The following is a 42,227-nucleotide window of genomic DNA, read 5'->3' on the forward strand; positions in this document are numbered from 1 at the left end:
TATGTCGAGATCGATCCCAGCCGTGTCGACGTCAACGTGCACCCGACCAAGATCGAGGTGCGTTTTCGCGACAGCCGTGAGGTGCACCAGGCGGTGCGCCACGCGACCGAAAACGCACTGGCGATTCCGCGCTCCACCGTTGCGGCGGACTCGGGGCTGGCAGGAACGGCCACGGATGCCGCCTCCGACTCACCCCAGGCGTTTTCGCGCCAGGGATGGGCGCAACCCGCCATGAATTTCGCGGCAAACGGAAGCAATGGCGGCAGCCGGGTCTCCGACTTCGAGGCCATGTGGCCCACCCCGCGAGCGGGCGAAGGCCGCGTTGAAGCAGGCGGCTTCGCGGCTGCACCAGCCTATGCACCCGCAGCCGCCCCCACCGCGCCCACCGCGCCCACCAATGGTGCGTCAAATCCCGCCGACTTCATCCCCCTGCCCCCCGGCGACTGGCCGCTGGGCCGCGCGATTGCCCAGTTGCAGGGCATTTACGTGCTGGCCGAAAACACCCAGGGCCTGGTCATCGTGGACATGCATGCGGCCCACGAGCGCATTGTTTACGAGCGCCTGAAGACCCAGATGGACGGCGGCGAAGGCGCCAGCCTGGCCAGCCAGCCGCTGCTGATCCCCGCCACTTTTGCCGCCAGCCCGCAGGAAGTCGCCACGGCCGAGGCCAGCGCCCAGACCCTGGCGACGCTGGGCCTGGAGATCACGCCGTTTTCACCCAAGACCCTGGCGGTGCGCGCCGTGCCCACCAGCCTGGCGCAGGGCGACGCGGTGGAACTGGCCCGCAGCGTGCTGGCCGAACTGGCCCAGCACGACGCCAGCACGGTGATACAGCGCGCGCAGAACGAGCTGCTGTCGACCATGGCCTGCCACGGCGCGGTGCGCGCCAACCGCAAGCTCACACTGGACGAAATGAACGCCCTGCTGCGCCAGATGGAAGCCACCGAGCGCTCCGACCAGTGCAACCACGGCCGGCCGACCTGGCGCCAGGTCAGCATCAAAGAGCTGGATTCGCTCTTCATGCGCGGCCGCTAGAGGCGGCTCCGGTCCCAGCTTTTCATAACTTCACCGCACGGTGACGGCCCAGGCGGCATACGGGCGCAAGAATTGCATGCTGTAGTCACAAGAACCTGTTCGCGTAGGGGGAAACACCAGCCACGAGAACTTTTTCGGCACAAGGCACTCAGTCATGACCATGAAACGCTGGCACTTTTTTGCAACCTGCTGCGCGGCGCTGGCGATGCTGGCGGGCTGCGCGACCCTCGACGAGAAACAACGCACCTGGATCTTCCAGCCCAGCGACCGCACCTGGAGCGGCGGCGCGGCGGCCGCCGTGGGCATGGACGACGTCTGGGTCGACTACACCGCCGCCAACGACCACCCGGTTCGCCTGCACGGCCTGTGGCTGGCCAGCGACCGGCCCGATGCCGCCAAGGCGCCGGTGCTGCTCTACCTGCACGGCGCGCGCTACAACGTCACCGGCTCGGCGCCGCGCATGCGCCGCATGCAGGAGCTGGGCTTTTCGGTGCTGGCCATCGACTACCGCGGTTTCGGCAAAAGCACGCAGGAGCTGCCGTCCGAAAAGTCCGCCTATGAAGACGCCCGCGCCGCCTGGGACTGGCTGGCGAAAAAATACCCCGACCGGCCGCGTTACATCTTCGGCCACTCGCTGGGCGGGCCCATCGCCATCAACCTGGCGACCGAGGTCAAAGACGAACGCGGCACCATCGTCGAAGGCACGTTCACCTCCATTGCCGACGTGGTGAGCAGTTCCCAATGGGGCTGGATGCCGGTGTCGCTGCTGATCACCCAGCGCTTCGAAGCCGTGCGCAAGGTCGACAAGATCGGCTCGCCCCTGCTGGTGGTGCACGGCGGTGAAGACCGGCTCATCCTGCCCGACCTGGGGCGCAAGCTCTATGACGCGGCCGCCGAGCCCAAGCTCTTCATGCTGGTCGAAGGCGGTTCGCACCACGACACCAACATGGTCGGCCAGCCGCAATACAAGCAGGCGCTGGCCCGGCTTTTCGACATGAAATAGCCGGGCGCCATGCCCGGCCCCGGCGGCCGTTCCCGGCCGTCAATCTGATACCCTCAGGTGGATGTCCGCCCCCTCACCGCCTTCCCTGCCCGCCCCGAAAATCCCGGCCATCCCCGCGGCCGCGCCCACCTCCATGCCGACCGGGCTGATCGTGCTCATTTTGTCGATGCTGCTGGGCATACAGCCCGTCACCACCGACCTCTACCTGCCCGCCCTGCCCGCGCTCACCCAGGGTTTCGGCGCGCCCATGTCGCAGGCCCAGCTCACGCTCAGTGCATTGCTGCTGGCCTTCGGCACGTCACAACTGATCTGGGGCCCGCTGTCCGACCGCTTCGGGCGCCGCCCCATCCTGCTCTGGGGCCTGGCCGCCTACACGCTGGCCTCCGTCGGGAGCACCTTCGCGCCGTCGATGGCCATGCTGATCGCCTGGCGCGTGGTGCAGGGCGCGGCCATGGGCGCGGTCGTCATGTGTGCGCGCGCCATCGTGCGCGACCTGTACCAGCCGCTTGAGGGCGCGCGCGTCATGTCCAAGGGCCTGAGCGGCCTGGGCGTGCTGGCCTGCGTCAGCGCGCCGCTGGGCGGCCTGCTGTCGGAGTTCTACGGCTGGCGCATCGCGCTGGCGGCGCTGGCCGTGTTCGGCGCGGCCACGCTGGCGCTGGTCGGCCTGCGTTTTGAAGAAACCCTGGCACGCAAAAACCCGCGGGCCCTGCACCCCGCCACGCTGCTGCGCACCTGGCTCACCATCCTGCGCAACCCCACCTTCCTGGCTTTTTCGGCGCTGACCGCGGCCTCCTACGGCGGGCTGTTCACCTTCCTGGCGACTTCGTCCTTCGTCTTCATCCAGGTGCTGGGCCTCAGCAAAACGGGCTACGGCCTGGTGATGTTCTCGATGTGCTTTTGCTACCTCACCGGCACCTTCATCTGCCGGCGCCTGCTGCCGCGCTTCGGCGTGCGCCGCTCGGTGGCGATTGCCGCCTGCCTGAGCCTGACCGCCGGCACCACCATGGGCGTGCTGGCCTGGGCCGGCGTGCAAAACGTCTGGGCCATCATGCTGCCTTACTACCTCTTCATGCTGGGCCACGGTGTGCACCAGCCCTGCGGCCAGAGCGGCGCCGTCGGCCCCTTCCCCCAGGCGGCCGGCGCGGCCTCGGCGCTCAACGGCTTCTTGATGATGCTGGTGGCCTTCGGCATGGGCGGCTGGCTGGGCACCCACATGGACGGCACGGTGCGGCCGCTGACACACGGCATCTGGTTCTGGAGCGCCTTGATCGCCACGTCGGCCTGGACCGTGGTGCGCAAATACGGCGAGCCCGCGCACGAGGCCGCCGCCAGGGCCTGAGGCCGCAGCAGGAAACCCGTGAGCGTCCCCTACATCTGCATCGCCGGGCCCACCGCGTCCGGCAAGACCGCCGCCGCGATGGCGATTGCGCAGCGCCACGCTGTCGAGATCATCAGCGTCGACTCGGCCCTGGTCTACCGCGGCATGGACATAGGCACGGCCAAGCCCACGCCTGATGAACTCGCCGCCGTGCCGCACCACCTCATCGACATCCGTGACCCGCTGCAGGCCTACAGCGCCGCCGAGTTCGTGGCCGATGCCCAGCGCCTGATCGACGAGATCAGCGCGCGCGGCAAGCTGCCGCTGCTGGTGGGCGGCACCATGCTCTACTTCAAGGCCTTGTTCGACGGCCTGGACGACATGCCCAAGGCCGACGCCGCCGTGCGCGCCGTGCTGGCCGACGAAGCGGCCGCGCAAGGCTGGCCCGCGCTGCACGCCGAACTCGCCCGCGTCGACCCGGCCACGGCCGCGCGGCTGGCGCCCAATGACTCGCAGCGCATCTCGCGCGCGCTCGAGGTGTTCCGTGTGTCGGGCCAGCCGCTGTCTTTTTTCCATGCGCAAGGTGCGGCCAAAAAATCCGCGGCGAACAGCGGCGACGTTACTGCGCCGGTGCTGGTTTCTCTGGAACCGCAAGACCGCGCCTGGCTCCATGAACGCATCGCCCAGCGCTTTGACGCCATGCTCGCGTCCGGCTTCATAGCCGAAGTCAAAGCCCTGCGCGCGCGCGGCGACCTGAATTCCGACCTGCCCTCCATGCGCTGCGTCGGCTATCGCCAGGCCTGGGAAGCGCTGGACGGTGCTTACCCCATGAGCGAGCTGCGCGACAAGGGCATCTTCGCCACGCGCCAGCTCGCCAAGCGCCAGATCACCTGGTTACGCTCCATGCCGCAGCGCCGGGTGGTCGCTTGCGATGCACCCGATGCGTTGCAACAGGTGCTGGAACTCGTCGACACACAAACACCAACGCAGGCGAAAGGCCGCGCATGAACAACCTGCAGGTCCGCGAGCTGGCCAAACGCTACGGCGATGCGGTGGTCTTCAGCCATGTCTCGCTGGATGTCGCGCCCGGCGAATTCGTCGCCATCGTCGGCGAATCGGGCGTGGGCAAATCCACGCTGCTCAACTGCATGGCCGGGCTGGACAGCTGGGACGAGGGCACGGTGCAACTCAAGGGCCAGGACCTGGGCGCCCTCAGCGACGACCAGCGTGCCCTGCTGCGCCGCCGCCACGTCGGGTTTGTCTTCCAGGCCTTCCATGTGCTGCCGCACCTGGACGTGGCGCAAAACGTGGCGCTGCCGCTGTTGCTGCTGGAGCAGCCCGACCCCGCCCGCGTGGAAGCCATGCTCGAAGCCGTGGGCCTGGGCGGCCTGGGCGGGCGGCTGCCGCAGCAACTCAGCGGCGGGCAATTGCAGCGCGTGGCGATCGCGCGCGCGCTGGTGCACAAACCCAGCCTGCTGCTGGCCGACGAACCCACCGGCAACCTGGACCCGGGCACCGCCGCATTGGTGATGGACGCGCTGATCGCACAGACGCGCGGGCAAGGCGCCTCGCTGGTGCTCGTCACCCATTCGGAAGCCGCCGCCGCGCGCGCCGACCGCACGCTGCACCTGAGTGCGGGCGGCATCCGGACTAGTGCGCGCTAGTGGGGATTGAACAGCACGTAGACCTTGCGCATGGTGGCCTGGATGTCCCACACGCCTGTCGTTTCAGCCGGAAAGAAATACACGTCACCCTGGCGCAGCGCCACGGGTGCGCCGCCGTCCGGCGTGAACACCGCGCTGCCGCTGAGCACATGCATGGCTTCGGCTGAACGCACCTGCCGGCGGTAACTGCCCGCTGAACACTCCCAGAGGCCGACCTCGGGCTGGCCGTCGAGCGGCAGCACCATCTTTTCGCCGCGCAGCGTGCAGGCTGGTTCGCTGAGCGGCATGCCCACCGTGCCCCAGTCCTGCAGCGCGCCGCTTTGCAGCATGGAAGGTGAATCGAGTTTGCGGATGGTCATGGTTTTTCCAGATGGTTTTTAAACACCGCGCTGGTCACGCCAGCGGTAGTAGCGGACCGACGCGGCGAGGAACCAGGGATTTCCGGTATAAAACGGCCGGGTCTGAAAGGCCAGCCCATCCAGCGCCGTGCGCCCTTCCTTGAGCCCCAGCACCTGCTGCCCCACCCGCATGCCGAAGTAGCTCGATGTGCCCACACCCGCGCCGCAATAGCCCATGGCGTAATAAAGCCCGTCATGCAACCCGACGTGCATCAGCTCATCAAAGGTATAAGCCACCAGGCCGGACCAGGAATGGCTGATGCCCACGCCGGCCAGCTCAGGGAAAATCTTCACCATGTCGGCATGCAGCAGCGGCCCGCTCACGCGGCTGTCGGTTTCCTGGTGCGACACGCGGCCGCCGAAGAGTATGCGTTTGCGGTCCGGCGAGGCGCGGTAGTAATAGACCACCTTGCGCGTGTCGCTGACGATGCGGTTGCGCGGCATCAGGCGGTCCATCAGGCCCTCGGGCAAAGGCTCGGTGGCGATCATGTAGCTGCCGATGGGGATCACGCGGCGGCGCAGCCAGGGCGTGACCTTCCCTGTGTAGCCGTTGGTGGCGACCACCACGTCGCGCGCACGCACCGTGCCCCTGGGCGTCGTCACGAGGAAATGGCTGCCCTGTTTCTCGATACCGGTGGCGGGACTGCGCGGCGCGACCTGCACGCCGGCGGCCAGCGCGCGCTCCAGCAGGCCCTGGTGGTAGCGCGCCGGGTGCACCGAGCAATGTTGCGTATAAACCGCCCCGCCCCAGTAGGCATCGCTGCCGAGTTCGCCGCGCTGCTCGGCGCGCGGCACCATGTGCGCTTCGACCTCCAGGCCCTTGGGCTGGTTCGCCAGCCTGGCTGCCAGCGCCTCATATTGCGCCGCGTTGTGCGCGGCATGGAAGCGCCCCACCCGGCCGTAGCTGCAATCAATGTTTTCGCTGCGGATGAAATCACCGACCCAGGCAAGCGAGCGCTGGCCTTCACGCAGGATCTCAAAGGCTTTTTCGCTGCCGTGGCGGCTGGCCAGCAACTCATAGCTGGGCTTGATGCTGGTCGACACCTGGCCGCCGTTGCGTGTGCTGCAGCCCCAGCCGGCGTCTTCGGCGTCCAGCACCAGGGTCGAGCGGCCGCCGCGCGCGGTCTGCAGCGCGGCGTGCAGGCCGGTGTAGCCCGCGCCTATGACCGCCACGTCGACGCTGGCGGGCAGCGGCGCCTGGGCCAGCTCGCGGCGCGGCACCTCGTCCCACCAGTAAGGCGCCAGCTTGCAATGTTCAAGAATGTCCACAGGCTTTCTTTCAGGAGCGCGCATCGCGCAAAACTTCGTCCGCGCCCTTTTCGGCCAGCATCAGCGTGGGCGCATTGGTGTTGCCCGAGGTCAGCGAGGGGAAGGCCGAGGCGTCGATCACCCGCAGGCCGGCCAGGCCGTGCACCTGCAGGCGGTGGTTGAGCACGCTGGTGGCCGGGTCCGGGCCCATGCGGCAGGTGCTGACCGGGTGGAACACGGTGGAGGCGCGCTGGCGTATGTCGTCCATCAACTGCTCATCCGACTGGACCTGCGCGCCGGGCACCAGTTCCTGCTCGATGATCGCGCTGAACGCCGGCGTGGCGGCCAGGCGGCGCAGGAAGCGCGTGGCTTCCATCATCTCCTGCACGTCATGCGCGGTGGCCAGCGAGTTGGGCTCTATCAGCGGCGCCGCCATCGGGTCGCCGGAACGTAGCCGCAACTGGCCGCGGCTGCTGGGTTTGCAGGGCTGGGCGCTCAGCAGAAAGCCCGGGTAGGGGTCGGGCGCCATCAACGCGCGTTTGCCGGGCGCGGCCTTGAGGTAACTCAGCGGCGAAAAATACAGCTGCATATTCGGCCGCGCCAGGCCCGGGCGCGAACGGAAGAAGCCGCCGCCCTGGTTGACGCTGAGCGCCAGCGGGCCGCTGCGCATCGCCACGTATTGCAGCCCGGCCCACAGCTTGCCGTACCAGGGGCCGAGCTGGTTGTTGAGCGTGGGCACTCGCGATCGGTACAGATGGTCTATGCAGAGGTGGTCCTGCAGGTGCTGGCCCACGGCCGGTGAATCGTGCACCACCGCAACGCCCAGCGCCTTGAGCTGCGCCGCCGGGCCGATGCCCGACAACTGCAGCAGTTGCGGGGAGTTGATGGCGCCGGCCGACACAATCACCTCCCGCCGTGCCTGGGCGAACAGTGACTGTCCGCCTTGCCGGTACACCACGCCGCTGGCCTTGAGGCCGTCGAACACGATGCGCGTGGCGTGCGCATCGGTCTGCACGCTGAGTCTGGCGCGCTTCATCGCGGGCCGCAGGTAGGCGCTGGCGGCCGAAGCGCGCAGGCCGCCCTGCGTGGTGATCTGGTAGATGCCGACGCCTTCCTGCGAAGCGCCGTTGAGGTCGGGGTTGTGCGGCAGCCCGGCCTCCCAGCCTGCCTGCAAATACACCTTGCACAGCGGGTGCACCTGGGCACTGACGTCGCTCACGCGCATCGGCCCGCCGGCGCCGCGCCAGACATCGGCGCCATGTTCGTTGTCTTCGAGTTTCTTGAACCAGGGCAGCACCTCGTCCCAGGACCAGCCGGTGTTGCCCAGCGCCGCCCATTCGTCGAAGTCGGCCGGCTGGCCGCGCACGAACACCATGGCATTGATGCTGCTGGAGCCGCCCAGCACCTTGCCGCGCGGCCAGTAGGCTTCGCGGCCGGCCAGGCCCGGATCGGGCGCGCCGCGGTACATCCAGTTGACGGCCGGGTTGTAGAAAGACTTGCCGTAGCCAATGGGCACGCGCAGCCAGATGCGCTGCTCGCTGCCGCCGGCTTCGAGCAGCAGCACGCTGTGCTCGCCGGATTCGCTGAGGCGATGGGCCAGCACGCAACCGGCGGAGCCGGCGCCCACGATGATGAAATCAAACTCTGTCACCGGGTGGAGCATCTCACGGCAGGTGGCCTGCCGCACAGGTCCGTTTTGGACTAAATGCCAGACCAATCCCAAACCCGCATATGCCCGAATGTGCCCGCATACGCCGGCTCAGGCCGCGCGGGCTTTGCGCGCCGCGCGCGGCGGCCTGGCTTTGAGCTGCTTGTCCAGCACGTCGGCCAGCACCTTCACGCCGGCCTCTATCACCGGCGGCGGGCTGCTGCCGAAGCCCAGCACCAGGCCGCTGACCTTGAGCGGCGTGATGGCGAAGCGGCCCAGCGGCGAAACCGTGATGCCGCGCCGGTCGGCCTCCTGCGACACGTCGGCCTCGGCCAGCCGCGGCGCCAGGTAGCCCACGGTGTGCAGGCCGCTGTGGGCCGGCACCACGTCGAGCAGGCCGCCCAGGTGTTTGCCGGCCGCGGCAGCCAGCGCCTCATGGCGCTCGAAGTAGATGTGGCGCATGCGCCGCACGTGCACCGCAAAATGCCCCTCGTCGATGAACTCCGCCGTCACGCCCTGCGTGTGCGAGGGAACGCCCGGCAGGAAACGGCTCATGACGGCGCGGAAGGTTTCCACCAGCGCCGGCGGCGCGAGCACATAGCCCAGGCGCAGCGCGGGAAACAATGACTTGCTGAAGGTGCCCACGTAAATCACGCGGCCCGTGGTGTCCACACTCTTGAGCGTGGGCGGCGGCCGGCCGGCAAAGAAAAATTCGCCGTCGTAGTCGTCTTCAATCACCCAGGCGCCGGCCTGCTCGGCCGCCTGCAGCAGCGCGAAGCGGCGCGCCAGGCTCATCACGCAACCCAGCGGCTGCTGGTGCGAGGGCGTCACAAAAGCCAGGCGAAAACGCGGCGCCAGGCGCAGGCCTTCTTCCACACGCAGGCCGTTGGCGTCCACCGGCACGGGCACCAGGTCGGCGCCCGAAGCCACCAGGCTGTTGCGCGCGCCTATCGCGCCCGGGTTCTCGAACCAGACCTTGTCGCCGGGATTGAGCAGCATGGAGCCGATCAGGTGGAAGGCCTGCTGCGCGCCGCCCAGGATAAAGACCTGCTCGGGGTCGCAGGTGATGCCGCGGTTGGCGCGCAGGTGCGAAGCGACCGCGCGGCGCAATTGCGGCGCGCCGTAGGGGTCGCCGTAGCCCATGACTTCATCGTGGTTGCCGCGCAGCCACTTCGCCGACAGCCTGGCCCACTGCGCCGTGGGAAACACGTCGAAGGCCGGCAGCGCGGTGGTGAAGGCGCGCGGCGCGTGCGGCAGGCGGCGGCGTTCGACAAAACGGCTGAGGGCGTCTTCCATCACGGCCGACAGGCGCGGCGCGGCGGGCTCGGGGGAAGAGGCTTTGGCCTTCGAAGGCATGGGCCGGTCGGCGCCCAGCACGGCACTGACGAAGGTGCCGGAGCCGGTTTGCGAATCGATCAGGCCTTCGGCCGTGAGGCGGCTGAAGGCCTCGACCACCGTGGTGCGCGACACGCCCAGGTCGTTCGCCAAAGTGCGGCTGGCCGGCAGGCGGTCGCCGGGGGCGAAGCCGCCGGAAAGGATGATTTCGCGCAAGGCCATGCACAGCTGCGTGCTCACCGGGTGATGGTGGCTGTGATCGATACGGATCGACAGCAAGAGGGAGCCGCCCGCGCGCTTGACCATAAATTTCCTTAGTGATCTTTGGAAAAATGGTATCACGCATTAATCAAAATGGACCTGTTCCGCCATCCACTTGAGCGAGATGATGGCTGCATCCAACACTCTTGTCGGCTCGGGTTCCTCCATGCTCATCCGGAAAATCGAAACCTTTTGCGATCCCTTCGTGGGCTTTGTGCGCGTCACCACGGACGACGGCGCGCAAGGCTGGGGCCAGGTCTCGCCCTACCACGCCGACCTCAGCGTGCAGGTGCTGCACCGCCAGGTTGCGCCCTGGTCGCTGGGCCGCGACGCGCTGGACGTGGACGGCCTGGTCGACGCCATCGCCGAGCTTGAGCACAAGTTCCCCGGCTCGCACCTGTACCGCGCCATCTGCGGCGTGGAAACCGCGCTGTGGGACCTGCGCGGCAAGGCCGAAGGCAAACGTGTCTGCGAGCTGATAGGCGGCAGCGCCAGACCGCTCACCGCCTACGCCTCTTCCATGAAGCGCGACATCACGCCGCAGGATGAAGTCAAACGCATGCTCGCGCTGCGCGACGAGTGCGGCTTCAATGCCTTCAAGTTCCGCGTGGGCGCGGAATACGGCCACGACAGGGACGAATGGCCGGGCCGCACTGAAGAGATCATCGCGGCCATGCGCGGCGCGCTGGGCCAAGGCCCTGCCTTGCTGGTGGACGCCAACAGCTGCTATTCGCCACGCCGCGCCATCGAGGTCGGCCGCATGCTGGAAGACCACGGCATCAGCCACTTCGAGGAGCCCTGCCCTTACTGGGAACTCGAGCAGACGCGCGAAGTGCGCGAAGCGCTGTCCATCGACGTGACCGGCGGCGAGCAGGACTGCTACATGCCGCTGTGGAAACACATCATCGATTCGAAAACGGTGGACATCGTGCAGCCCGACGTCTGCTACATGGGCGGCCTGGCCCGCACGCTGCGCGTGGCGCGCATGGCCGAGTCCGCGGGGCTGCCCTGCACGCCGCACAGCGCCAACCTGTCGATGGTGACGCTGTTCACCATGCACCTGCTGTGCGCCATCCCCAACGCCGGCAAGTACCTGGAGCTGTCCATCGAGGGGCCGGACTACTACCCCTGGCAAGAGGGTTTGTTCGTGAGTTCACCCTACACCGTGCGGGACGGCCGGGTTACCCTGCCTGACGCGCCGGGATGGGGGGTCGAGATCAACCCCGCTTGGCTTGCAAAGTCCAGCTACCAGACAAGTGAGATTTCCTGAACATGGCCACCCCCTTGAACGCATTGGTGCACGAAGCGCAGACGAGCGGCACGCTCGCCGGCCTGCCGGACCGCCACCTGGTCAATGGCGTTTTTGTACCCTCGCTGAACGGCGCGCGCATGGAGACGCTGGACCCGGGCACGGGGCGCGCCTTTGCCAGCTTTGCCGCCGGCGATGCGGCCGACGTGGATGCGGCCGTGGCCGCCGCGCAGGCCGCGCTCACCGGCCCATGGCGCGCCCTCACGCCGGCGCAGCGCGGCCGCCTGCTCTACCGCGTCGCAGGCTTGATACGCGCCAATGCCGACCGCCTGGCCGTGGCCGAAACACTGGACAGCGGCAAGCGCCTGGCCGAAGCGCTGGGCGACGTCGCCGGCGCGGCGGCGACTTTTGAGTACTACGCCGGCGCCTGCGACAAGCACCAGGGCGAAAGCATTCCGCTGGGCGAGGACTATCTGGCCTACACCGTGCACGAGCCCGTCGGTGTCACCGCCCACATCATTCCCTGGAACTACCCGCTGTCTTCGGCCGCGCGCGGCATCGCGCCGGCGCTCGCAGCCGGCTGTACCGTGGTGGCCAAGCCGGCCGAGCAGACACCGCTGACCGCGCTGATGCTGGCCCGGCTGTGCGTCGAAGCCGGCCTGCCGCCGGGTGTCTGCAATGTGGTGACCGGCACCGGCGCACTGGCCGGCGCCGCGCTGGTGCGGCACCCCGGCGTGCACCACATCAGCTTCACCGGCTCGGTCGCCACCGGCATGGACGTGATGCGCGGCGCCGCGCCCAACGTGACGCGCCTGGTGCTGGAGCTGGGCGGCAAGTCGCCGGTGCTGGTGCTGGCCGACTGCGACATCGACAAGGCTGTTGAGAACGTGCTGGGCGGCATTTTTGAAAACGCCGGGCAGATCTGCTCGGCCGGCTCGCGCCTGGTGATAGACCGCCGCATCCATGCGGACTTCGTGGAGCGACTGGCGGCCCGCGCCGGCAAGATGACCCTGGGCCACGGGCTGCGCGATGCGGACATGGGCGCGGTGAACTCCGCGGCCCACCTGGACAAGATCGCCGGCTACGTGGACCGCGCCCGGGCCCGCGGTGTGGCGGTGCGCTGCGGCGGCCGGCGCGCCGCCGACCCCCTGACCGGCCAGGGCTGGTTTTACGAGCCCACCATCCTGGACGCGCTGGCGCCGGACGACGAGGCGGTGCAGCAGGAAATTTTCGGGCCCGTATTGTGCGTGCAGGTGTTTGACGACATCGACGAAGCCGTGGCGCTGGCCAACGGCACCGACTTCGGCCTGGTCGCGGGCATCTTCACGCGCGACTTCGCCAGCGCCCACCGGCTGGCCGCGCGGGTGGATGCGGGACAGGTCTACATCAACGAATACTTCGCCGGTGGCGTGGCCGTGCCCTTCGGCGGCAACAAGCGCTCCGGCTTCGGCCGTGAAAAAGGGCTGGAGGCGCTGCGCAGCTACAGCAAGCTCAAAAGCGTGGCGGCGCGTATTTGAGGCGCTCGCGGGATTTGGGGTGATCGAGGTTTCAGGGGAGTTATGGGATGTCAGTTCAACAGGAGTCAATGCAATGATGAACAAGTCAATGAACAAAACGGTCCGCAACCGCGCTGCGATGCTCGCAATGGTGATGGCCATGGCCGGCTTGTGGTGCGGCAACGCCGCGGCGCAGCTGACCATCGTGTCCTTCGGCGGCGCCTACCAGGAGGGCCAGAGCAAGGCGCTGTTCCAGCCCGCCGCCAAGGCGCTGGGCATCACCATCAAGGAAGAAACCTACACCGGCATCGCCGACCTGCGCCTGAAGGTCAAGGCCGGCGCCGTGACCTGGGACATCGTGGCAAGCGGCTCGGGCAGCGCGGCGCGCGCCGGCTCCGAAGGCTTGCTGGAGCCACTGGACTACAAGGCCATCGACGTCTCCTCCTTCGCGCCCGGCCTCACGCAGGAGTTCTGCGTGGGCGGCGACGTGTTCTCCACCGTGATGGCCTGGAACACCAAGACCTACGGCGACAAGGGCCCGCAGACCTGGGCCGACTTCTGGGACGTGAAAAAATTTCCCGGCAAGCGCTCCTACCGCAAGGGAGTGGCCGGCGCGCTGGAACCCGCGCTGATGGCCGACGGCGTGCCGCCCAACAAGGTCTACGAGGTGCTGTCGGCGCCCGGCGGCATTGAACGCGCCATCAAGAAGATCAAGGAGCTCAAACCCAGCATCGCCGTGTGGTGGTCGTCCGGCGCGCAGCATGCCCAGCTCATGAAGGACGGCGAGGTCGACATGATCACCGGCTGGAACGGACGCTTCGACGTGGTCGCCAAGGACGGCGCCAAGGTGGCCTACACCTTCAACCAGGCGCTGCTGGACTACGACTGCTTCGGCATTCCCAAGGGCGCGCCCAACAAGGCGCTGGCGGTCAAGTTCCTCAACGAGATCAGCAAGCCGCAGTACCAGGCCGAGTTCACCAAGTACATCACCTACGGGCCGACCAACAAAAAAGCCTATGACGGCCCGGCCATTCCCGCCGCCTACGCGAAGACGCTGCCCTCCTACCCGGACAACGCGGCCAAACAGTTGATCATCGACCTGAACTGGTATACCAAAAACGAGGCCAGGGCTTCCGAGCTGTACCAGAACATGCTGACCGAGTAAAAAGGCGGGTCGGCCCGTGCAGGCAAGGGCCGGTGGGATCACAGAACAAAACGAAGTCCAGAACAAAGAAGGCGTATCCATGAGCAACAAGTCGTCGCTGCCCATCACCCTCCGGCAAGTGACCAAGCGTTATGGCGCCTCCTATGCCCTGGACCACGTCGACCTGGACATCCGCAGCGGCGAATTCCTCACCCTGCTGGGCCCCTCAGGCTCCGGCAAGACCACGCTGCTCACGGTGCTGGCCGGCTTCACGCGGCCCGACAGCGGCAGCCTGAAGTTCGGCGACACCGAGGTCATCTGCACGCCGCCGCAAAAGCGCGGTGTCGGCATGGTGTTCCAGAACTACGCGCTCTTTCCGCACATGACGGTGGCCGGCAACGTGGGGTTTCCGCTGAAGCTGCGCGGCGTCAAGCGCGAGGAGATGGCGCGCCGCGTCGAGCATGCGCTGGAGATGGTGCGCCTGGGCGGCTATGGCGAGCGCGGCGTGCACCAGCTCTCGGGCGGGCAATGCCAGCGCGTGGCCCTGGCGCGCGCCATGGTCTTCGAGCCGCGCATCATGCTGATGGACGAGCCGCTCTCGGCCCTGGACAAGCAGCTGCGCGAGCACATGCAGATCGAGCTGCGCCAGCTGCACGACAAGCTGGGCATGACCACCGTCTACGTCACCCACGACCAGCGCGAGGCACTCACCATGTCCGACCGCGTCGCCGTGATCAACGGCGGGCGCATCGTCCAGCTCGACACGCCGCGCGCCCTCTATGAACGCCCGGCCAACCGCTTTGTGGCCGAGTTCATCGGCGAATCCAGCTTTGTGCCGGTGGCCGTGCGCGACGGTGCGGTGGTGCTCAACGGCGCGGCGCTTACCACACCCGACCACCCCGGCCAGGATGGGCCGCGCCTGCTGATGCTGCGGCCCGAACGCCTCAAGATTCTCACCGGCGGCATGGCCGCGCAGTTGGGCGCGGGCATCAACATCCTCAACGCCCGCGTGCACGCCACCGTCTACCAGGGCGACAGCTCGCTGGTGCAGGCGGCCCTGGCCGACGGCAGCATCGTCAGCGTGCGCGGCGCATCGGGCAGCAATGCCGGCCACGCCTGCCCCTCGGCCGGCGACATGCTCACGCTGGGCCTGGCGGTCGACGACACCGTGCTCTTGCCGCAGGAAGCCGCCGCATGAACGCCGCGGCCCACACCGCACCGAACGCCCACGCGCTCGCACGCAGCGCGCGCCGCGAGCGCTGGGCGCTGCTGTCACTGGTCTCGCCAGCCGTGCTGCTGGTCACTGTCATCATGGTGCTGCCCGTGGGCTGGCTGTTCTACCTCTCGGTGCTGTCCGACACCGGCAGCTTCAGCCTGGAGCACTACCGCCGCATGTGGGAGCAGCCCTCCTACGCGCGCACCTTCTGGGTCACCTTTGAAGTCAGCTTCCTGACCACCGGCATCTGCATCCTGCTGGGCTACCCCCTGGCCTATTTCCTGTCGGAGCTGCCCAAGCGCGCGGCGAACCTCTGCATGATCGCCGTGCTGCTGCCGCTGTGGACCTCGCTGCTGGTGCGCACCTATGCCTGGCTGGTGCTGCTGCAGCGGCGCGGCCTCATCAATAGCTGGGGCATGGAACTGGGCCTGTGGAACGAGCCGCTGGAACTCGTGCACAACCTGACCGGCACGCTCATCGGCACGGTGCACGTGATGCTGCCTTTCATCGTGCTGCCGCTGTATGCCTGCATGCGCGGCATCAACCGCGATTACCTCAAGGCCGCAGCCAACCTGGGCGCATCACCGACGCGTACCTTCTGGCAGATTTTCTTCCCGCTCTCCATCCCGGGCCTGGCGACCGGATCGCTGATCGTCTTCATCCTGTGCCTGGGTTTTTACATCACGCCCGCGGTGCTGGGCGGCGGCAAGGTCATCATGGTGTCCAGCCGCATCGCCAACGACATCGAGATTTTCTTCAACTGGGGCGCCGCCAGCGCGCTGGGTGTGGTGCTCCTGCTGCTGACGCTGCTGCTCATCCTCGCGGCGTCGCGCCTGGTCAGGCTCGAAGACGCCCTGCGCGACAGGGGAACGTGATGGGAAAACAGAAGAACAACAACAGCTGGCTGAGCCGGCCTGTCACCGAAACGCAGATCAGCCGCGGCGGCCGGCTCTGGCTTTACGTCATTGCGACGCTGGTCATGATCTTCCTGGTCATGCCCACGCTGCTGGTGATTCCCATGAGTTTTTCCAACTCGCAGTACCTGGAATTTCCGCCCCGCCAATGGTCGCTGCGCTGGTACCAAAGCTACTTCAGCTCGACCTCCTGGATGCAGGCCACGGCCACTTCGCTGAAAGCCGGCGTGCTGACCGCCCTGGTCGCCACGCCGCTGGGCACCATGGCCGCCTACGGCCTGCTGGTCTCGCGCATACGCCACGCCGGCTACCTGACCCTGCTGCTGCTCACACCCATGGTGGTGCCCGTCATCCTGATCGGCATCGGCGTGTTCTACGCCTACGTCAAGCTGCAGCTCGTCAACACCCTGGCCGGCCTGGTGCTGGCCCACAGCATGCTCGCCATCCCGGTGGTCATGATGGTCGTCAGCTCCGCCCTGAAAACCTTCGACCTCAACCAGGAAATGGTCGCCCGCAGCCTGGGCGCCTCGCGCCTCGAAGCCTTCCGCATGGTCACCTTCCCGCAGATACGCTTTTCCATCTTCACCGGCGCCGTGCTGGCCTTCCTCACCTCCTTCGACGAAATCATCGTCTCGCTTTTCGTCTCAGGCGGCGACCACTCCACCCTCACCCGCAACATGTTCAATGCCCTGCGCGACCAGGTAGACCCCACCATCGCGGCCATCTCAACCCTGATCGTGGCCTGCACTTCGCTGATGCTGGCGGTGACGCAGTTTGTTGGAAAACCAGGACGGCCCCGCTAGCGCCGGGGTGGCCGATTGACTGCCTCCGCCGGCAGGCATATTCTTCAATATGCCCAGTCACCTTATTCAGGAGGTACACCATGTACAAGAGAATTTTGCTGGCTTACGACGGTTCCACGACGGGCCAGAAGGCCTTGCTGGATTGCCGCGACATCGCGCAGTGGAGCCAGGCGTCGTTGACGCTGATTGCCGTGATGCCGCTGCAGCGGCAGGTGGTCGCGGCGGAGGGCGTGATCTATGAAAAAAGCGTCATTGAGGAAGACAGGGACAAATACCGGGGCATCCTCAACGACGGCTTGCGGCGGCTGATGGAATCAGGCCATGAGGCGCAAGGCGAGGTGCTGTACGGCGAAACCGTGGATGAAATCGCCCGCTACGCGCGGCAGCTTGAAGCCGACCTGATTGTGGTCGGGCACAAGCACCTCGAAGGCTGGGCGGCGCGCTGGTGGCGCGGCTCGGTGTCCAAATCGCTGATCGCGGATGCGCCTTGCAGCGTGCTGGTGGTCATTACCCGCTGAGCTGGGCGCCCCTCGAAAAGCCCTCCTGGCGTTGTTGCGCCGCCTTGCCGTGCTGTAACACTGTCTGCGGCGGCGCGCCTGGCCAGGACCGCTTCGCCGGGCTTTGTGAGCGGCGCCAAGTCCCGGGAAATGAATCGGCGGCCCAGGATGTTGGTCAAAATCAGCGCGTGCCCAACAGCTCCGCGTAACGCGTCAAATCCACATTGCCGCCGCTCACGATGACGCCTATGCGCTCGCCCTTGGCGGGCGGCTTGTCTTCGAGCGCCTTGCAGGCACCCGCGAAGGACAGGCAGCCCGTGGGCTCGACCACCATCTTCATGCGCTCCGCGAAAAAGCGCATGGCGTCCACCAGCTGCGCGTCGCTCACGGTGAGGATGTCGTCGACGTCGCGGCGGATGATGGCGAAGGTGTAGTTGCCCAGGTATTGGGTTTGCGCGCCGTCGGCAATGGTTTGGGGGGTGGCGATGCGCACGATGCTGCCGCTGCGCAGCGACTGCAGGCCGTCGTCGCCGGCTTCGGGCTCCACGCCGTAGACCTTGCACTGGGGTGCGAGCGCGCGGGCCGCGAGGGCCGAGCCGCCGGTGAGGCCGCCGCCGCCCAGGCAGATGTAGAGGCGGTCCAGCGCGCCGGCCTCTTCGAACAATTCCTTGGCGGCCGTGCCCTGGCCGGCGATCACGTCGGGGTGGTCGTAGGGCGGGATCAGCGTCATGCCGCGCTCGGCGGCCAGGCCTTTGGTCAGGGCCTCGCGGTCTTCGGTGAAGCGGTCATACAGCACCACTTCAGCGCCGTAGCCGCGCGTGGCGGCCAGCTTGGCGGCGGGTGCGTCCTGCGGCATCACGATGACCGCGGGCATGCCCAGCATGCGCGCCGACAAGGCCACCGCCTGCGCGTGGTTGCCGGATGAAAAGGCGATGGCGCCGGCTTTGCGCTGCGCGGTGTCGAACTTCGACAGCGCATTGAAGGCGCCGCGAAACTTGAAGGCGCCCATGCGCTGGAAGTTTTCGCATTTGAAGAAAAATTGGGCGCCCCAGCGCGCCTCGGCGGTGGCCGATTGCAGCACCGGCGTGCGGTGCGCGTGGCCTTCAATGCGCGCGGCGGCGTCTATCACGTCCTGGTAGGTGGGCAGTTGCATGGGGTATCGGCTTTCCTGGAAATGGCGGGGGGCATGAAGAAGATGCGGGGGTGCGGCACGGGACCGGCAAGTGCGATTGATGATAGCCCAGCCGGGCGAATCAGGTACGCCCCGGCAGGCGCGTAAACGGCCAGTTATAGTCAGTATCGCCATGCCTGACACCCCCGCCCCGCCCCTGGAAATCACCCCCAGCCACATCCCCGAGGACCTGGCGGCCGTGCAGCGGCTACTGGACCAATCACAGCTTGAAGACGCTCAGGCCGCATTGCAAGGCGTGCTGCGGCAGCGTCCCGAAGACGCGCTGGTGCGGGTGTTCTCGGCGCTGCTGGCGCGCATCAGGCAGCAGTTTGCGCAAAGCCGCAGTGAAGTCGAATACGCGCTCAAACTCAAGCCGCAATTTTTCCCGGCCTGGATAGAGCTGGCCCGGCTGGAGCGCGCCACCGGCCGGCTCGCCGAGGCCTCCGAGGCTTATCGTCGCGCGCACAACCTGTTGTCGCAAGCGAACGATGGATTGCTGGAATGGCATGCGCTGCTGTACGACACCGGCCGCCACGCCGAGTCCCTGCCGGTGATCGAATTGCTGGCCCAGCGCCAGCCGGATGACGTGGCGGTCAGCCTGCACCGCGCGTCCACCCTGCAGCACCTGGAGCGGCATGCCGAGGCGGCGGCCATTTACGAACCGCTGCTGGCGCACGCCCCGCAGTTCCCCTTGCTGCGCAACAACTATGCGGCCGCGCTGATGAACACCGGCCGGCAGGACGAGGCCCAGGCCATCTTCGAGCAGGAGGTCGCGGACCATCCCGACAATGCGCTGGCGCGCGTCAACCTGGCCGCGCTGCTGCGCATGCGCTTTGACCTGGAAGGCGCCGAGGCAGAGCTGCGCAAAGCCTGCGCGCTGGCGCCCGGTTACGCCATCGCGCACAACAACCTGGGCCTGCTGCTCAAGGAATACCAGCGCTGGGACGAGGCCGAGGCCTGCTTCAGGCACGCGCTCGCGCTCGATGCGGGCTACGCCGGCGCGCGCTGGAACCTGGCCATGCACAGGCTGCTGCTCGGCGATTTCACCGAGGGCTGGCCGCTGCACGAGGCGCGCTGGGCCGGCGCGCCCGAGTTGCGCACCCTGGCCTCGGAGATTCGCCACCCCCGCTGGCAGGGCGAACCGTTGCGGGGCCGGACACTGCTGGTGTGGGGCGAACAAGGCGCCGGCGACATCCTGCAATTCGCGCGCTACCTGCCGCGCCTGGCCGAGCGGGTGCATGCGGAGGGCGGACGGCTGCTGGTGTGTGCCTACCAGCCGCTGCAGTCGCTGCTGAACCGCAGCTTCAGGGGCTTGCTGGACGGCCCGGTTTTTGACGACCGCAAGGCCTCCGCGCCCTTTGATTGCCATTGCCCGCTGCTGTCATTGCCCCTGCACCTGGGCCTGGGCGCCGACGACATGGCGATGCCCGCGCCTTACCTGCGGCCCGAGTCCCGCCGGATCGAGCACTGGAAAAAACGCCTGGCCGGCGACCGCAAGCTGCGCGTCGGCCTGGCCTGGAGCGGCAGCCTCACGCACCAGCGCAACCCGCTGCGCGCCGTGGGTGTCGATGCGTACACCCGCTTCGCCGACGTTCCCGGCCTGAGTTTTTACAGCCTGCAGTTCGGTGCGGCCGACGATGTGGCACAAGCCCGCGCGGCCGGCCTCAAGCTCGCCGACCTGACGCCGGAGATGGAAGACTTCAACGACTCGGCCGCCTTCATCACGCAACTGGACCTGGTCGTCAGCGTCTGCACCTCCACTGCCCACCTGGCCGGCGCGCTGGGCGTGCCCTGCTGGGTGCCGCTGGACGTGAACCCGCATTGGGTCTGGCTGCTGGGGCGCGAGGACAGTCCCTGGTACCCGCATACACGCCTGTTCCGCCAGCAGCGCTACCGCGAATGGGAGCCCGTGCTGCACAAGCTGCACGATACCCTGCGGCAGTGGGCGCAAGGCACGCTGCCGCAAGCGCGCGGCTGATACCGGATCCACCTTCCCATGCTCGCCCTGCTTTCCACTTTTTCCTGGCGCGAGTTGCAGCACCACCCCTGGCGCAATGCCGCCGCGGCGGCCGCCGTGATGCTGGGCGTGGCGCTGGCGTTTTCGGTGCAGTTGATCAACGCTTCGGCGCTCAGCGAGTTTTCGCAGGCGGTGCGCGCCGTCAACGGCCAGCCCGACCTGGAGTTGCGCGCCGTGCAGGGCGGCTTTGACGAAAGCCTGTACCAGCGCGTGGCGGCCGACGCGCAGGTCGCGCTGGCCAGCCCGGTGCTGGAACTCAGCACCTATGCGGCCACGCAGTCCACGGACGGCAAGGCCGCGCGCCTGCCGCTGCGCATCATCGGCGTGGACGTGCTCGCCGTGGCCGCGATGGCGCCGGCCCTGATGCCGGTGCCGTCGTCCAACGCCGAACGCTTCGCGCTGTTCGCGCCGGGCACGGTGTTTTTGAACCCGGCCGCGCGGCAGCTGTTCAACAGCCCCACGCTGCGCCTGCAAAGCGGCCTTGAATTGCGTGAGGTGGCCGTGGCCGGCAGCGTGGGCGCGGGCGGCGGGCCGCTGGCGGTGATGGACATCGCGGCCGCGCAAGACCTTTTCGGCAAGGGCGGCCAGCTCTCGCGCATCGACCTGCGGCTCAAGCCCGGCGCCGAGGCGCAGCGTTTCATCGCCGCGCTGCAACTGCCGCCCGGCATCACCGCCACCGCGCCGGGCGACGCGGCCGAACGCGTGAGCAACCTTTCGCGCGCCTACCGCGTCAACCTCACGGTGCTGGCGCTGGTGGCGCTGTTCACCGGCGCCTTCCTGGTGTTCTCGGTGCTGTCGCTCAGCGTCGCCAAACGCGCGCAGCAGTTCGCGCTGCTGGGCGTGCTGGGGTTGACGGGCCGCGAACGCCTGCAGCTGGTGCTGGCCGAATCCGTGCTGCTGGGCCTGGTGGGCAGCGTGCTGGGCATTGCGCTGGGCACGGCGCTGGCCGCGCTGGCGCTGCGGCTGCTGGGCGGCGACCTGGGTGGCGGCTACTTCTCGGGCGTCGCGCCCAGCCTGCAATGGAACGGCGCGGCGGCATTGACCTACGGCGCGCTGGGCGTGCTGGCGGCGGCGGTGGGCGGCTGGTGGCCGGCGCGCGCCGCGCAAAAGTTGCCGCCGGCGCAAACCCTCAAGGGCCTGGGCGCCGCGGCCGGCAAGGGCAAAGGCCACTGGCTCAGCATCGCGCTGGTCGCGGCAGGCGGCCTGCTGGCGCTGGTGCCGCCGCTGTTCGGCATCCCGCTGGCCGCCTATGTGGCCGTAGGTTTGCTGCTGGTGGGCGGCATCACGGCCCTGCCCTGGCTGATCGCGCTGCTCTACGACAGGCTCAGCCCGCACGTCGCCAACCGCCTCTTGCCGCTGCTGGCGGTGGAGCGCGCGCGCCGCGTGCGCGAAAGCGCGGCCGTGGCCGTCAGCGGCGTCGTGGCCTCGCTGAGCCTGGCGGTGGCGCTGACGGTAATGGTGGCGAGCTTTCGCGAGTCGGTCACACGCTGGCTGGACGTGGTGCTGCCGGCCGACCTGTATGTGCGCACGGCGCTGGGCAGTTCGGCCAGCGACACCGCGTACTTCTCGCCCGAATTTGTGCAAGCCCTGGGCAGCCTGCCCGGCGTGGCGCGTGTGGGCGCGGCGCGCACCGTGCAATTGCTGCTGGACCCGGCCAGGCCGGCCGTCACGCTGATCGCGCGGCCGCTGGACGACCCGGCTACCGCGCTGCCGCTGGTGGGCCGCCTGTTGGCCGTGCCGGCCGGTCACATCGGCATCTATGTGAGTGAGCCCATGGTGGACCTGTATGGCGCGCGCCCCGGCACCGTCTTTCAGCCGCTCACGCAGTCCTTGCAGTCCACCGTGGGAACAGCGGCGCGCCCGTTTTACGTGGCCGGCGTCTGGCGCGACTACGCGCGCCAGTTCGGCGCGATCGCGATGGCCCGCGCCGACTTCGAACGGCTGACCGGCGACCACCGCGCCAACGACCTGGCGCTGTGGCTGGACGGCAGCGCGGGCGATGCGCAGGTGCAGCAGGGCGTGCGCGCGCTGGCCGAACGGCAATCGGGCGCCGGCGCGCTGCTGGAGCTGGCCTCGGTCAGCGAGCTGCGCGCAACCTCGCTGAAGATTTTCGACCGCAGCTTCGCGGTGACCTACTGGCTGCAGGCGGTGGCCATTGCCATCGGCCTTTTCGGCGTGGCGGCCAGCTTCAGCGCGCAGGTGCTGGCGCGCCGCAAGGAGTTCGGCCTGCTGGCGCACCTGGGCCTGACGCGGCGGCAAATCCTGGCCGTGGTAGCCGGCGAAGGCGCGGCCTGGACGCTCATAGGCGCACTGGCCGGCCTCACGCTGGGGCTGGCGGTGTCCACCGTGCTGGTCTACGTGGTGAACCCGCAAAGCTTTCACTGGACCATGGACCTGATGGCGCCCTGGCTGCGCCTGGGCCTGCTGTGCGCGGCGGTGGTGGTGGCCGGCACGCTGACCGCCTGGCTGGCCGGTCGCGCGGCCGCCGGCAAGGACGCGGTGCTGGCGGTGAAGGAAGACTGGTAGGACGCAGCGCACTGCCTGTCTTGAGCCGAGCTTGAGGCAGGCGGCCGGTGCACTCAACCGCATCGTCCTACAGCGGCCGGGGCCGGTTTCCCACGCAGTGCGGCCCGCGCGCGCACCAGACTGTTCACATGACGATTCGAATCAAACCCGAGTCAGCCACTCGCCCCCTTCTTTTATCCCTTCACGCATGGGAGCAAGCGATGAGCAACAGCACCCCCTCCACTATGAATACCCATAACGCTTCCCACACCAACACCCACGCGGGCTCCGCAGGTACGCTGACGTCCCTGCCGCCGCGCATGACGACGCGCCTGGCCCACGGCCTGCTGGCCACCCGCAATGAGGACGGCAGCGTCACGCTAGAGATGCCTAAGCCGCTCACGCTGCAGGCCGAAGAACTCGAAGAACTGGTCACCGGCCTGGCCGGCATGCGCGCCGAGCTGGACCCGCCCTACCCGCTGGACTGCCCGCCCCTGTGCGCGCTGGAGCCTTGCTACACGCCGCGCCACTGGGTGGCCTGCGACCCGCTGACCGGCAAGATCCTGCTCTTTATCCGCCACCACCTGTTCGGCTGGCTGGGCATTGTGCAGACACCCGAAGGCGCGCTGGAGATGCTCAAGTCGGTGGCCGCCGAGATGAAGCAGCTCGAAATGTCAGAACGCAGCCCGGGCCAGGGCCTGCACTGAGCGCGTCGTCCGCAGTCATCACCTGGTTTTCAATCTGGGAATTCGCGGAGGATTTATATCCGCAGATTACGCAGATTTACACAGATTGAAGACAGAATATTTTGTTCAAACTCATTCCGGTGTGCATACGGTTCACACAACTGGAAGTGATGGTCTTTATCTGCGTAAATCCGTGAAATCTGCGGATTACTTTATCTTTGCCAGCCACGAAGTCTTTGCACTCATCAAATCCGGGGCGCTGCACAGAAGTGATGGACTAAAGAACTAAAAACCTGGCTGCTTAGTTTTTGCCAATGCGAGCGCCTTCGAATGAAGGCGCTTTCTTTTGCTTACCTATCGACACGCTTTTGTCCCGCAATTGTCATCACGGCGCTGCCGCGCGCTTCTACCATGGAGGCATCACCCCAAGAAATCACATCAGAGGTCTTCACCATGGCAACCGCCAAAGCACCGCCACATGACTACCGCATTGAAAACGTCGACGCGGCCAACGGCAGCCTGTTGCCGCCCAGCAGTTCCAGGCATCTCTTCGCGGATTACTCCCTGGCCGTCGCGGTCGCCGTGAAAAGCGTGGCCGACCCGACGCGGCAGGAAGTGCGCGTGGTTCATATTCCCAGCGGGGAAGTTGTCTTCCGCACTTCCGGAACTTCGGGCACCTCCGGTGCCAGCCAGGCGTTTTGAAATATCGGTCGACTTCAGGCCAGCCGCACGCTGGCCGCGAAATGGTCGTAGACCACGGCGATTCTTCGCAGGTGGCGCGATTCAGGATGCGCCAGCAGCCACAGGTCTGACTCGCAGCCCTCCAGCGTATCGCCCAGCGGCACCAGCGCCGGTTCCCCGGCCAGCATGAAGACGGGCACGACGCCCACCCCCAGCCCCGCCTTGATCGCATCCATCACCGCCACGATGCCGTCCGCATGATGGCGCGGCGTGACCTTGGGCAGTTGCTTGCGCCGCCACAGCACTGAGGGGTGCTCGGGCAAGGATTCATCGGGCGCTATCCAGTCAAAGCCTGCGAGCGCGTCCGTCGCCTGTGCCTTCTTCGCCGATGACAAGGCCCTGGCCTGCTCCTTCAAACCGCACAGCACAAAACGCACCGTTCCCAGCTTGCGCCCCACCAGGTGGTCGGGCGGCTTGCGCGTGGCGCGCAGGGCCAGGTCGGCATCGCGCCGGCTCAGGCTGGCCAGTTCGTTGCCGGTCCGCATGTCGAGTTGCAGCAGCGGGTGCTGCGCGAGCAGGGGCTTCAGCGAAGGCAGCACCAGGCCGCGCAACACCGCATCGGTGGTGGTGAGCCGCACGCGGCCGGCCACGCCTTCGTGCGGCCGCTGGGCGCTGGCGCGCGCGGCCTCGAGTTCGGCTTCGATGCGCTCGGCGTGCTGCACCAGGCCCAGCATGGGCTCGGTCGGCAGGTAGCCCAGGCGCGACCGTTCAAAGAGGCGCTGGCCCAGGCTTTTTTCGATGCGCTGCACCGAACGGAACACCGTCGATGCGTCAGCCCCCAGCCGCCGCGCCGCCTCGGCCAGGGTGGCGCCGCGCACCAGCGCCAGCAGGGTTTGCAGGTCGTAGGCAGTGAGCGCGTTCTGCGATTTATCTTGCGTTTTTGCAATCAATGATTTCATTGTTGCCAATTTACATTGTTTTTTCGCAAACATACAGTAGCGGCTCATTCAACTTCACGCCTTTTGCCGGGCGCTTGCACCATGACCACCACCGCTTCTGAAACCCTCGCCGCCCGCCACGGCGCCACGCTGCTTCGCATCGCCCTGGGCACCATGTGGATCACCCACGCGCTGCTGAAAATTTTCGTCTTCACCCTGCCCGGCACGGCGCAGTTCTTCGAGTCGGCCGGCCTGCCCGGCTTCGTGGCCTATGTGGTGGTCGCGGCCGAACTGGCCGGCGGCGCCGCCTTGCTGCTGGGCTTTTACGGCCGCCAGGCATCGCTGTTGCTGGCGCCCGTGCTGGCGGTGGTCGTCTGGGTGCACTGGCCCAACGGCTGGGTCTTCACCAGCCCCAAGGGCGGCTGGGAATATCCGCTGTTCCTGCTGGTCGCCTCGCTGGCGCAATGGCTGCTCGGTGACGGCGCCTGGGCCGCGCGGCGCAGCCGCCTGCTGGTGCCCCGCTGAGGCACGCGAGGAGCCCACACCATGAAACTCACCCTGATCAGCCACACACTGTGCCCCTACGTCCAGCGCGCGGCCATCGTGCTCGCCGAAAAAAGCGTGGCCTTTGAGCGCCGCGACGTGGACCTTGCAAACAAACCCGACTGGTTCAAGGCCGCCTCGCCGCTGGGCAAAACGCCGGTGCTTCTGGTGGACAGCGACGCGATTTTTGAATCCGCCGTGATCTGCGAATACCTGGACGACACGCTGCTGCCGCGCCTGCACCCGGGCGACGCGCTCAAGCGCGCGCAGCACCGGGCGTGGGTGGAGTTCGGCTCCAGCGTGCTGGCCACCATCGCCGCTTTTTACAACGCGCCTGATGCAGCCGCGCTGGAAAGCCGCCGCGCAGAACTTGCCGGCAAGTTCGCGCAACTGGAGGCCGTGCTGCCGGCGCAAGGTCCTTATTTTTCAGGCACCGGTTTCAGCATCGTTGATGCCGTGTTCGGCCCGGTCTTTCGCTATTTCGACGTGCTGGAGAGGGCCGGTGAAACGGGGTTCTTTGAGAAATTACCCAAAGTTCGTGCCTGGCGCGCCGTCCTCGCGGCGCGCCCGTCAATCCAGCAAGCCGTGGGTAGCGCTTATGCCAAAGAGCTGCACCACTTCTTCCTGGCCCGCGGCTCTGAACTCTCGCGCCGCATCGTGGAGCATGAAGATTGAGCCTGATGCTATAAAGCGGATGGCTGCTTTCGGCCAGGAGCTGCCATACACGCTTGCCGCAAAGCGGTCATTCGAACGGCTGATTTTCTTTGCGAGCCGCCGGTTATGCTCCTCAGCAACTCAAAGGTACAAAAATGGCCCGTCATGAAGTCAAATCGTTCAGGGTGAAAATTAACCCCTCGGGCAAGTCGGTTCAAGTTGTGATCGAAACCGAGCTCCAGAAGCCCTACAAATTCGAGCTCACTCCTGACGTTAACTATCCAACGGTGCAGGATATTGAGGAAAAGCTGAAGGCGGCTTTGAATCACTGTGTCGAAACATATGAAAAGGTGGACGTCAGCGTTTTCAAAGAACGCTCCTACGTGTCGATCAATGTGAAAGATTTCATTAACACCAGATTTTCAGGAAATGCAGGGTAAGGAGAGCGGCAATGGGGCAGCGCCTTCGACAACCGCCACAGCCTCGAGGACTTCGAGTAGCAAGCCGAGCGTTGGAAGCAGGTCATCGACGCATTAGGTGTCCGCTTCGGCTATGGCAATAGGTGAACCATCCATGACTTCGCCCCCCACGTTTCTTGAGCATCTTGCGGTTCAGCCGCTTCTGCCATATCTGCGGGATTACGCGATCAAGGGCCTGCACGAGTTGAGGGTCCAAGAGAACGGCGGCAAGTTCATAGCCACCCGCAAGGAAAGTTACGCCGCGCAGGTCATGGAGCGCGTCGACGCGCTAGAGAACTGCGTCAGGTCGCTGCGACTAGCGTTGAATTTCATCTTGGATCTAGACAAAGATCAATCCGACGCGACATACCTGTACCAGTACCACTACGAGAATTTCTTGCTGCGGCTCACCGGTATCGTTGACCGCGCCTACCGTCTCATCGGCACGTCGCTTTGCTTGAACCCAGTCAAGCTGGACAAGATCTCGGCGAACCAGTTCGTTGCGAAAGCCGTCGTCACCGACTATGCCGACCTGTACCGCTTGCTAATGAAGCTGTCGGATGCGGTGGCGCTGCACAAGACGACTCGGAACTCGATCGCACACTCGGCGGCCTACACCTCTCGAGAGCTAGGCTTGTTCACAGCCGCCACATCGATGGAATTAGAGCTCGGCAAAATCGACATCGGCGACCTCATGGGGCACTACTTTTCCAAGGGCGGCGTCGGCTTAGCTCAGCTCATCGCGGAGATGGTGTCGTGTGTCCAAGCGCTGTTGGACGCGCTAGCGCCAATCTACGAGACGGCCATCGGAGGCGATGCGAGCGGATCCGTTTGCGATACCCGCGGACACAAAGTTGGCAGCTGAGCGACTGCTTCTCGGTGCGCTGTTTCTAGTAGCCGACTGGCGGCTCAGGGCCCATTGCAGCAGTCGGTAAGATGACGGCTTTCGGCCAATAGGAGACTTACGACTGCCTCAGCTCAAAGCAGATATTCCTTGCTCACCAGTGATCGAATCCAGCGGACTCATTGTCTGCCCGGCCTCAACCTTCAGCACATGCGTGTAAATCATGGTGGTGCTCACATCAGAGTGGCCGAGCAGTTCCTGCACCGTGCGGATGTCGGTTCCCGCCTGCAGGAGATGGGTGGCGAAGCTGTGGCGCAGCGTGTGCACCGATACCGGCCTGACGATGCCGGCAAGCTTGACCGCCCGCTTCAGGCTGCGCTGCAATCGCTCTTCATACAGATGATGACGGCGCTCTATGCCACTGCGCGGGTCGGTGGACAGCGTGGGTGAAGGAAACATCCAGAACCAACCCCAGCTCTGGCCAAATCTGGGGTATTTCACGCTCAATGCGTCAGGCACTTGCACGCCCGCACGTTGGGCCTCCCGGTCGGCCTCCCAGGTGGCGCGTGCGGCAAGCATTTGCAGCCGCAGCGCAGGGGCCAGTGAGCGCGGAAGCATCACCACGCGGTCCTTGTTGCCCTTGGCTTCACGCACGATGATCACATGGCGCTCAAAGTCAACATCGTTGACGCGCAAACGTATACGCTCCATCCGCCGCATGCCCGTGCCGTAGAGCAAGCGCGCCAGCAGGGCGCACTCTCCATCCATCGCTGCCAGCAAACCGGCAACTTCGTCCTTGGTCAGCACTGAGGGAATCCGCCGCGCGCGGGTCGGTCGGTTGATGTTGTAGAGCCAGGGCAGATCGACGCCAAGCACCTCCCGGTATAAGAACAGCAACGCGCTCAGGGCCTGGTTGTGTGTGGATGCTGAAACCTTGCGTTCCGTGGCCAACATAGTCAGAAAGTCCTCAACCTCCTTCGCCCCCCTGTCGCGCGGATGCTTCAAACCATGCCAGCGGATGAAAAAACGCACCCAGTACACATAGAGCCTCTCGGTGCTGAAGCTATAGTGAAGATAGCGAATCCGCTCCCTGACCTGATCGAGCAAGCGGGTCGATTGCAGCGGTGGGTTGCCGGGTTTCATGGAAGGATTTATACCTGTATGAAAATACATTTGCCGAAAACCCAATAAACAAGAGGCTTTCGGACGATTTTAATGACCAAGTTAAACCTCAGCCGCCAAGTTAGACCGCAGGTTTTTCGGTCTAAATTACGTTAAAGCTCACGTGAACATCATCGCACTCCTAGCAGGTCTTGGTTTGTGTGTCATCTTCGCGGTGCCGTTCGGGCTTATGGTTTTGGGAGTTGGGTTCGCTCCGGAGCCGCAGAAGACCATCGGTTCATACGTGATGTTGCTGGCACCTCTGGTTCCCTCAGGCTTTATCGCCGCCTACCTTGCAAGGGGGCGTCCAGTGCTGGTGGCGACGGCTGTCGGAGTTATCGCAGTGTCTGTGTTCTGGGCTCTTGCACCTGGGCCCATGCCGTGGTTCCTGGTGGAGGAGCACTCCGTCATTACCATCGGAGCTCAGGCTGCTTACCAGGCGCTCCTTTATGTTGGCGTAGCGAGCGCGGCGGGGTGGGGAGCTTCGGCCATGAAGCGGAGGCGCAGAACATGAGCTTTAACATGTCAACCCAGTCGGACGCCTTCGGCGCCGCTGGTCTCCAACGTTATGCCGCGCTCTGAAGCTATTCGCTATCTCTACACCGCTTGGTTCCGCGATACCTGCGCGTTGCCTGGAGACCAGGACTGTGAATGGCCCGCCTGCTTCGTGGTGGTCGCGACAACGGAGGCCAGTGCGCAAACCTGGGGTGACCATCTCTCGCATTCGTTCAGCCATCGGCGAGGTACTGAGGAGTTTCTAACGTCAAAGGTCGAGCCAGCGCCTGAGGGCAGTGAAGGCTTACCCGTTGTGGAAGTTGGCCACGATGCAAGCGACGGAGACATCGGGTGGTGAACGGGCTCGCTACGCGCCAAACGGCCGCATCTGTTGCGGCTCTGCATAACATGTCATTCGAGCAGACCGCCTGCGGCGTCCGCTCACCTTCACGTTATGTCTCAGTGATCGAGATTCTTTCATGCCAAAAATAATACGCATTGCCATCGGTATGGCGCTGTTCGCTGTGATGGCGTTCGCACCAGTAGTTTCGGCGCAACCGTACACGGTTGAGTCGATCCCAGCCTCAAAACGGTCAGAGATGGTGACGCTAACGTCTCACTATACGTACCCCTTTAAAGCGGCAGCTTGGCCTATAGGTGCGGGAATCCTGGCGGGGTCCTATCGACCTGAGCGTGAGAATGATGAAGGCGTGTTCTACCGCGGCGAGAATCGCTCCGTCGTGGTTAGAGGTTTAGAGGGCAAGACGTCGGTGAAGCGGTACGCGCTTATGGTCGGTGGCTTCTGGATGCCAAAGGCCAAGAATGCCAAGCCAAAAATCTACTTCTACGTGGAGAAGTCATACCCTTCAGTGGATGACTTGGCCGAACTGGCTTTGCCTGCTGCCGCGCCTACAGACATGGACGCCGCCAAGGCGCTGGGACTAGCGCCTGGCAATTCAGCTAGTACAGTCGGGAATGCGGTTAGCGCCAATCCGCAGCTCACAGGGGCCGCGCTAGGGCGCGTGGTTCTCGGCGCAAGCATCGGCGCCGCGCTCGTGGACGCCTATCTTTTGGCGTCGATCACAGGCAACGAGGGGAAAATCAACTTCTGGTGGATGCCCATCGAGGACGCCGAGTTTCTCGCAGGCGTATCGCAAGCGCACGTGCAGGCGATGAATGGTTCGCCGTGGCCGTAGAACATCTTCCAAAAAAGATGGGCGCCTCCGTTGAGACATAACATGTCAATCGACACGGACCCACAACGGCAGGAGGCGGCTTCGCCGCTATTGTTGGTGGTCCGGTCATTTATACGTTGGGTGACTGTTTTCCTAGAGCATAGATGTCCGCTTTGGGCCCGTTCTGGACATTAGTAAGATGACGGCTTTCGGCCATAAGCGGACATGCAACGCCCTATGAAAATCAGCTACTCCATCAAGCTCCCGACGGCAACAGCTGTGCCGCCGCGTGAGAAGCTCTACCCTTACGAATACAACGAGTTTTGCCTTTATCTTCCAGAGGATTGGAAGCAATTGCCTACTCCAGAAGAGCGTACCTTTAACTGGTACTCCGAGCCTGCGCAAGCGGGCATCTCGGTCAGCGCTGACTTCTACGAAGTGCCGGAAAGCAAATGGGCAGACTTTGCGGAAGTGAATCTTAATAGCCGGCATCAGGCGTTCCTCAAGGTGTCGGACGGCAAGGTGAATGTTGTTCAGCGTAGCGTGAAACCCTATTCTGGAGGCGGAGGGCTTGAGCTGAGCTACGTCGCGCACGATTCTCAGATGACGTATTTGTATCTGGGCTATGTCACCTTAAGAAAAATCTTTAACTTCACGCTTACTTGCGGCGCGGATACAGCTGCGGCGGTTGACCTATACAACAAGAGTATGCAGGAGCGGCTGAGGGTCAAGATACCGTAGTGATGTCCGCTGTGGCCCAATGCCGACCTCGGATAGCATTTCAACTTTCGGCCAATAGCAGACGTAGAGTTTCAAACGTGAAGCAAAAAAAAGAATCAGACATCATCACCGCAACCGAGGAGACCTGCGGTCTGCCGTGGACAGAACTTTTCGCATTGAATGGCAGCATTCATTGGCAGCGAAAGTGCAGGCGGACAAGTCTTTCTTCACATGATTGATGATGACCAATTGGTGGATGCTGCATTGAGGTTGTTACGCCAGCAAGGTAAAACTCGCAACGATGGCGGCGCATAACGGCCAGAAGCAGACATCAGAACCCGCAGGGGCATTTATAGTGCTTCCGCGCAGTACGGCAGGCGGCAAGAATGAACGCTGACGGCGCACTGCCGGAAGTGCAATCGGTTCGACGGCTGGAGGAGCCCTTCATAATTAAGGCCTTCCCCCGCTCGTTTGATATCCCTACCTTCCGTCATGAATAAATTCTCGCTGCAACAGCTGGTGCTGAAACGGCTCGCCGATGACCTGCTGCACGCCGAAGATGCAGTGCGGGTGGCACACGAAACGGCGACCCACGCAGAAAATATCGCCGAAAACAAATACGACACATTGGGACTCGAAGCCGCCTACCTGGCCACCGGCCAGGTTCGGCGCGCCGAAGCCATCCGCCAGGCGATGGCCAAGTGGCGCCAATTCCGCCCGCGTCCCTACGACGCCAGCAAAGGGATACAGCTCGGCGCGCTGGTCTGCCTGGTCGATTCCGACGACAAGCAGCAACAGCTCTTTCTCGGCCCGGATGGGGGCAGCATGCAGTTGGGCAGCGGCAATCAGCTGGTTCAGGTCATCAGCATGGAAGCCCCTTTGGGCAGGGCCATGCTGGGCAAATGCGAGGGTGATGGTGTGTCGATACAGGTCGCGGCAATCCGACAGCAGTTTGAGGTGCTGCGGGTTCATTGAGCCGTGAACGACTCCTCTGGGCCCAAATCAGTCATGAAAATTGCGCCGCACCGCATCAGCGCCTTGACCTGCGGAGACCGGACGCTCGCTCACGCCTGACGGAAGGTCGCCAGGATCGTGAGCAGGTTGCGCGTGGCGCCGTCCAGCGCATCGGGCGGCCGGTGCACCATGGCCGTGTGCCGGGTCAGCGCGGGCTTGAGCGGCAGCAACTGCACGTCATGCAGCACGGTAGGCTCTTCCTGTGATTGCTCCCTCGGCAGCACCGCCGCGCCATAGCCCGCAGCCACCAGGCTTTTGATGGCTTCGGAGTAGTTGAGCTCAATGCGCGCGCGTGGCGTGAAACCCGCGTCGGCAAACCAGGCCATGGTCATGCGGTACATGTGGGTGGGCGTTTCGTTGAAGATCAGCGGCTTGCCGGCCAGCCATGCCGGTGTGGCGTGTTTCGGCGCCTTCCAGCGTTTGGGCACAAAGGCCATCATCGGGTCGCTGCGCCAGGGCGTGACCACCATGCCGCGCTGCGCGGGCGGCGGCGTGGCGACCAGGCCCACATCCAGCGTGCCCTGCAGCAGCCGCTCCATGGTGTCGGCCGAGCCCAGGATGCTGACCTCGACGTCGATGTCGGGATGGGCCTGCTCCATGGCCTTGAGCACCTGCGGCAAAAAGTAGACCAGCACCCCGGTGGTGGTGCCCAGACGCACGCGGCCGGTACGGCCCTCGACGTGGCGCTTCACCGCATCGACCGCGTCGTCGGCATCGCGCAGCAGGCGGCGCGCCCGCTCGACCAGCACGGCGCCCGCCGGTGTGGGCTCCACCTTGCGGCCGCCGCGCACCACCAGCGGCGTGCCCAGCCGGCTTTCGAGTTCACTCACGTGCAGGCTGACGGTGGGCTGCGCCAGGTGCAGGCCCTGCGCCGCAGCCGAGAAAGTGCCCAGGTCGGTGATGGCGACCAGGGTGCGCAGCTGGTCCAGGTTCAATTCACGCATGGAAGGTGCTTCATAAGTTGCCTCATCAGGAATGCTGATAGTTTTCATCAGAAAACTCAACTTCCACAATACCAGAATAAATTGCACCATGGGCGCCTGGCTTGATTCAAGGGCCATCACACCGTCACACCCCACAAGGAGCATCCCATGCCGTCCGCCGCCATTCCCACCGTCACACCGGGCCTCACGCTCGCGGGCGGCCTGCACCGCCTCGCGGCTTTGCCGGCGGCCTTGCTCAGGCTGGGCCGTCAACTCAGCGACGCCTGGTTCAGGGAAGCGCCACACGCAGGCGTGCCCGGTGGGCACGCACCCACCCGTTTGCAGCGCGACGAACTCATGGCCATGAGCAGCCATGAACTCAGCGACCTGGGCATTGGCCGCAGCGAGATCCCGGCCCTGCTTGGCGAGCCTTCCTCCTGGCGGTCCAGCCGGTACTGAAGCCCGGCCTCGCCGGCATTGGCGGCATTGGCGGCAACAGGGCTTGCTGCGAGAATCAGGCCATGACAGCCCCAACCTCCGGCAGCCCCTGGCTCAGCGCCGCCATCGCCCGCATTGAAGCCGACTACCAGCGCAGCGCCGACACCCACCTGATTCCCCTGCCCCTGCCGGAGTTCGCCGCGCGCGGCATCGACTTCTACCTCAAGGACGAATCGACGCACCCGACCGGCAGCCTCAAGCACCGGCTGGCGCGCTCGCTGTTTTTGTATGCGCTGTGCAACGGCCTGATCCATGAAAGCTCCACCATCGTGGAAGCCTCCAGCGGCTCCACCGCGGTCAGCGAGGCTTACTTCGCGCGCTTGCTGGGCCTGCCCTTTATCGCGGTGATGCCGCGCAGCACCTCGCCCGAAAAAATCGCGCAGATCGAGTTCTACGGCGGGCGCTGCCACTGGGTGGACAGCGCCGTGCAGGTGTATGACGAAGCCCGCAAGCTGGCACAGGAAACCGGCGGCCACTACATGGACCAGTTCACCTATGCCGAGCGCGCCACCGACTGGCGCGGCAACAACAACATCGCCGAAAGCATGTTCAGCCAGATGGCACGAGAACGGCATCCCGTGCCGCGCTGGATCGTGGTCGGCGCGGGCACGGGCGGCACCAGCGCCACCATTGGCCGCTATGTGCGCTACCAGCGCCACGAGAGCCGGCTCTGCGTGGCCGACCCGGCCGGCTCGGTCTTCGCGGCCTACCACCGCAGCGGTGACGCCAGCCTGACCGGCACGGGCTCGCGCATCGAGGGCATTGGCCGGCCGCGCGTGGAGGCCAGCTTTATCCGCACGGTGATTGACCGCATGGTGGAAGTGGCCGACGTGGATTCGCTGGCCGCCATGCAGGCGCTCTCGCAGTTGCTGGGCCGCCGCGTCGGGCCGTCCACCGGCACCAACCTGGTCGGCATGCTGACGCTGGCGCACGAGATGCTGGCGCGCGGCGAACAGGGCTCCATCCTGTCGCTGCTCTGCGATTCGGGCGAGCGCTATTTGCCGACGTACCACAACGCCCAGTGGGTCAGCGACAGGATGGGCGACTGCGCGGCCGCCCTGGCCCACATCGGCCAACTCATGCGGCCCGCGCCCGCCGCCTGAAGAAACCCATGCCGCTGCCACCCCTGCGCCCCTCGCCCGCCCTTCCCGCCATGCTGGCCAGGCGCGGCCTGTTGCTGGCCGGCGCCGCGCTGGCAGGAATGGGCGCAGTACCCGGCCCGGCCCAGGCGCTGCCCGCGAAGGTGCTGGTATTTCCGCGCGACCGCGGCGCCCATCCCGCGTTTCGCACCGAGTGGTGGTACATCACGGGCCATGCCACCGCCACCGAAGCGGGGCAGCGCAGCTTCGGCTTCCAGCTGACTTTTTTCCGCTCGCGCGTGGACGCGACCCAGGGCATGGCCTCGAAGTTCGCCGCCAAACAACTGGTCTTTGCCCACGCCGCCATCACCGACGTGCAGGGCAAAAAACTCTGGCATGACCAGCGCATCGCGCGCGACGGCTTCGGCGTGGCCGCCGCCAGCGAACGCGACATGGACCTCAAGCTGCGCGACTGGTCGCTGAAAGCCGAGGGCGGCAAGTACATCGCCGAACTGCCGTCCGCCGACTTCGCGCTCAAGCTCGCCTTTGAAGAAACGCAAGCCGTCCTGCTGCAGGGCAAACAAGGCCTGTCGCGCAAAGGCCCGGAAGAAAAGCAGGCCAGCTATTACTACAGCCAGCCGCAACTCGCCACGCGCGGCAGCGTGCAGCTCAAGGGCCAGACCTTCGCCGTGAGCGGCAAAGCCTGGCTGGACCACGAGTGGAGCGAAGAAATCCTGCACCCCGACGCCGCCGGCTGGGACTGGATAGGCATGAACCTCACCGACGGCAGCGCCCTGACCGCCTTCCGCCTGCGCGGCAAGGACGGCGGCACGCTGTGGGACGGCGGCTCTTTTCGCTCACCCAAAGGCGGGCTCTACACCTTCAGCCGCGGCGAAGTGATTTTTAAACCCGTGCGCAACTGGAAAAGCCCGCTGACACAAACCACCTACCCGGTCGAATGGATAGTGCGCACCCCCGCCGATTTTTATACCGTGCGCGCCGTCATCGACAACCAGGAACTCGACAGCCGCCAGTCCACGGGGGCGATCTATTGGGAAGGGTTGAGTGAGTTGATCGACAGCAACGGCAAGGTGGTGGGGATGGGGTATCTTGAGATGACGGGGTATGCGCAGCCGTTGCGGATGTGAGGTGGTCTTGCCGGGTCTTGCTCCGGCTTGCGCGCCCTCGCCCTTTGCATAGGGTTGCTGGCCGGGTCTCGCCCCGGCGGGCGAGGCACTTTTCTTTGCTTCGCCAAAGAAAAGTACCCAAAAGAAAGGCGGCCCTGGTTGCTGCGTCCCTCCGCTTCGCTGCGGGCAACCTGCGGTGCTCGGTTCAGGCGGGGTCTCGCTAAACTCGCTACGCTCAAACAACGCGATCCCTGATCCGCCTGAACCTGCGCTCCTCGGCGCATCCACAAGGGGCAATCGGGAACGGGAACCGGATACCAAATACCAAATACCAAATACCAAATACCAAAAAGACAAATACCAACAAGGACTCGCCGTGGCGAGTCCTTGTTGTTTTCTGTATTCAGGGTTTGTCTTCGGCTGTTGGCTGTTCGGCATTTCGGTTCCCACCCCTTGTGGATGCGCCGAGGAGCGGAGGGCCAGACGGATCAGGGCAAAAACTTGTTTGAGCGAAGCGAGTTGTTTTTGACCCCGTCTGGACCGAGCACCGCAGGTTGCCCCGGAGCGAAGCGCAGGGGACGCAGCAACCAGGGTCGCCTTTTCTTTGCTTACTTTCTTTTGGCGAAGCAAAAGAAAGTGAGTTGCCGCCGGGCAACCCCGGCCAGCAAGCCCATGCAAAGGGCAAGCGCGCAAGCCGGCACAAGCCCCGGCAAAGGAATGACTACACTGATACCTCCCGCAACCCCTAATCCCCAACAACAACCTCAATGGAATTTTTCACCCTGGTGACCTGCGTCGCCATCGCCGTCTTCATCCTCAAACTCTCGGAAGAACGCCGGCGCATCGCCCTGCTGGGCAGCCACCTCGGCCAGTTCCAGATTGAAAAGCTGATGGAGACCCTGACCGACGGCTATCTGCGCGCGCTTGGCGAGAAAGAGCCTGAACGCCGTGACCAGGTCTGGAACCAGCTGGCCAGTTCGGAACTGAAGCTGTGTGAGCAGTTCACCCGCTTTGTCGCGGGCTTTACCAAGGTCGATGAAGTCGACGCACGCGTGAGCAAGCTCCCGATTGCCGTTCCCTTCGCCACCAAGTTTTTTCCCGGCATCACCTTCGACATGCGCAAGGCCCTGGCCGTTCATGCGCAAGGCATCCTGCATGTGGTGGAAAACAGTGCCCAACGCACACCCAAAGACAAAGCCTTCACGATGTCGGCCGAGCTGTTCCTGATGCAGCACAGCTGCCACTGGTTTTGCAAATCGAAAGCCGTGGCGTCGGCGCGCATGTTGGTGCGACACAAAACCTCGCACGAGCAACTGATAGCGTCTGTGTCGCCGGAGACACGCGCCGCTTACACCGCCCTCGTGAGCCGCTGAGCAGCCCGCGCTCAGGCGGCTTTGGCTTCCTCGGGTTCAAACTGGCGCAACAACTTATGCGCTTCGGCCAGCGGGCCTGGATCAATCCAGTCGGCCACTGAAAAATCATTCTGGATAAAACCGTGTTGCAGGAGGAAGTCCTTGCGGGTTTTCAGCGCGCTGACCAGTTCAGGCCGCAGGCTGGGCTCGAGCTTGTCGAATAGCGTTTCGTCAAACGCCTCGGGCACCCACTCTTCGGCCACCGACACCTCGCGCGCCACGATCGCCGCCGCCTCTTGCCGGTGCGCCCTGGCCCAGCGCGCCGCGCGCAGCACCTGCGCCAGGTAGCGGGCCACGATGGCCGGGTGCTTGCGCAGCAATTCGCCGCTGACCGTCAGCACATTGGGCGTGCCGTTGTTGATGGCGACCTTCTGGTCCGCGTGGTGGTTGATGTCCAGCACCACATGCGCACCCAAGTAGGTTTGCAGCGCCGGCCCGGCCGCGCCGTAGTGGTAGATCGCATCGACTTCACCGCGTATCAGCGCAAAGGTTTCAGCCCGCGCCGATTTGACGAACTGGTGCGCGTCAAAAAGCGGGCCCGAGCCGGACTGCGACACCTCGCCGATGTAGGCCTCTTCAACCGGCAGGTCGACCAGCGTGACGTCACGTTCGGTCAGCCCTTCCAGCGCCAGCGCCTGCAGGTAACCCTGCAGCGCCGAGGCGCGCCAGAAGTCGATCTTCTCGTTGACGCGCCGCGGCAGCGCCAGGCGCTTGCCCTTGAGGTCGGCCAGCGTCTTGATGCCTGAGCCAGGCAGCGCCAGGATGGACTGGTACTGCGGCAGCCAGGTGAGCCCGACCACCACCACATCCTGCCCCTGCGAGCGCGACCAGATCGGCGGCGCGTTGCCGCCCTGGCGGAAGGAGTTGGCCTGGCGGTGGTCGAAATGCGATTCGCGCACGCTGCGGTCGGCCGAGGCACGCAGCGACGACACCTCGATGCCGTCCCTGGCGAATTCCTCATTGATCCAGCCGTGGTGGATGGCGATGCCCGAGGCAGTCGGCACCGGGCAGCGTGTGTACCAGAGCTGCTCCAGTGGTTTGGTGAAAGGTGTAATGGTCATGAGGAATTTTCTTTTTCAGTCGACACGGATGTCATTGGCGCGAATCACTTTTTCCCAGCTGCCTATCGAATCGACGATCAGCTTGCTGAAAGCCTCGGGCGTGCCGCCTACCGGGTCAAACGCCTGCGCCAGCAGCTTGGCCCTGACTTCAGGGTCTTTGAGCACCGCGTTGATCTCGCGGTTCAGGCGATCAATGACAGGCTGCGGCGTGCCGGCCGGCGCGACAAAGCCTTGCCACGAATCGAACTGGAAGTTGGGCAGGCCCTGCTCGGCGAAGGTGGGCACATCGGGCAGCGCGGCGGAACGGGTGGCGGTGGACACACCCAGTGCGCGCAGCTTGCCGTCCTTGATGAAAGGCAGCGCCGGCGCAATGGTGACGATGATGCCGTCGGCATGTTTGCCCAGCACGTCGGTCAACGCCGGCTGCGCGCTGCGGTAGACCACCGGCTTGACCTTGATGTTGGCCTGGTTTTGCAGCAGCAGCACGCCGAGCTGGCCCGTGGTGCCGATGGCGGGCGAGGCCAGCGCGTATTTCTCCGGCTCGGCCCGGGCGAGCTTCAGGAACTCCTGCACGCTGCGGGCCGGCACACCGGCATGCACGGCAAACACCTGCGGTGAAGAGATCGCATGCACGATGGGCGCGAAGCTGGTGCGCGCGTCAAACGGCAGGTTGGTGAACAGCGTCTGGTTGATCGACAGGCCGTCCGCGGCAACAAAGATCGTATACCCGTCAGGCGCGGACCGCGCCACATAGTTGGCCGCGATATTGCCCGCGCCGCCCGGCTTGTTGTCGATGCTGACCGGCTGGCCCAGGCGCTGGCTCAAAGCCTGGCCGACGATGCGCGCCAGGATGTCCGGGCTGCCGCCCGGCGCGGCCGACACCACGATCTGCAGGGGCTTGGAGGGATAGACATCGGCCGCCGCCGAGACGGCCGGCGCGCCGGCGCCTATGAGGGCTGCCAACGCAAGGGCGAGGTGATAAAGCTTCATGGGACGCTTCCTGTGGAGGGAAGCGAACTATAGGAAGCCCCGCACGAAACGGGAAGGAAGAAGAGCGGATGTGCTTAGTTGGTTTTCGAGTAGGGCCTGGAAGTGCCTGAGGTATCCAAAGCGATTCGACCGGCAAGCGTCATCCCCAAGCTAAAAAGCTGACTACCTGGATAGAAATCGAAGCAACAAATCACGGAAACAGTGGTTATTTTGAAGAATCCACACGCTCAACCAAAAAGGGGGAAGGCTAAGTGCGTAAGATTTCGATGGAACACACCAAGCCCGCCTGACGGAACAGGCTTCGTCACCGCTCCACCGCGCTCCACCGCTTGGTGCGAATCACCTTCTCGATCATTCCCAACGTCAACGGCAAATACTCGCCGCGTTGCCTTACTGCCTTACCTGCAAAGGGCATAACCCAGAGAAGAGTGCGAGTGAGCATACTCTTACCAGCGAACTCGGGCGGAAAAAATTTCTCGAACTCGAGGCCAGTTAGATCGACCTGATATTGATGAGCCAACATGTCGATGCATGTCTCCGCGATCTCGCCGTAGAGGCCGAGATCGTGATACATCCGCGTACCAGTGTTGCACTTCGCTATCTTTCCTTTCGAAAAGCCGCAACGCTTGAGGTACTCGCGCAGTTCAGCAGAAAGTTCGTTTTCCATTGTTTCAATCACAAGTGAAGGCGTCGTAGATTTCATAGGCAAGTATCGCAGAACCCACATACGGCACCTTGCGAAGAACTTTGGTTATTCCATTCCGCGTCGCGACGGGATACACGCCACGACTTGCTGCCGCGTGGTTCAATTGACTAAAAGACGACGTCGCAGAGCCAGCGGGGCCACCACCTGCGATACCACCTCTAGGCTTACTCACAAACGGACCTGTTCCACCCAATGCTCCGCCTAATACCGAGTTTCCCGCCGCGCCAGCCGGTGTGTCTTTGCATGTGCAGTGTTCGTTTTTGTACTTCTCCAAAAAGTAATCGAACGCGTACCCGGCTCCAATACCGATCACAATGGGAATGAAAGCAATTTCACCTGTCGGGTCAACATATGAGAGCGGATTACCGTCGACATAGGCAAATGTATTGATCCCCCCCTCAAGCCCAATCGGATCTGACTGCATATACCGCCCAATGCGCGGGTTGTACTCTCGGTTCCAATTCTGGAACAGTCCGCTTTCGACATCAAACACCTGCCCAGGCAAGCGCTGGTTAAAACTGAAAATTCCCAGGCCGCTTGGATTCTGATCTGGCGCCGTTGCTCCAAAGGCTTCGGCTGAATCCCAGCGCCAAGCAATGGCCTCATCCGATTGCCGCGTGATGACGCGCGGTGCGCCCAATTGATCTGTCGAGATGTTGTAAAGGCTGATCGTGACATTGCTTGCGCCCGCCGTTCCCGTCTGCTTGATCACCCCGACCGGGCTGCCTAGGTAGATGGTTTCATAGAGCGGAGTGCCGTTGGCGTCGTATTCACCAAGCAGCTTGCCTTCCTCGTCATAGGCGTAGTAACTTGCACCAGTCGGGACCAGCGCCGTCGGGCCTGTCTTTCCGACCCTGAGCTCCAGGGCGTTGTACCCGTAAGTGACCGTGCCACCCGCGTTCGTCATCGTCGCCAGACGTCCCCGGTCGCTATAGGTATAGGCATTGGTTCCGTCGCTCGTGATATTGCCAGCAGCGTCGTGCACCACAGTCGCCGTGCCGCCCATATCCTGGGTCTGCGTCAGCTTGTTGCTGGTGGCCGAGATGGTGTTCGAATAGCTTGTGCCGCTGATGACCTTGGCCGTGCGGTTGCCGGTGGCGTCGTAGCTGTACTGAATAGCCGTGGCACCCAACGTGGCGCTAACTAGGCGGTTCAGGTTGTCATAAGCAAAGCTCTGGTCCAGGGCAGGAACAGCGACTCCATTGCTGATATGCGTGTACCCAGTGATGCGGCCCGCACTGTCACGAAGAATAGTGCGGCGGATACCGGTGGTCGTCGGGTCGCCCAGGTTGTAAGCACTGATCTGGCCGTTGGCGTCATAGCTGATGGTCTGCGTCTTGGTACTGGCCCACGTCCAGGCCGTGAGCTTGCTCTCGGCATTGGTCGTAACGGAGCTAAGCATTGGTAGCGTACTGCCGGTATTGGTTCCCACACCGTTGGCATTCGGCGGATTGACCGTGATACCGGAGACCGAGCCGTAGGCGTCATAGCTGTAGTTGACTCTCGTTCCGCTCGGATAAGTGATCGCAGTCAGCTTGTCCAGCGCGCTTCCGCTATCACCCCAGGTGTAGCCAACCGTGAAGGTTCTGGCGCCCGTGGTTTGGGTTTTGCCGGTCTTGCGGCCCACGCTGTCGTAGGTGTAGACCACCTGACCGCTCGCGTCGGTGATCTTGGTCAATTCACCAATGACAGCTGGGGTCGGCGTGGCGCCGCCGTCGTATTCAAAGACGCTCCCCGTACCGGTGGCATAGCTGACGGTTTTAAGGCGGTCCAGGTTGTCATAGGTGTATTGGGTCTGTTTGCCGCGGGCATCGGTTTTGGTGAGGACGTTGCCTTTGCCGTCATGGGTGTACTGGCTGGCTCCCGTGTCCGGGCTGGTCTGTGCCGTGACGTCGCCCAGGCCGTTCGGGCTGTAAGTCGTGTTCAGGCTGCGCGGGTCGGTGACCTGGGTCAGGCCATCGGCGGCGTTGTACGCAAAGCTGGTGGTCGTGGGCGTGGCGCTGCCGGTGTTGGCCGGCTGCTGGGTCTGCACCGGGCGGCCCAGGCTGTCGTAGTAGGTGTAGCTGGCCAGGCCATTGGGGTCCAGCACCGTGGTGGGCCTGCCCATGGCGTCGTAGCCGTACTGCCAGGTCATGGGGCC

General features: G+C 64.9%; 39 protein-coding genes and 1 pseudogene. 28 read left to right on the top strand and 12 right to left on the bottom strand.

Annotated features, from left to right (window positions below):
* From mutL to ACLV8F_RS19995, 5 genes and pseudogenes are all read left to right on the top strand, one after another.
* Positions 1-1,035, top strand: a pseudogene (gene mutL / locus ACLV8F_RS19975) (DNA mismatch repair protein MutL); the annotation flags it as partial.
* A 160-nt stretch (positions 1,036-1,195) separates the two neighbouring features.
* Positions 1,196-2,038, top strand: a complete 843-nt coding sequence (locus tag ACLV8F_RS19980; RefSeq protein WP_411885948.1) for an alpha/beta hydrolase — start codon at positions 1,196-1,198, stop codon at positions 2,036-2,038.
* 61 nt (positions 2,039-2,099) lie between these two features.
* Complete coding sequence (locus ACLV8F_RS19985) at positions 2,100-3,377, top strand: multidrug effflux MFS transporter (RefSeq protein WP_411885949.1); 1,278 nt, start codon at positions 2,100-2,102, stop codon at positions 3,375-3,377.
* A 78-nt stretch (positions 3,378-3,455) separates the two neighbouring features.
* Positions 3,456-4,364 carry a tRNA (adenosine(37)-N6)-dimethylallyltransferase MiaA gene (gene miaA, locus ACLV8F_RS19990; RefSeq protein WP_411885986.1) on the top strand — a complete coding sequence of 303 codons (909 nt, stop codon included), beginning with the start codon at positions 3,456-3,458 and terminating at the stop codon, positions 4,362-4,364.
* Positions 4,361-5,020: an ABC transporter ATP-binding protein gene (locus tag ACLV8F_RS19995; protein WP_411885950.1), complete on the top strand. Its 660-nt coding sequence runs from the start codon at positions 4,361-4,363 to the stop codon at positions 5,018-5,020. The genes miaA and ACLV8F_RS19995 overlap by 4 nt, the downstream gene beginning before the upstream one ends.
* Here the strand turns inward: ACLV8F_RS19995 and ACLV8F_RS20000 are convergent.
* From ACLV8F_RS20000 to ACLV8F_RS20015, 4 genes are all read right to left on the bottom strand, one after another.
* Positions 5,017-5,379: a cupin domain-containing protein gene (locus tag ACLV8F_RS20000; RefSeq protein WP_411885951.1), complete on the bottom strand. Its 363-nt coding sequence runs from the start codon at positions 5,377-5,379 to the stop codon at positions 5,017-5,019. The genes ACLV8F_RS19995 and ACLV8F_RS20000 overlap by 4 nt on opposite strands.
* 18 nt (positions 5,380-5,397) lie before the next feature.
* Complete coding sequence (locus ACLV8F_RS20005; RefSeq protein WP_411885952.1) at positions 5,398-6,687, bottom strand: NAD(P)/FAD-dependent oxidoreductase; 1,290 nt, start codon at positions 6,685-6,687, stop codon at positions 5,398-5,400.
* 10 nt (positions 6,688-6,697) lie between these two features.
* Positions 6,698-8,317, bottom strand: coding sequence for a GMC family oxidoreductase (locus ACLV8F_RS20010; RefSeq protein ID WP_411885953.1), 1,620 nt, complete (start codon positions 8,315-8,317; stop codon positions 6,698-6,700).
* Between the two features lie 108 nt (positions 8,318-8,425).
* Positions 8,426-9,955 carry a PLP-dependent aminotransferase family protein gene (locus tag ACLV8F_RS20015; RefSeq protein ID WP_411885954.1) on the bottom strand — a complete coding sequence of 510 codons (1,530 nt, stop codon included), beginning with the start codon at positions 9,953-9,955 and terminating at the stop codon, positions 8,426-8,428.
* A gap of 82 nt (positions 9,956-10,037) precedes the next feature.
* Here ACLV8F_RS20015 and ACLV8F_RS20020 point away from each other — a divergent pair, with 82 nt between their 5' ends.
* From ACLV8F_RS20020 to ACLV8F_RS20050, 7 genes are all read left to right on the top strand, one after another.
* Complete coding sequence (locus ACLV8F_RS20020; protein ID WP_411885955.1) at positions 10,038-11,180, top strand: mandelate racemase/muconate lactonizing enzyme family protein; 1,143 nt, start codon at positions 10,038-10,040, stop codon at positions 11,178-11,180.
* 2 nt (positions 11,181-11,182) lie between these two features.
* Entirely contained in the window at positions 11,183-12,676 is a 1,494-nt protein-coding gene (locus tag ACLV8F_RS20025; protein ID WP_411885956.1) for an aldehyde dehydrogenase family protein, read from the top strand.
* 88 nt (positions 12,677-12,764) lie between these two features.
* The gene (locus ACLV8F_RS20030) at positions 12,765-13,820 is read left to right on the top strand and encodes an ABC transporter substrate-binding protein (RefSeq protein WP_411885957.1); all 1,056 of its coding nucleotides are present in this window, start codon (positions 12,765-12,767) and stop codon (positions 13,818-13,820) included.
* Between the two features lie 79 nt (positions 13,821-13,899).
* The gene (locus ACLV8F_RS20035) at positions 13,900-14,997 is read left to right on the top strand and encodes an ABC transporter ATP-binding protein (RefSeq protein WP_411885958.1); all 1,098 of its coding nucleotides are present in this window, start codon (positions 13,900-13,902) and stop codon (positions 14,995-14,997) included.
* Positions 14,994-15,890, top strand: a complete 897-nt coding sequence (locus tag ACLV8F_RS20040) for an ABC transporter permease (RefSeq protein WP_411885959.1) — start codon at positions 14,994-14,996, stop codon at positions 15,888-15,890. The genes ACLV8F_RS20035 and ACLV8F_RS20040 overlap by 4 nt, the downstream gene beginning before the upstream one ends.
* The gene (locus ACLV8F_RS20045) at positions 15,890-16,732 is read left to right on the top strand and encodes an ABC transporter permease (protein ID WP_411885960.1); all 843 of its coding nucleotides are present in this window, start codon (positions 15,890-15,892) and stop codon (positions 16,730-16,732) included. Before ACLV8F_RS20040 ends, ACLV8F_RS20045 begins: the two co-directional genes overlap by 1 nt.
* Positions 16,733-16,812: 80 nt before the next feature.
* On the top strand, positions 16,813-17,250 hold the full coding sequence (locus ACLV8F_RS20050) for a universal stress protein (RefSeq protein ID WP_411885961.1): 438 nt from the start codon (positions 16,813-16,815) through the stop codon (positions 17,248-17,250).
* Positions 17,251-17,410: 160 nt separating this feature from the next.
* On the opposite strand, the gene ACLV8F_RS20055 is transcribed toward ACLV8F_RS20050, so the two are convergent.
* The gene (locus ACLV8F_RS20055) at positions 17,411-18,382 is read right to left on the bottom strand and encodes a threo-3-hydroxy-L-aspartate ammonia-lyase (RefSeq protein ID WP_411885962.1); all 972 of its coding nucleotides are present in this window, start codon (positions 18,380-18,382) and stop codon (positions 17,411-17,413) included.
* A 151-nt stretch (positions 18,383-18,533) separates the two neighbouring features.
* On the opposite strand from ACLV8F_RS20055, the gene ACLV8F_RS20060 reads away from it, so the two are divergent.
* The 4 genes from ACLV8F_RS20060 (at position 18,534) to ACLV8F_RS20075 (ending at position 24,310) form a co-directional block, all read left to right on the top strand.
* On the top strand, positions 18,534-20,378 hold the full coding sequence (locus tag ACLV8F_RS20060) for a tetratricopeptide repeat protein (protein ID WP_411885963.1): 1,845 nt from the start codon (positions 18,534-18,536) through the stop codon (positions 20,376-20,378).
* An 18-nt stretch (positions 20,379-20,396) separates the two neighbouring features.
* Entirely contained in the window at positions 20,397-22,943 is a 2,547-nt protein-coding gene (locus tag ACLV8F_RS20065; protein ID WP_411885964.1) for an FtsX-like permease family protein, read from the top strand.
* Between the two features lie 224 nt (positions 22,944-23,167).
* Positions 23,168-23,629 carry a hypothetical protein gene (locus tag ACLV8F_RS20070; RefSeq protein WP_411885965.1) on the top strand — a complete coding sequence of 154 codons (462 nt, stop codon included), beginning with the start codon at positions 23,168-23,170 and terminating at the stop codon, positions 23,627-23,629.
* A 432-nt stretch (positions 23,630-24,061) separates the two neighbouring features.
* Positions 24,062-24,310 (top strand): hypothetical protein, encoded by a 249-nt coding sequence (locus ACLV8F_RS20075; RefSeq protein ID WP_411885966.1) that lies wholly within the window; start codon positions 24,062-24,064, stop codon positions 24,308-24,310.
* A gap of 14 nt (positions 24,311-24,324) precedes the next feature.
* Here the strand turns inward: ACLV8F_RS20075 and ACLV8F_RS20080 are convergent, their stop codons facing one another.
* A complete protein-coding gene (locus ACLV8F_RS20080; protein ID WP_411885967.1) occupies positions 24,325-25,248 on the bottom strand; it encodes a LysR family transcriptional regulator in 924 nt (307 codons plus the stop codon).
* Positions 25,249-25,329: 81 nt separating this feature from the next.
* Between ACLV8F_RS20080 and ACLV8F_RS20085 the strand changes: the two genes are divergently transcribed.
* The 4 genes from ACLV8F_RS20085 (at position 25,330) to ACLV8F_RS20100 (ending at position 27,747) form a co-directional block, all read left to right on the top strand.
* Complete coding sequence (locus ACLV8F_RS20085) at positions 25,330-25,752, top strand: DoxX family protein (protein ID WP_411885968.1); 423 nt, start codon at positions 25,330-25,332, stop codon at positions 25,750-25,752.
* 21 nt (positions 25,753-25,773) lie between these two features.
* Positions 25,774-26,445 (top strand): glutathione S-transferase family protein, encoded by a 672-nt coding sequence (locus tag ACLV8F_RS20090; RefSeq protein WP_411885969.1) that lies wholly within the window; start codon positions 25,774-25,776, stop codon positions 26,443-26,445.
* Positions 26,446-26,579: 134 nt separating this feature from the next.
* On the top strand, positions 26,580-26,864 hold the full coding sequence (locus tag ACLV8F_RS20095) for a hypothetical protein (protein ID WP_411885970.1): 285 nt from the start codon (positions 26,580-26,582) through the stop codon (positions 26,862-26,864).
* 133 nt (positions 26,865-26,997) lie between these two features.
* Entirely contained in the window at positions 26,998-27,747 is a 750-nt protein-coding gene (locus tag ACLV8F_RS20100) for a Cthe_2314 family HEPN domain-containing protein (protein ID WP_411885971.1), read from the top strand.
* A gap of 108 nt (positions 27,748-27,855) precedes the next feature.
* Here the strand turns inward: ACLV8F_RS20100 and ACLV8F_RS20105 are convergent, their stop codons facing one another.
* Entirely contained in the window at positions 27,856-28,869 is a 1,014-nt protein-coding gene (locus ACLV8F_RS20105) for an integron integrase (RefSeq protein WP_411885972.1), read from the bottom strand.
* A gap of 992 nt (positions 28,870-29,861) precedes the next feature.
* On the opposite strand from ACLV8F_RS20105, the gene ACLV8F_RS20110 reads away from it, so the two are divergent.
* From ACLV8F_RS20110 to ACLV8F_RS20125, 4 genes are all read left to right on the top strand, one after another.
* Positions 29,862-30,578 (top strand): hypothetical protein, encoded by a 717-nt coding sequence (locus ACLV8F_RS20110; RefSeq protein ID WP_411885973.1) that lies wholly within the window; start codon positions 29,862-29,864, stop codon positions 30,576-30,578.
* 216 nt (positions 30,579-30,794) lie between these two features.
* Positions 30,795-31,298, top strand: coding sequence for a hypothetical protein (locus ACLV8F_RS20115; RefSeq protein ID WP_411885974.1), 504 nt, complete (start codon positions 30,795-30,797; stop codon positions 31,296-31,298).
* Positions 31,299-31,457: 159 nt separating this feature from the next.
* Positions 31,458-31,592 (top strand): hypothetical protein, encoded by a 135-nt coding sequence (locus ACLV8F_RS20120; protein ID WP_411885975.1) that lies wholly within the window; start codon positions 31,458-31,460, stop codon positions 31,590-31,592.
* Positions 31,593-31,769: 177 nt separating this feature from the next.
* Positions 31,770-32,252, top strand: coding sequence for a GreA/GreB family elongation factor (locus tag ACLV8F_RS20125; protein ID WP_411885976.1), 483 nt, complete (start codon positions 31,770-31,772; stop codon positions 32,250-32,252).
* 89 nt (positions 32,253-32,341) lie between these two features.
* Here ACLV8F_RS20125 and ACLV8F_RS20130 read toward each other — a convergent pair whose 3' ends face one another.
* Positions 32,342-33,235 (bottom strand): LysR family transcriptional regulator, encoded by an 894-nt coding sequence (locus tag ACLV8F_RS20130; RefSeq protein WP_411885977.1) that lies wholly within the window; start codon positions 33,233-33,235, stop codon positions 32,342-32,344.
* A gap of 147 nt (positions 33,236-33,382) precedes the next feature.
* Between ACLV8F_RS20130 and ACLV8F_RS20135 the strand changes: the two genes are divergently transcribed.
* From ACLV8F_RS20135 to ACLV8F_RS20150, 4 genes are all read left to right on the top strand, one after another.
* A complete protein-coding gene (locus ACLV8F_RS20135; protein WP_411885978.1) occupies positions 33,383-33,673 on the top strand; it encodes a DUF1127 domain-containing protein in 291 nt (96 codons plus the stop codon).
* Between the two features lie 62 nt (positions 33,674-33,735).
* A complete protein-coding gene (locus ACLV8F_RS20140; RefSeq protein WP_411885979.1) occupies positions 33,736-34,815 on the top strand; it encodes a PLP-dependent cysteine synthase family protein in 1,080 nt (359 codons plus the stop codon).
* An 8-nt stretch (positions 34,816-34,823) separates the two neighbouring features.
* On the top strand, positions 34,824-35,939 hold the full coding sequence (locus tag ACLV8F_RS20145; protein WP_411885980.1) for a lipocalin-like domain-containing protein: 1,116 nt from the start codon (positions 34,824-34,826) through the stop codon (positions 35,937-35,939).
* A 746-nt stretch (positions 35,940-36,685) separates the two neighbouring features.
* Entirely contained in the window at positions 36,686-37,291 is a 606-nt protein-coding gene (locus ACLV8F_RS20150) for a hypothetical protein (protein WP_411885981.1), read from the top strand.
* Positions 37,292-37,302: 11 nt separating this feature from the next.
* On the opposite strand, the gene ACLV8F_RS20155 is transcribed toward ACLV8F_RS20150, so the two are convergent.
* The 4 genes from ACLV8F_RS20155 to ACLV8F_RS20170 form a co-directional block, all read right to left on the bottom strand.
* Positions 37,303-38,391 (bottom strand): ABC transporter substrate-binding protein, encoded by a 1,089-nt coding sequence (locus tag ACLV8F_RS20155; protein ID WP_411885982.1) that lies wholly within the window; start codon positions 38,389-38,391, stop codon positions 37,303-37,305.
* 15 nt (positions 38,392-38,406) lie between these two features.
* A complete protein-coding gene (locus ACLV8F_RS20160; RefSeq protein WP_411885983.1) occupies positions 38,407-39,381 on the bottom strand; it encodes a Bug family tripartite tricarboxylate transporter substrate binding protein in 975 nt (324 codons plus the stop codon).
* 304 nt (positions 39,382-39,685) lie between these two features.
* Positions 39,686-40,048: a hypothetical protein gene (locus tag ACLV8F_RS20165; protein ID WP_411885984.1), complete on the bottom strand. Its 363-nt coding sequence runs from the start codon at positions 40,046-40,048 to the stop codon at positions 39,686-39,688.
* A 4-nt stretch (positions 40,049-40,052) separates the two neighbouring features.
* A partial coding sequence (locus ACLV8F_RS20170; protein WP_411885985.1) for an RHS repeat-associated core domain-containing protein occupies positions 40,053-42,227 on the bottom strand: 2,175 nt, incomplete at its 5' end.

This window comes from Polaromonas sp. YR568, from assembly GCF_943369675.1.
Classification (GTDB): domain Bacteria; phylum Pseudomonadota; class Gammaproteobacteria; order Burkholderiales; family Burkholderiaceae_C; genus Polaromonas.

What these genes read in the sequence shown, in the direction of transcription:
- ACLV8F_RS19980 (WP_411885948.1), top strand. Translation starts at nt 1,196, where the DNA reads ATGAAACGCTGGCACTTTTTTGCAACCTGCTGCGCGGCGCTGGCGATG.
- ACLV8F_RS19985 (WP_411885949.1), top strand. Translation starts at nt 2,100, where the DNA reads ATGTCCGCCCCCTCACCGCCTTCCCTGCCCGCCCCGAAAATCCCGGCC.
- miaA (WP_411885986.1), top strand. Translation starts at nt 3,456, where the DNA reads ATGGCGATTGCGCAGCGCCACGCTGTCGAGATCATCAGCGTCGACTCG.
- ACLV8F_RS19995 (WP_411885950.1), top strand. Translation starts at nt 4,361, where the DNA reads ATGAACAACCTGCAGGTCCGCGAGCTGGCCAAACGCTACGGCGATGCG.
- ACLV8F_RS20000 (WP_411885951.1), bottom strand. Translation starts at nt 5,379, where the DNA reads ATGACCATCCGCAAACTCGATTCACCTTCCATGCTGCAAAGCGGCGCG.
- ACLV8F_RS20015 (WP_411885954.1), bottom strand. Translation starts at nt 9,955, where the DNA reads ATGGTCAAGCGCGCGGGCGGCTCCCTCTTGCTGTCGATCCGTATCGAT.
- ACLV8F_RS20020 (WP_411885955.1), top strand. Translation starts at nt 10,038, where the DNA reads ATGGCTGCATCCAACACTCTTGTCGGCTCGGGTTCCTCCATGCTCATC.
- ACLV8F_RS20025 (WP_411885956.1), top strand. Translation starts at nt 11,183, where the DNA reads ATGGCCACCCCCTTGAACGCATTGGTGCACGAAGCGCAGACGAGCGGC.
- ACLV8F_RS20030 (WP_411885957.1), top strand. Translation starts at nt 12,765, where the DNA reads ATGAACAAAACGGTCCGCAACCGCGCTGCGATGCTCGCAATGGTGATG.
- ACLV8F_RS20035 (WP_411885958.1), top strand. Translation starts at nt 13,900, where the DNA reads ATGAGCAACAAGTCGTCGCTGCCCATCACCCTCCGGCAAGTGACCAAG.
- ACLV8F_RS20040 (WP_411885959.1), top strand. Translation starts at nt 14,994, where the DNA reads ATGAACGCCGCGGCCCACACCGCACCGAACGCCCACGCGCTCGCACGC.
- ACLV8F_RS20045 (WP_411885960.1), top strand. Translation starts at nt 15,890, where the DNA reads ATGGGAAAACAGAAGAACAACAACAGCTGGCTGAGCCGGCCTGTCACC.
- ACLV8F_RS20050 (WP_411885961.1), top strand. Translation starts at nt 16,813, where the DNA reads ATGTACAAGAGAATTTTGCTGGCTTACGACGGTTCCACGACGGGCCAG.
- ACLV8F_RS20055 (WP_411885962.1), bottom strand. Translation starts at nt 18,382, where the DNA reads ATGCAACTGCCCACCTACCAGGACGTGATAGACGCCGCCGCGCGCATT.
- ACLV8F_RS20060 (WP_411885963.1), top strand. Translation starts at nt 18,534, where the DNA reads ATGCCTGACACCCCCGCCCCGCCCCTGGAAATCACCCCCAGCCACATC.
- ACLV8F_RS20065 (WP_411885964.1), top strand. Translation starts at nt 20,397, where the DNA reads ATGCTCGCCCTGCTTTCCACTTTTTCCTGGCGCGAGTTGCAGCACCAC.
- ACLV8F_RS20070 (WP_411885965.1), top strand. Translation starts at nt 23,168, where the DNA reads ATGAATACCCATAACGCTTCCCACACCAACACCCACGCGGGCTCCGCA.
- ACLV8F_RS20075 (WP_411885966.1), top strand. Translation starts at nt 24,062, where the DNA reads ATGGCAACCGCCAAAGCACCGCCACATGACTACCGCATTGAAAACGTC.
- ACLV8F_RS20080 (WP_411885967.1), bottom strand. Translation starts at nt 25,248, where the DNA reads ATGAAATCATTGATTGCAAAAACGCAAGATAAATCGCAGAACGCGCTC.
- ACLV8F_RS20085 (WP_411885968.1), top strand. Translation starts at nt 25,330, where the DNA reads ATGACCACCACCGCTTCTGAAACCCTCGCCGCCCGCCACGGCGCCACG.
- ACLV8F_RS20090 (WP_411885969.1), top strand. Translation starts at nt 25,774, where the DNA reads ATGAAACTCACCCTGATCAGCCACACACTGTGCCCCTACGTCCAGCGC.
- ACLV8F_RS20095 (WP_411885970.1), top strand. Translation starts at nt 26,580, where the DNA reads ATGGCCCGTCATGAAGTCAAATCGTTCAGGGTGAAAATTAACCCCTCG.
- ACLV8F_RS20100 (WP_411885971.1), top strand. Translation starts at nt 26,998, where the DNA reads ATGACTTCGCCCCCCACGTTTCTTGAGCATCTTGCGGTTCAGCCGCTT.
- ACLV8F_RS20105 (WP_411885972.1), bottom strand. Translation starts at nt 28,869, where the DNA reads ATGAAACCCGGCAACCCACCGCTGCAATCGACCCGCTTGCTCGATCAG.
- ACLV8F_RS20110 (WP_411885973.1), top strand. Translation starts at nt 29,862, where the DNA reads ATGCCAAAAATAATACGCATTGCCATCGGTATGGCGCTGTTCGCTGTG.
- ACLV8F_RS20115 (WP_411885974.1), top strand. Translation starts at nt 30,795, where the DNA reads ATGAAAATCAGCTACTCCATCAAGCTCCCGACGGCAACAGCTGTGCCG.
- ACLV8F_RS20120 (WP_411885975.1), top strand. Translation starts at nt 31,458, where the DNA reads ATGGCAGCATTCATTGGCAGCGAAAGTGCAGGCGGACAAGTCTTTCTT.
- ACLV8F_RS20125 (WP_411885976.1), top strand. Translation starts at nt 31,770, where the DNA reads ATGAATAAATTCTCGCTGCAACAGCTGGTGCTGAAACGGCTCGCCGAT.
- ACLV8F_RS20130 (WP_411885977.1), bottom strand. Translation starts at nt 33,235, where the DNA reads ATGCGTGAATTGAACCTGGACCAGCTGCGCACCCTGGTCGCCATCACC.
- ACLV8F_RS20135 (WP_411885978.1), top strand. Translation starts at nt 33,383, where the DNA reads ATGCCGTCCGCCGCCATTCCCACCGTCACACCGGGCCTCACGCTCGCG.
- ACLV8F_RS20140 (WP_411885979.1), top strand. Translation starts at nt 33,736, where the DNA reads ATGACAGCCCCAACCTCCGGCAGCCCCTGGCTCAGCGCCGCCATCGCC.
- ACLV8F_RS20145 (WP_411885980.1), top strand. Translation starts at nt 34,824, where the DNA reads ATGCCGCTGCCACCCCTGCGCCCCTCGCCCGCCCTTCCCGCCATGCTG.
- ACLV8F_RS20150 (WP_411885981.1), top strand. Translation starts at nt 36,686, where the DNA reads ATGGAATTTTTCACCCTGGTGACCTGCGTCGCCATCGCCGTCTTCATC.
- ACLV8F_RS20155 (WP_411885982.1), bottom strand. Translation starts at nt 38,391, where the DNA reads ATGACCATTACACCTTTCACCAAACCACTGGAGCAGCTCTGGTACACA.
- ACLV8F_RS20160 (WP_411885983.1), bottom strand. Translation starts at nt 39,381, where the DNA reads ATGAAGCTTTATCACCTCGCCCTTGCGTTGGCAGCCCTCATAGGCGCC.
- ACLV8F_RS20165 (WP_411885984.1), bottom strand. Translation starts at nt 40,048, where the DNA reads ATGGAAAACGAACTTTCTGCTGAACTGCGCGAGTACCTCAAGCGTTGC.